General features: G+C 60.8%; 56 protein-coding genes and 1 other annotated feature (2 of these 57 only partly in view). Of the genes, 22 read left to right on the plus strand and 34 right to left on the minus strand.

Annotated elements, in window-relative coordinates:
• Positions 1-1,099 carry the 5' portion of an alpha/beta fold hydrolase gene (locus tag KJS47_RS06850; RefSeq protein WP_213523903.1) on the minus strand. It extends 581 nt beyond the left edge of the window, so 1,099 of the gene's 1,680 nt are visible here — the first part of the coding sequence; its start codon is at positions 1,097-1,099; the stop codon falls past the left edge of the window.
• Between the two features lie 148 nt (positions 1,100-1,247).
• Between KJS47_RS06850 and yqeK the strand changes: the two genes are divergently transcribed.
• A complete protein-coding gene (gene yqeK, locus KJS47_RS06855) occupies positions 1,248-1,952 on the plus strand; it encodes a bis(5'-nucleosyl)-tetraphosphatase (symmetrical) YqeK (protein ID WP_213523905.1) in 705 nt (234 codons plus the stop codon).
• A 30-nt stretch (positions 1,953-1,982) separates the two neighbouring features.
• Positions 1,983-3,809 carry a PAS domain-containing sensor histidine kinase gene (locus tag KJS47_RS06860; RefSeq protein ID WP_213523907.1) on the plus strand — a complete coding sequence of 609 codons (1,827 nt, stop codon included), beginning with the start codon at positions 1,983-1,985 and terminating at the stop codon, positions 3,807-3,809.
• Between the two features lie 100 nt (positions 3,810-3,909).
• Here KJS47_RS06860 and KJS47_RS06865 read toward each other — a convergent pair whose 3' ends face one another.
• The 4 genes from KJS47_RS06865 to KJS47_RS06880 all read right to left on the minus strand — a co-directional run bounded on the left by KJS47_RS06865 (position 3,910) and on the right by KJS47_RS06880 (position 8,216).
• Positions 3,910-4,368 carry a pentapeptide repeat-containing protein gene (locus tag KJS47_RS06865; RefSeq protein WP_213523909.1) on the minus strand — a complete coding sequence of 153 codons (459 nt, stop codon included), beginning with the start codon at positions 4,366-4,368 and terminating at the stop codon, positions 3,910-3,912.
• 171 nt (positions 4,369-4,539) lie between these two features.
• A complete protein-coding gene (locus KJS47_RS06870) occupies positions 4,540-5,553 on the minus strand; it encodes a Gfo/Idh/MocA family protein (RefSeq protein ID WP_213523911.1) in 1,014 nt (337 codons plus the stop codon).
• A gap of 331 nt (positions 5,554-5,884) precedes the next feature.
• Positions 5,885-7,201, minus strand: a complete 1,317-nt coding sequence (locus tag KJS47_RS06875) for an enolase C-terminal domain-like protein (protein WP_213523913.1) — start codon at positions 7,199-7,201, stop codon at positions 5,885-5,887.
• Positions 7,202-7,259: 58 nt separating this feature from the next.
• Positions 7,260-8,216: a D-2-hydroxyacid dehydrogenase gene (locus KJS47_RS06880; protein WP_213523915.1), complete on the minus strand. Its 957-nt coding sequence runs from the start codon at positions 8,214-8,216 to the stop codon at positions 7,260-7,262.
• Between the two features lie 231 nt (positions 8,217-8,447).
• Between KJS47_RS06880 and KJS47_RS06885 the strand changes: the two genes are divergently transcribed.
• The gene (locus tag KJS47_RS06885) at positions 8,448-8,633 is read left to right on the plus strand and encodes a hypothetical protein (RefSeq protein ID WP_213523916.1); all 186 of its coding nucleotides are present in this window, start codon (positions 8,448-8,450) and stop codon (positions 8,631-8,633) included.
• A gap of 210 nt (positions 8,634-8,843) precedes the next feature.
• Here KJS47_RS06885 and KJS47_RS06890 read toward each other — a convergent pair whose 3' ends face one another.
• From KJS47_RS06890 to KJS47_RS06920, 7 genes are all read right to left on the minus strand, one after another.
• Positions 8,844-11,231: a sensor domain-containing protein gene (locus KJS47_RS06890; RefSeq protein WP_306433011.1), complete on the minus strand. Its 2,388-nt coding sequence runs from the start codon at positions 11,229-11,231 to the stop codon at positions 8,844-8,846.
• A gap of 473 nt (positions 11,232-11,704) precedes the next feature.
• Positions 11,705-12,337, minus strand: a complete 633-nt coding sequence (locus tag KJS47_RS06895; RefSeq protein WP_213523920.1) for a hypothetical protein — start codon at positions 12,335-12,337, stop codon at positions 11,705-11,707.
• A gap of 276 nt (positions 12,338-12,613) precedes the next feature.
• Positions 12,614-14,047, minus strand: a complete 1,434-nt coding sequence (locus KJS47_RS06900; protein WP_213523922.1) for a sensor histidine kinase — start codon at positions 14,045-14,047, stop codon at positions 12,614-12,616.
• A complete protein-coding gene (locus KJS47_RS06905; protein ID WP_283772056.1) occupies positions 14,031-14,732 on the minus strand; it encodes a response regulator transcription factor in 702 nt (233 codons plus the stop codon). Before KJS47_RS06905 ends, KJS47_RS06900 begins: the two co-directional genes overlap by 17 nt.
• 149 nt (positions 14,733-14,881) lie before the next feature.
• Positions 14,882-15,364: a C40 family peptidase gene (locus tag KJS47_RS06910; protein WP_213523926.1), complete on the minus strand. Its 483-nt coding sequence runs from the start codon at positions 15,362-15,364 to the stop codon at positions 14,882-14,884.
• A 277-nt stretch (positions 15,365-15,641) separates the two neighbouring features.
• Positions 15,642-16,133, minus strand: a complete 492-nt coding sequence (locus tag KJS47_RS06915) for a C40 family peptidase (protein ID WP_213523928.1) — start codon at positions 16,131-16,133, stop codon at positions 15,642-15,644.
• Between the two features lie 355 nt (positions 16,134-16,488).
• Positions 16,489-17,322, minus strand: a complete 834-nt coding sequence (locus KJS47_RS06920; protein WP_213523930.1) for a protein-glutamine gamma-glutamyltransferase — start codon at positions 17,320-17,322, stop codon at positions 16,489-16,491.
• Positions 17,323-17,625: 303 nt separating this feature from the next.
• Here KJS47_RS06920 and KJS47_RS06925 point away from each other — a divergent pair, with 303 nt between their 5' ends.
• From KJS47_RS06925 to KJS47_RS06935, 3 genes are all read left to right on the plus strand, one after another.
• Positions 17,626-18,165: an RNA polymerase sigma factor gene (locus KJS47_RS06925; protein ID WP_213523932.1), complete on the plus strand. Its 540-nt coding sequence runs from the start codon at positions 17,626-17,628 to the stop codon at positions 18,163-18,165.
• The gene (locus tag KJS47_RS06930; protein ID WP_213523934.1) at positions 18,159-18,878 is read left to right on the plus strand and encodes a hypothetical protein; all 720 of its coding nucleotides are present in this window, start codon (positions 18,159-18,161) and stop codon (positions 18,876-18,878) included. Before KJS47_RS06925 ends, KJS47_RS06930 begins: the two co-directional genes overlap by 7 nt.
• Before the next feature lie 253 nt (positions 18,879-19,131).
• A complete protein-coding gene (locus tag KJS47_RS06935) occupies positions 19,132-19,401 on the plus strand; it encodes a hypothetical protein (protein WP_213523936.1) in 270 nt (89 codons plus the stop codon).
• Here KJS47_RS06935 and KJS47_RS06940 read toward each other — a convergent pair.
• The 11 genes from KJS47_RS06940 to KJS47_RS06990 form a co-directional block, all read right to left on the minus strand.
• The gene (locus tag KJS47_RS06940) at positions 19,386-21,218 is read right to left on the minus strand and encodes an ABC transporter ATP-binding protein (protein ID WP_213523938.1); all 1,833 of its coding nucleotides are present in this window, start codon (positions 21,216-21,218) and stop codon (positions 19,386-19,388) included. The genes KJS47_RS06935 and KJS47_RS06940 overlap by 16 nt on opposite strands.
• A 313-nt stretch (positions 21,219-21,531) precedes the next feature.
• Positions 21,532-22,833 carry a pyrimidine-nucleoside phosphorylase gene (locus tag KJS47_RS06945; protein WP_213523940.1) on the minus strand — a complete coding sequence of 434 codons (1,302 nt, stop codon included), beginning with the start codon at positions 22,831-22,833 and terminating at the stop codon, positions 21,532-21,534.
• A gap of 62 nt (positions 22,834-22,895) precedes the next feature.
• Positions 22,896-23,603, minus strand: a complete 708-nt coding sequence (deoD, locus tag KJS47_RS06950) for a purine-nucleoside phosphorylase (RefSeq protein WP_213523942.1) — start codon at positions 23,601-23,603, stop codon at positions 22,896-22,898.
• A 33-nt stretch (positions 23,604-23,636) separates the two neighbouring features.
• A complete protein-coding gene (deoB, locus tag KJS47_RS06955; RefSeq protein WP_213523944.1) occupies positions 23,637-24,818 on the minus strand; it encodes a phosphopentomutase in 1,182 nt (393 codons plus the stop codon).
• Positions 24,819-24,904: 86 nt separating this feature from the next.
• Positions 24,905-26,083, minus strand: coding sequence for a NupC/NupG family nucleoside CNT transporter (locus tag KJS47_RS06960; RefSeq protein ID WP_213523946.1), 1,179 nt, complete (start codon positions 26,081-26,083; stop codon positions 24,905-24,907).
• A 105-nt stretch (positions 26,084-26,188) separates the two neighbouring features.
• Positions 26,189-26,590 carry a cytidine deaminase gene (locus KJS47_RS06965; RefSeq protein WP_213523948.1) on the minus strand — a complete coding sequence of 134 codons (402 nt, stop codon included), beginning with the start codon at positions 26,588-26,590 and terminating at the stop codon, positions 26,189-26,191.
• Between the two features lie 28 nt (positions 26,591-26,618).
• A complete protein-coding gene (gene deoC, locus KJS47_RS06970; protein ID WP_213523950.1) occupies positions 26,619-27,284 on the minus strand; it encodes a deoxyribose-phosphate aldolase in 666 nt (221 codons plus the stop codon).
• A gap of 506 nt (positions 27,285-27,790) precedes the next feature.
• Positions 27,791-28,723, minus strand: coding sequence for a DNA-binding transcriptional repressor DeoR (locus tag KJS47_RS06975; protein WP_213523952.1), 933 nt, complete (start codon positions 28,721-28,723; stop codon positions 27,791-27,793).
• 152 nt (positions 28,724-28,875) lie between these two features.
• Positions 28,876-30,288, minus strand: a complete 1,413-nt coding sequence (locus tag KJS47_RS06980; RefSeq protein WP_213523954.1) for a DEAD/DEAH box helicase — start codon at positions 30,286-30,288, stop codon at positions 28,876-28,878.
• 357 nt (positions 30,289-30,645) lie between these two features.
• On the minus strand, positions 30,646-32,187 hold the full coding sequence (locus KJS47_RS06985; RefSeq protein WP_213523955.1) for a 2-isopropylmalate synthase: 1,542 nt from the start codon (positions 32,185-32,187) through the stop codon (positions 30,646-30,648).
• Positions 32,188-32,283: 96 nt separating this feature from the next.
• Positions 32,284-32,516 (minus strand) — a binding site (T-box leader).
• A 42-nt stretch (positions 32,517-32,558) separates the two neighbouring features.
• Entirely contained in the window at positions 32,559-33,332 is a 774-nt protein-coding gene (locus tag KJS47_RS06990; RefSeq protein ID WP_213523956.1) for a MerR family transcriptional regulator, read from the minus strand.
• Between the two features lie 267 nt (positions 33,333-33,599).
• Here KJS47_RS06990 and KJS47_RS06995 point away from each other — a divergent pair, with 267 nt between their 5' ends.
• The 3 genes from KJS47_RS06995 to KJS47_RS07005 all read left to right on the plus strand — a co-directional run bounded on the left by KJS47_RS06995 (position 33,600) and on the right by KJS47_RS07005 (position 35,236).
• Positions 33,600-33,896 carry a hypothetical protein gene (locus KJS47_RS06995; RefSeq protein ID WP_213523957.1) on the plus strand — a complete coding sequence of 99 codons (297 nt, stop codon included), beginning with the start codon at positions 33,600-33,602 and terminating at the stop codon, positions 33,894-33,896.
• A gap of 78 nt (positions 33,897-33,974) precedes the next feature.
• Entirely contained in the window at positions 33,975-34,580 is a 606-nt protein-coding gene (locus KJS47_RS07000; protein WP_213523958.1) for a TetR/AcrR family transcriptional regulator, read from the plus strand.
• Positions 34,581-34,681: 101 nt separating this feature from the next.
• Positions 34,682-35,236 carry an HXXEE domain-containing protein gene (locus tag KJS47_RS07005; RefSeq protein ID WP_213523959.1) on the plus strand — a complete coding sequence of 185 codons (555 nt, stop codon included), beginning with the start codon at positions 34,682-34,684 and terminating at the stop codon, positions 35,234-35,236.
• Between the two features lie 228 nt (positions 35,237-35,464).
• Here KJS47_RS07005 and KJS47_RS07010 read toward each other — a convergent pair whose 3' ends face one another.
• Complete coding sequence (locus KJS47_RS07010; protein ID WP_213523960.1) at positions 35,465-35,935, minus strand: VOC family protein; 471 nt, start codon at positions 35,933-35,935, stop codon at positions 35,465-35,467.
• Positions 35,936-36,004: 69 nt separating this feature from the next.
• Entirely contained in the window at positions 36,005-36,451 is a 447-nt protein-coding gene (locus KJS47_RS07015; protein ID WP_213523962.1) for a DUF1801 domain-containing protein, read from the minus strand.
• A 242-nt stretch (positions 36,452-36,693) separates the two neighbouring features.
• Here KJS47_RS07015 and KJS47_RS07020 point away from each other — a divergent pair, with 242 nt between their 5' ends.
• The gene (locus KJS47_RS07020; protein WP_213523964.1) at positions 36,694-37,512 is read left to right on the plus strand and encodes a cupin domain-containing protein; all 819 of its coding nucleotides are present in this window, start codon (positions 36,694-36,696) and stop codon (positions 37,510-37,512) included.
• A 29-nt stretch (positions 37,513-37,541) separates the two neighbouring features.
• Here the strand turns inward: KJS47_RS07020 and KJS47_RS07025 are convergent, their stop codons facing one another.
• Positions 37,542-39,950, minus strand: a complete 2,409-nt coding sequence (locus KJS47_RS07025) for a penicillin acylase family protein (RefSeq protein WP_213523966.1) — start codon at positions 39,948-39,950, stop codon at positions 37,542-37,544.
• Positions 39,951-40,141: 191 nt separating this feature from the next.
• Between KJS47_RS07025 and KJS47_RS07030 the strand changes: the two genes are divergently transcribed.
• From KJS47_RS07030 to KJS47_RS07040, 3 genes are all read left to right on the plus strand, one after another.
• Positions 40,142-40,822 (plus strand): stalk domain-containing protein, encoded by a 681-nt coding sequence (locus KJS47_RS07030; protein WP_213523968.1) that lies wholly within the window; start codon positions 40,142-40,144, stop codon positions 40,820-40,822.
• A gap of 337 nt (positions 40,823-41,159) precedes the next feature.
• Positions 41,160-42,044, plus strand: a complete 885-nt coding sequence (locus KJS47_RS07035) for an ATP-binding cassette domain-containing protein (protein WP_213523970.1) — start codon at positions 41,160-41,162, stop codon at positions 42,042-42,044.
• Positions 42,041-42,850, plus strand: a complete 810-nt coding sequence (locus KJS47_RS07040; RefSeq protein WP_249716151.1) for an ABC transporter permease — start codon at positions 42,041-42,043, stop codon at positions 42,848-42,850. The genes KJS47_RS07035 and KJS47_RS07040 overlap by 4 nt, the downstream gene beginning before the upstream one ends.
• Before the next feature lie 293 nt (positions 42,851-43,143).
• Here the strand turns inward: KJS47_RS07040 and KJS47_RS07045 are convergent, their stop codons facing one another.
• The gene (locus tag KJS47_RS07045; protein WP_213523972.1) at positions 43,144-43,959 is read right to left on the minus strand and encodes a TetR/AcrR family transcriptional regulator; all 816 of its coding nucleotides are present in this window, start codon (positions 43,957-43,959) and stop codon (positions 43,144-43,146) included.
• A 237-nt stretch (positions 43,960-44,196) separates the two neighbouring features.
• On the opposite strand from KJS47_RS07045, the gene KJS47_RS07050 reads away from it, so the two are divergent.
• From KJS47_RS07050 to KJS47_RS07085, 8 genes are all read left to right on the plus strand, one after another.
• On the plus strand, positions 44,197-44,736 hold the full coding sequence (locus KJS47_RS07050) for a hypothetical protein (RefSeq protein ID WP_213523974.1): 540 nt from the start codon (positions 44,197-44,199) through the stop codon (positions 44,734-44,736).
• 73 nt (positions 44,737-44,809) lie between these two features.
• The gene (locus KJS47_RS07055) at positions 44,810-45,061 is read left to right on the plus strand and encodes a hypothetical protein (RefSeq protein WP_213523976.1); all 252 of its coding nucleotides are present in this window, start codon (positions 44,810-44,812) and stop codon (positions 45,059-45,061) included.
• A 32-nt stretch (positions 45,062-45,093) separates the two neighbouring features.
• Entirely contained in the window at positions 45,094-45,393 is a 300-nt protein-coding gene (locus KJS47_RS07060; RefSeq protein ID WP_213523978.1) for a zinc ribbon domain-containing protein, read from the plus strand.
• A 64-nt stretch (positions 45,394-45,457) separates the two neighbouring features.
• Positions 45,458-45,922: an Hsp20/alpha crystallin family protein gene (locus KJS47_RS07065; protein WP_213523980.1), complete on the plus strand. Its 465-nt coding sequence runs from the start codon at positions 45,458-45,460 to the stop codon at positions 45,920-45,922.
• Positions 45,923-46,142: 220 nt separating this feature from the next.
• Complete coding sequence (locus tag KJS47_RS07070) at positions 46,143-46,586, plus strand: Hsp20/alpha crystallin family protein (protein ID WP_213523982.1); 444 nt, start codon at positions 46,143-46,145, stop codon at positions 46,584-46,586.
• Between the two features lie 48 nt (positions 46,587-46,634).
• Complete coding sequence (locus KJS47_RS07075) at positions 46,635-46,859, plus strand: hypothetical protein (RefSeq protein WP_213523984.1); 225 nt, start codon at positions 46,635-46,637, stop codon at positions 46,857-46,859.
• A gap of 64 nt (positions 46,860-46,923) precedes the next feature.
• Positions 46,924-47,310, plus strand: coding sequence for a spore germination protein GerPC (locus tag KJS47_RS07080; RefSeq protein ID WP_213523985.1), 387 nt, complete (start codon positions 46,924-46,926; stop codon positions 47,308-47,310).
• On the plus strand, positions 47,294-47,671 hold the full coding sequence (locus KJS47_RS07085) for a hypothetical protein (RefSeq protein ID WP_306433012.1): 378 nt from the start codon (positions 47,294-47,296) through the stop codon (positions 47,669-47,671). Before KJS47_RS07080 ends, KJS47_RS07085 begins: the two co-directional genes overlap by 17 nt.
• Before the next feature lie 140 nt (positions 47,672-47,811).
• On the opposite strand, the gene KJS47_RS07090 is transcribed toward KJS47_RS07085, so the two are convergent.
• Together KJS47_RS07090 and KJS47_RS07095 are read right to left on the minus strand one after the other, a co-directional pair.
• A complete protein-coding gene (locus tag KJS47_RS07090; RefSeq protein ID WP_213523986.1) occupies positions 47,812-48,738 on the minus strand; it encodes an NAD(P)-dependent alcohol dehydrogenase in 927 nt (308 codons plus the stop codon).
• Between the two features lie 92 nt (positions 48,739-48,830).
• Entirely contained in the window at positions 48,831-51,551 is a 2,721-nt protein-coding gene (locus tag KJS47_RS07095) for a winged helix-turn-helix domain-containing protein (protein WP_213523987.1), read from the minus strand.
• A 300-nt stretch (positions 51,552-51,851) separates the two neighbouring features.
• Between KJS47_RS07095 and KJS47_RS07100 the strand changes: the two genes are divergently transcribed.
• Positions 51,852-52,739 carry a fructose bisphosphate aldolase gene (locus tag KJS47_RS07100; RefSeq protein WP_213523988.1) on the plus strand — a complete coding sequence of 296 codons (888 nt, stop codon included), beginning with the start codon at positions 51,852-51,854 and terminating at the stop codon, positions 52,737-52,739.
• Between the two features lie 184 nt (positions 52,740-52,923).
• Here the strand turns inward: KJS47_RS07100 and KJS47_RS07105 are convergent, their stop codons facing one another.
• The 5 genes from KJS47_RS07105 to KJS47_RS07125 form a co-directional block, all read right to left on the minus strand.
• Positions 52,924-53,601 carry a formylglycine-generating enzyme family protein gene (locus tag KJS47_RS07105; RefSeq protein ID WP_213523989.1) on the minus strand — a complete coding sequence of 226 codons (678 nt, stop codon included), beginning with the start codon at positions 53,599-53,601 and terminating at the stop codon, positions 52,924-52,926.
• 24 nt (positions 53,602-53,625) lie between these two features.
• Entirely contained in the window at positions 53,626-53,994 is a 369-nt protein-coding gene (locus KJS47_RS07110) for a DUF4180 domain-containing protein (RefSeq protein WP_213525003.1), read from the minus strand.
• Complete coding sequence (locus KJS47_RS07115; RefSeq protein ID WP_213523990.1) at positions 53,994-54,665, minus strand: TetR/AcrR family transcriptional regulator; 672 nt, start codon at positions 54,663-54,665, stop codon at positions 53,994-53,996. The genes KJS47_RS07110 and KJS47_RS07115 overlap by 1 nt, the downstream gene beginning before the upstream one ends.
• A gap of 110 nt (positions 54,666-54,775) precedes the next feature.
• On the minus strand, positions 54,776-55,237 hold the full coding sequence (locus KJS47_RS07120) for a VOC family protein (RefSeq protein WP_213523991.1): 462 nt from the start codon (positions 55,235-55,237) through the stop codon (positions 54,776-54,778).
• 96 nt (positions 55,238-55,333) lie between these two features.
• A protein-coding gene (locus KJS47_RS07125) for a helix-turn-helix transcriptional regulator (protein ID WP_213523993.1) crosses the window boundary here: on the minus strand, positions 55,334-55,578 show its final stretch. It continues 556 nt past the right edge of the window; 245 of the gene's 801 nt are visible here — the last part of the coding sequence; the start codon falls outside the window, past its right edge; the stop codon is at positions 55,334-55,336.

A 55,578-nucleotide genomic window follows, 5' to 3' on the forward strand; every position in this document is an offset into this window, starting at 1 on the left:
GCACGAAGATCCGGTCCGCGCGGACGGCTTTTTCTTCCTGCAGGGCCTGTACGGCCAGCAGCGCGTCGTCTATCGTTTCTTCCCGGACCGAAAAATCCGGAAGCAAGGAAGACTTGAACGGATGCTCGCGCGTCCGCTTCTCGTAGCGCAGCACGGCAATTCCCTTGTCCGCGAGGCCTACCGCCAAATCGCGGAACGGTTTGTAGCCGCCGATCGACTCGTCGCGGTCGTTCGGACCGGAGCCGTGTACCAGCACGACCGCCGGGAAGGGACCGTCTCCTCTCGGCAGCGTGAGCGTACCCGGGAGGGCGAAGTCTCCTTTGCCGACCATGATCTCCTTCTCCGTGTAGCCCTCCGGACGGTCATAAGCCGGCGTCTGGTAGCCTCCGGCCGCAGAGGCCGGCAGGTAGAGATCGTCGAGCTTGCCGCCGCGGAAGCGCATCGTCAGCTCCAGCGGAACCGGCTTGTCCGTCTTGTAGACCAGCACAGCGTTGCGGTGAACGCTACTACGCTCCTCCGCCGCCGTCATCAGCTGGCCCGGCGCTCCGAACGCCTGCGTCAGCTGGCCCCAAACCTGCTGCAGCAGCGGAACCGGTAACGCCCTGCGCAGAGGCTCGCTCATGAGCGCTCCCGCTTCCTCGTAACGGCCTGTCTGCAGCAGATGAACGACGTACCCGCCGAGCGATATCGTGTCCTCCTTGCCTATGATCAGACCTCCTCCGGCTGTCCAAGAGACGTCCGCATGGAGGGCGTCCCGGACAAGAGACAGGGGAACCATGGTCGTCTCCTCCACCAGTTCCGCCGCACGGGGCAGCGCCACCGTCTTGTTCCCCGTTTGCGCCTCAGCTGCCCCAATCGCAACGCGGAACGATTCGTTGCCTCGCGTGACCGTCACTCCGTAAGTCTCCTGGTTCCATACAACGGCTGCGCCGATGGCTTCCGCCAGCTGCCTCAGCGGGACGAGCTCCGCGTACACGCGCACCTCTCCTGCAGCTGCTATCCTACTCTCCGCCGCAAGCGCCCGCCCTGTCGTATCGAGACCGAGCGCCAGCACGGAGCAGGCTGCCAAACCGCATATCGCTTTTGTCCAAGTCTTCATCCGCCATCCCCCTCCGCCATTTCTTTCCTCTATTGTAATAATCCCCATCTGCCTAAGCAACTTGCTTCCAGCAAGTGGTATCGCGAAACCAGGATTGCGGGTACAATAGAACCACTATCCGGTTCCGATCCAAGAGGAGGACAATCGTATGCATAAGCTGCTGCTCGACCTGGCCGAAGGCGTGCCATTCAGCGGTAACTTGAGAGAGGATGTAAGCGCATTCCTAACCGTCCATCATTGCCCTCATACGCTTACCCATTCGCTTCGCGTAGCGGCGGAGGCCAAGCGGCTGGCCGAGGCCTCTGGACAGGACCCTGCCGGTGCAGAAGCGGCCGGCCTGCTTCACGATATTAGCGCCTGCATTCCCAATGCGGGCCGGCTTCAGTCCTCTCAGGCGTTAGGAGTGGACATTCTGCCTGCGGAAGTGACGTTTCCGCCCATTCTGCATCAGAAGTTGTCCCGGGTGATCGCCCAAGCCCTGTTCGGCATTACCGACGAGGCGGTGCTGAGTGCCATCGGCTGCCATACGACGCTGAAGCCAGGGGCCTCGCAGTTCGATCACATTCTCTTCGTCGCGGACAAAATCGAATGGGACCAGCCCGGAACGCCTCCCTATCTGGACCGCCTGAAGCAAGCGCTTGCCCGCTCGGTCGAGCACGCATCGCTTGTCTACCTGGAGCATCTGTGGAACAATCGGCTGTCGCTGAAGGTACTCCATCCGTGGGCGGAGGAAGCTTACCGCGAGCTGTATAGCACGCTGGACCGCTCCGCCACGGCCGAGGCCGACAGCGACAGGACTCGTCTGCCCTCCGCCGGAACGCCTCTTGCCCAGCCGCTCGGCGGGGAAGCCTAGACCCTCAATCACATTCAGGAGAGATCCCATATGACCGAACCCTACGTAACGGACGACAGCTTCTATCGAAAGACGTTCGAACAGGCACCGATCGGAGCCGCGCTAATCGACGAGAAGGGCAACTGGCTAAAAGCGAATGCGGCTTTGTGCCGAATGCTGGGCCGGCCGGAGGCGGAGCTGCTGACGAGCAATTTTCTGTCGATTACCCACCCTGAGGACGTGGCCGGCTGCCGGGCGGCCCATTCCCTCCTGATGAGCGGAATACGGGGTGAGGCGCAGCTCGTGAAGCGCTTCTTGAAGCCGTGCGGCGGCCTGCTGTGGGTGCAGGTCAGCGCATCCCTGCTTAAGGACTCGGATAGCCGAACGACTTGCTTGGCTTATTTCCAGGACATTACGGAAAGCAAGCTGTCGGAGCAGGAGCTGATCGAGACGAAGGAGCGGCTCGATTCCTTCATCACCAACACCTCGGATGCGGTCATTCTCTTCGACATGGACTTCCGCATCCAGCGGGTGAACGCCGCATTCACCCGGATATTCGGCTGGTCGGCCGAGGAGGTGGCAGGCAAGCAGCTCCCGACGACCCCTCCCGAGATGCTGGATCAGGCGCTCCGTCACATGCGCGAAGTCGCAGAAGGGAACTCTGTGGTACGGACCCAAACGCAGAAGCGGCATAAGAACGGTTCTCTGGTCGAGCTCGACATTACCAAATCCCCCATCCGGGACTCCAGCGGCGCCGTCGTCAGCATCGCCGCGATCGGACGGGATATCTCCGAACAGAAGCGGCTGTGGAGGGAAGCAAAGGAGAGCGAGGAGGCACTCAGCAGGCTTGTCGAAAATACACCCGATCCGCTGTTTATTCTTCGGGAGCGCTCCATCGTTCAGGCGAATGAGGCGGGGGCCCGGCTGCTGGGTGCCCCCTCCTCCGAGCAGCTGAAGGGACTGGCAGTCGACAGGTTCTTGCCCGAAGAAAACCGGGAGCAGGTACTCGAGTCGCTGCAGAAGCGTGACCGAAGAGATGTCACCCAGGGGTGCGTGCTCAAGCTCCTCACGCTCGAAGGCAAGGAATTCGAAGCCGAGATAGTGGGGATCCCCGCCATGCTGCATGGCGAACAAGTGCTGCATATCTTGGTCCGCGACATCACGGAGCGGCGCGCGACGGAGGAATGGATCCGGATGTCCGACAAGCTGAGCATGGTCGGACAGCTCGCCGCGGGCATCGCCCACGAGATCCGCAATCCGCTGACAGCGATCAAAGGGTTTGTCCAGCTGACCCAGCGCCATGCGGGCCGGGAGGATTACTACGCCATTCTCAAATCCGAGATCGAGCGGATCGAGGCGATTACCGGCGAGCTGCTGCTGCTGGCGAGGCCCAATCCGGCCAAGACTGGACTTCACGACGTGAGGGAGCTTCTCGGCCACGTGGTGCCGCTCTTGGCCTCGGAGTCGATCCTGCACCACGTGGAGCTGTCGACTTCGTTTCCGGAGGAAGCGGCCTGGATCCAGGCCGACGGCAACCAGATCAAACAGGTCTTCCTGAACCTGATCAAGAACGCCATCGAGGCTATGGGACGCCCCGGAGAGGTGCAAGTCCGGGTCTACCGCGCCGACGGCTGCATCCGGACGGAGGTGGCGGACCAGGGAGACGGCATCCCGGCCGATCTGCTGGGGAAGCTGGGGCAGCCCTTCTACACAACCAAGGAAAAGGGGACCGGACTCGGCCTCATGGTCAGCTACCGGATTATCGAGAACCACGGCGGACAGGTGACCGTATCGAGCGCCGTCGGCGAGGGAACGACGTTCACCGTTTCGCTTCCGGAGGCTTCTGCACCGGCAAACCCTCTCGGGTCCGGCTTGTAACGAGGAAGGCTCTGATCTTTCTAGAAGGAGACGGTCCCTACGCATTGCTGCCGTTCGGCTCTTGCCAGCCGAGCGGTTTTGTTGTGCCTGCGGCTGCCCGTTATCCTCGTGTCTCCACCTGCTTCAGCAGCTCTTCGATATTGATTCCATTGATCGTGAGACCGGTGATCTTGCAGTCGGTTATGGCGAGATTAGACAAATCGCACTGGGTCATCTGGGTATTCCTTAAGATGCAATTTTCAAATACAACCGGAGGATACGTTTCTTCCGGATTGTAGTTAGCATCCACACCTTCAATGGGCCAGTCTATATTCCGAAATTGCGCGCCGGTGCATTGCACGTTTTCGATCCGAATATTGGTTAGATTCCCGTTGGTTATTCTAGCTCCGGTCATATTCACGTCGTTTAGCGAGAGCTCCCGCAAGTCGGCGTTGCTGATCGATGTTCCGGCCAAACATACGTCGTCGAAAGAAAGCTGCCTCGCGTTCACTTCCCGAAAGCTCGAGCCGGAAATATCCCTTTTCTCCCAATTCACGGTCCCTGCTGTCCAATCCGCCATTCTAGATTCCCCCTTGGTTAAAATATGGAAAAATCAACCATCTAGAGTTTAGCGTACATACGTTCGTTTGTAAAGAGCCCCTGCCGCCGATGCGGTCATAAAAAAAGACGGCCGCAGCCGTCTTGCAAACCCGGTATGTCAAATTTAAGAAAAGGCGAAACGAGTCCGATGCTAGTCCTGCAGCTCCTTGAGTAGAACCGGGCGGCCCTCGGCCGCCGACAGGTTGGACGCCTCCATCAGCTTCGTCAGATCAACCGCCAGCTGCAGATTCTCGACGGCCGCCGTCTCGTTCTGGATGTGCCCGACCCACTGCTCGAAGGCGGTCGGCGCGTCATCCGGAATAGGGTGCTGGGTCCAGCCGTTCTTGTACTCGTCGCCCATCAGCGTGCTGCGGACGAGCAGCTTGCCGTCGTGGCCGGTGTAGAGAGCGCTTCCTTCGGTTCCGTGCACCTCCAGCGCGAACGGCGAGAAGTGGTTGACGAAGCCGGCTTCCACGATGCCCATCGCTCCATTCGGGCAGCGCAGAATCGCCACCGCGTTGTCCTCCACCTGCCGGCCTGTCATGCAGCCGTACGAGGACTGGACGCACTCCGGCATCCCCAGAAGCAGACGGACGAGATACATCGGATGGCAGCCGAGATCGATCATGGCGCCTCCGCCGGTCTCTTCCTTGTTGTAAAAATGCTCGGGCAGCCAGCCGGTACGGCTGGTTTCGTTCGGAATGCCGCCGCCGTGGGAGAGCCTCGCCCGAACGAGCGTAATGCTGCCGAGCAGCTTCTGCTCGACAAGCTTGCGCAGCTCCAGCGTATAGCCGAAGTTCAGACGGGGAAGAGAGGTGACGAGCCGAATCCCGTTCTTGCGGCACGCCTCGATAATTTCGTTGCATTCCTTGAGCGTGGCCGCAATGACCTTCTCCGTGAAGATGTGCTTGCCGGCCTCGGCGGCCGCCACCATCAGCTCGCGGTGCATAGTGGTCGGCGCATCCAGCACGATGGCGTCGACCTGTGCGAGCATCTCGTCGTAACTGTCGTAGAACGGAACGCCTCGGGCCTCGGCTTCCGCCCGGCCCCGTTCGGGATTCTCGTCCCAAATGGCTGCAATCTGCGTGTCAGGGTGTTTCTCGACTTGAGCGGCATAATCTTTTGCGTGAACATGCCAAAAGCTGGCCATGCCTATCTTCAACATACCGAGTCCCTCCTTCAGATGGTTCGTCCCTATCTCTTCCATACTAGCACAAAACAGGAGAACATCGAAAGTTTCGGCAGAAAAGCCGAGCAAACTCGGACCTATATCGACAGAAGGCCCGGTACCTCGCCAGAATGACGCTTACGAACAACGGCAGCCTTTAGCCGACCGAAGGTTAGGGAGGGCTCCGCATAAAACCGCAGCCGGCTCACCAAAGCAATCCCTAGCGCCTAGGACAGGGACAGCAGAGGGCGAACCCGCCTATTCGAGACCTTCGAACCGCTCAAAAACGCCGGGGTAACCTCCCCGGCGTTCCTGCAGGCGAGGGCTGTCAGACGGAGCCGCCGGCGCCGGAAAGAGACTGCCCCTGCACCATGGCTTCGTAGGCGGCAGCGGTCTCGAAGATCCCCCCGCTCCCGGCAAAATACTCGGCGGGAAGCTCATACCGTCCTTCCCGCGGAACGGTCCACGAGGCTCCCCAGCGCGGGTGGTAGCTCCCAAGACGCGGCCAGTCCGCATAATGCTCCGGCCCGTTCACCTCGATCAGCCCGGCGGTCAGGCCGGGCAGCGCTTCCAGCCGGCTCGCCACCGTCTTGTTCCATTCCAGCAGGAGCGGCCCAGCCGTCAAATCCGCGCAGAAGCTGGGGATCCCGCGAAGGTGCGCCTCCCGGGCGACCGCCAGGCTGACGCTGAGCGTCTTGGCGACTGGCTTGAGTGCAATCGCGCCGTAACCGTCCGAGATGCGCTGAACCGCCTCCTCTTCGCCGTGCACGCTTTCGTCGGCCACGACGCGGACGGGCAGCCTGCCCACCTCCTGCCGGTCAGTGACCGGGAACGGCTCCTCCAGGAGCAGGACCTGGTCCAGAGCGCCGATCCGGTCGGCATGGTCTAGAAGCGACAGCACCCGGTCCATCGTGTCGTAGCGGCCGTTCAGGTCGAGATAATACGCCACACGCCCGCTGTCGGTCAGATCGGTCCGACGGCCCTGCGCCAGCTCATGCACGGCGGTCAGCCGGGCCTGGTCCCAAGCGAGCATCGCGACCTTGTCGCCGTCTCCGTTCGGATCGGCGCCCAGCTTGAGCTTGAGGACGGCATATCCTTCCGCCAGCAGCCGCGCGATCTCCTCAGACGGCATGCCGTAGCCGATAGCCGGCGCGATAGCGAGCCGCTCCTGCCGGTGTCCAAGTGCGCCGCGCATCCCCTTCGGCAGCAGCTCGTCGAACGAGCCGGCGCCGGACGCCCGGCCGTACAGCTGCCAGGCGGCCAGATCGACTGGAACGAGGGCGTTCAGCGCGAACGACGCGCTCAGCTCCGGGTGAATTCGCTCGCGGCCGTAGCGCAGCGCCTCCTGCGCCAGCATCTTCGTCAGCGCGATCGGGTCCGCCGCCTCCCGACCGGTCGAAGCGAACGCGGCATGCCGGGTAATCGACGACATGAGCCGGTTGCCGTCCTCCTCACCATACAGGGCGTAGACCGCCGGATCGGACCAGAGCACGCTCTGTACGCCGATCCCGATGCCCGTGTTCCCGTCCTCGCTCTTAAGCCGTACAAGCGACTGCCACAGCTCGTGCAGCGCGCCTCCCTTGAATCCATAAGCGGCCTTGAGCGGCTCGCGCACGATGCGAAACGCGGCTCCGCGGATTTTCATAGGCTCCCTTCCTTTCCGCCGGGACCGGCAGCCGGTCTCTCCGCCCTCCCCGGGGCGGCTAGCCGACTACATTCTCCGGCTTGCCATCCAAGTAAGCTTTCAAATTCTCTTCCGCGATCTTCATCAGGCGCCATCTCGCTTCCCGGGTCGCCCATGCAATATGGGGCGTGATCAGACAGTTCGGTGCAGCAAGAAGCGGGCTGCCCGCTCTCGGCGGCTCCACCGCCAGTACATCAAGCCCTGCGCCGGCAATCGTCCCCGCGATCAGGGCGTCGGCGAGATCCTGCTCATTGACCAGCCCTCCGCGCGCCGTATTGATTAGAATCGCCTGCCGCTTCATCTTGGCAAGGAAGGCCCGGTCGACCATCCCCTTGGTCTCCTCGGTCAGCGGGCAGTGCAGCGACACGACGTCCGATTCCGCAAGCAGCCGGTCTAGCTCCTGGTACCGCACGCCCGGCTCCTCCGGCTTGGTCGATCCGGGGCGCTTCCAAGCCGCGACGCGCATGCCGAACGCTTCCGCCAGCCGCCCGACCTGCCGGCCAATCTGGCCATACCCGATAATGCCAAGCTGCTTGCCCGCCAGCTCCGTCTGAGGGGTTTTGAAGAAGCAGAAGTCGGTCGCTGTCGACCATTCTCCCTGCCGGACCGCCTCTGCGTGGGCGCTGACGCCGTTAGCGAACTCAAGCAGCAGCGAGAAAACGAGCTGCGCCACGGAGAACGTGCTGTAGTCCGGCACGTTCGTGACCGTAATGCCGGCCTGCCGGCAAGCCTCGATGTCCACCACATTGTAGCCGGTCGCCAGCACGCCGACATATCGCAGTTCGGGCAGCGCGGCGAGCGTATCCGCAGACAGAGGCGTCTTGTTGGTCAGCACTGCCTGCGCGCCTCCCGCCCGCTCAGCCACCAGCTCCGGCGGAGTCCGGTCGTATACCGTCACCTCGCCCAGCGACTGCCAATCGTCCCAGGACAGATCCCCGGGGTTCAACGTAAAGCCATCCAGCACGACAATCTTCATCACGTTCACCTCTATGTATGTTCTGGTTCGATCATACCATGCCTGCGCGCCCTCCCCAAGTCCGAAAAGAGGGGCATCGGCGGATATGACGTCCCCTCCCTATCCTTACCCTTCGCCGGCCTCCTTGGCTAGCGATCTTCCGATCCCGCTCGCCACTCAGCCCGGAGCCTGTTCCCGTATAGTTCCGCTTATTCCCGGCATGCTAGAACGATAGGAAAGGAGGGATCGACGATGCCGCATCAGCCGGAGTACCGCAAACAAAGAGCCGACGGACAGGAAGAACCCCGGTACGCTCCCGGCTTCGGGCCGGAGGACTGGAAGAAAGAAGCGACGTCTGAGGAAATCGCGCAGGGCGAGGCAACTCCCGTCACCAGCTTCGTGATCGAACGGGAACGGGACGAAGAAGCTTCCTCGTAGCCGGCTTCACCCAGCAGCTGCCGTCCCAATGCCGTAAACAAGAAGAAGGCGTTTCCCCTCCAGGGGAAACGCCTTCGCTTCTTCTTTTGGGACTTAAATCGGCAACCTCCCCCTCATTTCTTCGCCGGGAGGAAGCAAGCCATCGGTCTGACGGCTCCCCGCCATAAGGCCAAGCTTCCTGGTAGAGAGCCATCAGCCGGCTGGGATGCGTTAGATGCTGAAGCCGGTCCAAACGGGGGCCGGCGTCCAGCCTTCCGGCAGCTTTTTGCACCAAATGTCGGTCTCGAACCGCTCAGCGGGAAGTGGTCTGCTCACGTAATAGCCCTGCAGCCCGTCGCAGCCCTCATGCTCCAGAAACCGAAGGTGCCGCTCCGTCTCCACGCCTTCGGCGATGACCTTGAGATTCAGGTTATGGGCCAGGCTGATAATCGCCTTGACGATCGACTCCGCCTTGTCCGACTTGTCCAGATCCAGAATGAAGGACTTATCGATCTTCAGATAGTCGATCGGGAAGTTGCTCAGATAGCTGAGCGACGAATAGCCGACGCCGAAATCGTCTACGGAGATGCAGACGCCGAGCTGCTTTATCTCCTCGAGCACCTTCATCGTCTGTTTCGTATTGTGCAGCAGCATGGTTTCGGTGATCTCAATCTCGAGGTAGCGGGCCTCGAGACCCGTTTCCTCCAGCACGCGCTGCAGCGTGGCCAAGAGGCCGTCCTGCTGGAACTGTACGGAGGATAGATTAACCGAGACGGGAAGCGCCGGATACCCCATTTCCTGCCAGGCTTTGTTCTGGGCGCAGGCGGTCCACAGCACCCATTCGCCGATCGGCAGAATGAGCCGGCTTTCCTCCGCAATCGGAATGAACTTCGCGGGCGAGACATTGCCGAGCTCGGCGTTCTCCCAGCGCAGGAGCGCTTCCACGCCCATTATCTGCCCGGTCGACAGATCGAGCTTGGGCTGGTAGTACAGGGAGAATTCGCTGCGCTCAAGAGCCCGGTGCAGATTCGACAGAATCGTCAGCCGCTCCTCGTTCGCCTCTTGCAGCTCAGGCGAATACAGGCGATAAGTGTTCCCGCCGGCCTGCTTGGCGACATACATGGAAGCGTCGGCATTCTTCAGGAGCACCTCCTCCTGATCTCCGTGCTCCGGATAGATGCTGATGCCGAGGCTCGGGGTGAGGAAGATCTCGTGGCGATGTAGAAAGAAAGGGGTCGAAAAAGACTTGAGAATCGATTTCGCCGCTTCCTTCCCCTCGGCTTCGTCCTGAAGATCCGGGTACAGTATCGCAAACTCGTCTCCTGCGAGCCGCGAAACGGTGGCCTTGGGCGCGACGCCGGCGCAGACCCGCTCGGCGATCAGGACGAGAAGTTCATCGCCGACATGGTGCCCGAGCGTATCGTTGATATGCTTGAACCGGTCCATATCCAGATACAACACGGCCAGCTTGCTCTTCTCCTCCGCAGCCCGGCGGACCGATTGGGTGAGGCGTTCGGTAAATAAGCTCCGGTTCGGCAGCCCGGTCACGGTGTCATAATAGGCGAGCCGGTGAATCGTGCGCTCCGTTTCTTTGCTATCGGTGACATCCTTGGCGATACAATAGGCTCCGACGACCTTATTATTGACAATGGTGGGTCCGGCTGTGACGTGTAGTTCTTTATTTCGGCCGTGCCGATCCGTTAATTTAAGCTCGAACTGTTGAGGCGCCCCTCCCATCACTTTCGCAAAATGGTTGCGTAAAGCCTCCTCAGTTTCTATTTGATCCGAGAATGCGTCCACTAAATTTCTGTGCAAGAGCTGCTCCGGCTCGTACCCAATTGTTTTTTTGAGCATCGGATTAACGCTCAGGACCTTGCAATTAGTGTCTAGGGTCAACACTAGATCCGGATTATGCTCAAATAAAGAACTATATCGTTGCGTGCTTTCTTCCACTTGATAAATTTGTTTCACGTATGCGGAAAGAAAACCATTAACCGTTACCAAGAGAAAAACCGTGTAAGCCATCTCGGTAACAAAATGCATCATATCCTTTGGCTGAAGCAGACGGTAAAGGACCAGGACACATAGAACAACCGGAAGATACATTTTATTGACGGTACTTATCAGTTCTTTAGTGAAAAAACGGTTTCCCATCGTAAATTTATAAATACCTGCCCGAACCAGCAGATTGGTATATTCAAAAGTCACGGTAACCAAAACGATCTGGATTAACAACGGAACGGGAGCTGTTAGCTTCAAAACTAGGTAGGACGCAACTGAGCAGACATAATACATGCCAATAGTAGAATATACGCGAAACCATTGGATCTCTTTAATAGGACTCACGATGCCTAGAAAAAATGCAAACGTACTTAAAGTCATCGGGATCGAGGCCGCAAGCAGTCCTTTAGAAAACAAAACATAAATAATCCCGACAGTTCCCAAACTATAAATGCCGCCATTTGGCATGCGAATTGGTTTCAAATCGAATACCATTAAGGCGGCAATAAAATAAATGGGCCACCAATTATAATTAAAAAAAAGGAAGATAACGCTTTGGACAATGGCGGAACATCCTATTAAAAATAAAGTTGTCGTGTAGGGGTGTCTATCGTTCATAGTCTCGCCTCTTCGAACAATATGCTAACGGTGCAGACGCTAAACAAGACCCATAAAGAGAAAAAGGAACTAGGTTCAGCTGACCTAGTTCCCCCTAATTCTTACGGATACCAAGGAAGAACCCAATCACTATACATGGTAACCGTAGTAAACATAGCAAACAAGAAATTCATAATTCCTAATCCCCCAATATATAAAATTAGGCATATCTTCCTATTAGTATAGCCAGAAGTTAGCAATTAGACAAGCAAATTTTCCAAATATATTCCAGTCTGCAACATCTTTCCGCAAAAACTTTCATCAAGCGACGGCACCGGTGCAAAAGTCCCGCTTCCCCCTCACGGGCAATGCCGTTCCAGTTCTCATCCAGCTGATGCGGATCTTTTTGCGGTCCGCCTTCCGTGGGGAATGTCTGTCTGCGCCTTTGCCCGCAAATCTAGGTCCGAGTAGCCCAGGGCTTGCCCCCTCGGGTCTTAGCGAAGCGCCGTCTCGGCCGATGACGACGGGGCCACCGTCGGCTTGGACGAGCCTGACGGTTTGGCGGAGCCGGACGGCTTGGGCGTCGGTGTTGCGGAAGGCTTGGGTGTCGGCGTCGCGGACGGCTTGGCGGACGATTTGGGGGAGGCTGAGCCTGCAGGCTTAGCCGAAGTGGTCGCCTTGGGCGTCGCCGAGGCGACCGGCGCAGACGACTTAGGCTGCACGGATGCTTTGGGCGTCTGGGTAGGGCTGGCGGATGGCTTGGCGGACGCCGCCCCGGACTCCGGCTTGTCCGGACTCGAGCCAGGTGCAGCCGAAGCGGTCGAGAGGCCGGGCGGTACCGGCGATGGCCCGGACGGGCTAGAGGACGGAGCCGGCGATGGCGTGGACGGACTGACGCCGGCGGACGGTACGGCCGAGGCCGGTGCGGCCCCAGCGGCGGCCGTCTCCGGCTCCTGCGCGCCGCCCGGCTGCCCCGGCGTTGCGGCAATAGCCAACACAAAACAGGCCGCCGCCGCCAGAACGCCGAGCCCGCGCTTCGGGGCTCGTCCGCTCTTGGCCTTTAGCAGCCCCGGTCTAATGGCAACCGCAATCGCTCCGAAGAAGAGAAACACGAACAGCATCATCATTTTTTCAGAAAATCCGATCGTAGGGTGGGAAAAAATAGTCGCAAGCAAAAGCGCGGCCGCTAAGAGGACCAAATGCTTGCGAACGAGCTTCCTGCCGTTAGGCAGCGAGACTGCGCCCGGATAGACGGCAGCCAGCACACAAGCCAAAAAGAGAAAAAGTGCTATTCCGAACAGAAGAATCTACCTCCTTATACTTCCAGGTCTCCATTTTAGTCCAAATCTTGGATCTGGAAAAGAGTGCTTCTTCCTAAATTCGGCTGCCCGCGCCCGGCGGGCCTAGCCGTTCCGGGCGTCCGGCGCTTGGGATGGCTTCGGAGCGGATGCGCCTGGCGAGCTCTTCCGGCTCCTCGGCCCTTCCTTCGGAAGAGTGACGGTGATCAGCGTCCCCTTGCCTTCCTCGCTCTCCACGGCGATGCCACCCTCATGCTCGCTGACGATCTCCTGGGCGATCGCGAGGCCCAGCCCAGAGCCTCCCGTCTTACGTTGGCGGGCCTTGTCGACCCGGTAGAACCGGTCGAAGATATACGGCTGCTCCTCCTTCGGAATGCCGATGCCGTAATCGCGGATGCCCAGTTTGACGAAGTCCCCTTCGTCCCGCACGGACAGATCGATCTGCCGCCTGCTGTACTTCTGTGCATTATCAAGCAGAATAAGAAGAAGCTGCTTGATCTTGCCCGGGTCTGCGCAGATGCGCAGCTCGTCGCCTGGCGCGTCGACGACGACGTCACGGACATGCAGCTTGCTCACGGTCCGCGCCACCTTGCGGCTCAGCTGGAGAAGATCGACCTGCTGGAGATTAAGGTCGCCGCGCGTCTTCTGAATCGCCGACAGATCCAGCAGCTGCTGGGTCATCCGCTTCATCCGGATCGCTTCCTCATAGATCGTGTCGATCGCCTCGACCTCGACCTCCCGGTCGGTCAGCCCCCACCGCTTGAGGATGCTCGCATAGCTCTCGATGATCGTCAGCGTCGTCTTCAGCTCGTGCGAGGCGTCTGAGACGAACCGGCTCTGCTGTTCGAAGCTGCGGTCGATCCGCTCGATCATCCGGTTGAAGGCGGCCGTCATCTTGTACAGCTCATCCTTGGAACGGTTCGGATAGGGGATCGGCTCGAATTGCAGATTCGGGCTCGATTCGATCTCCTCCATGGCGGCGATGAGCTTGCCGAGAGGCTTGAGAATGACCCGGGACAGCAGGAAGCCCGTCATCGCGGACAGGACGACGGCGGCGGCCGTGGACGAGAGAAGAACGAACAGGATGAGCTGGATGTTGCCCTCGAGCGATTCGAGCGATTCTGACAGCTCGAGCGTGCCCACGGGCATTTGGTTTGCATAGATGGGCTGCCGGATGGTCAGCACCCGGACGCTGTTGGTTTTAGTAAGCGACGTTTCGTAGGCTTCGGTAAATTTGGGAGGGACGCTAAGATCGTGCGCCGTATCCGCCACCGTATTGCGGATCTGCCCCTGCCGATCCACGGTACGGATAACGGAATGGTCGGTCAAATATAGGCTTAGGTACGATTCCTGGCCCGGCCCGAGCAGCTGTTCGGGGGTCAGCTCGGTCACGATTTTTTCAGCCTTGGTCGTCATCGTTTCCTTCTCGTTCTTGGTGGCGATCCGGAGGAACAGCGTATACACGGCCAGATTAGCAAGAAGCGAGATGCACAGCAGCCAAAACGAAAGCAGGAGCATGATCTTATGCTTCAGCTTCATTGTCTGTCTCCCTCAGGCTGTAGCCGACCCCGCGTACCGTCTGTATGAGCGGGCAGCCAAAGCCGTAGTCCATCTTTTTGCGGAGGTAGCGGATGTAGACGTCGACCAGGTTCGTATCGCCGACAAAATCGAAGCCCCATACCTCCCGGATAATCTCGTCCCGGCTGAGCGCCTTGTTCTTGTTCTTTAAGAGGTAGAGCAGGAGGTCGTATTCCTTGGGAGTCAGCTCGATCCGGGTGCCTCCCCGGATCACTTCCCGCGATTCCGGATGAACGACCAGCCCGTCCGCCGCAAGCTCCTCCGGGGCGCTCCGTTCCGTCTCCTTCATCCGGAGAACCGCCCGGATGCGCGCAAGCAGCTCCTCGATCTCGAACGGCTTCGTAATGTAATCGTTCGCTCCGAGGTCGAGGCCCGCCACCACGTCCGGCGTCGAGTCCCGGGCGGTCAGCAGGATGACCGGGATGCGGGAGCCCGACTGGCGCAGCCTCCTGAGCACCTCCAACCCGTTCATCTCGGGCAGCATGACATCGAGCAGGATGAGGTCCCATTTGGCATGCATCGCCTTATCCAGCCCTTCTCTTCCGGTCTCGGCCGTGTCCGTCTCGTACTGCTCGTGCGTCAGCTCGAGCACGAGCACGCGGGCGATTTTTGTTTCGTCCTCGATCACCAGAATTCTCGGTTTCACCACACTCGCCTCCGGTCCGCTCACTGTCGCTGTTTTGTTAGTATCCGACGATCGCGGACGGTTTAGCGATGGGAACTGCTGCCAGCCGGCACGCATACAAAAAATCCCCGAAGGACTCTTCGGGGAGACGATTGCCGGCTTCCGACTTATTATAGACGGCGTGCGGTGTTGTAATGCTCCGCCCACCAGCCGGACTCGAGATCCGAGATGGTGACGCCGGGCTCGCCGTACGTGTGGATGAACTTGCCGCCTCCGATATAGATGCCGACATGATGCATCGGCGAGTAGAAGAACACGAGGTCCCCCGGCTTCAGGTCGCTCTTGGCGACGGGCGTTCCGAGTGCCGCCTGAGGCTTGACGGTTCGCGGGAGAGACACGCCGTGCTTTCCGTATACATACTGGACGAACGAGGAACAATCGAAATGGCTCGTATCGCCCGCTTTAGCTCCGAATTGATACGGCACGCCCATGAACGAGCGGGCGGTCGCGATCACTTGGTCCGCCTGTGCCGTTCCTGCCGATTGAGCGGCGGCCTGAGCGGGAGCGGCTGTGCCCCACGCTGCGCCGGTGAACAGAAGAGCCGCGCCGAGCCCGATGCTGGAAAGTCGTTTTGTCCATTGGTTAGGTTTCATCTGTCATCCTCCTCGGTTGGAATGGGTTTGGCGTTTGCCATACCCCAAGTATACCAGAGCGAATCCTCCCACCAATTGCCGGCCGAGCTGCGATCCCCCGCCTGAGCAGGCACCGCAGCCGATTCTGAGAGTTCGATGAGAATTCGATGAGGTTCTTCCCCTTGACAGACGCAGGCAGCCCGTAAGAAACGACAAAGCCGCCCGGCCCTTGCGGGCAGAGCGGCTTAGCTGGCTGCTGCGGAAAACTTGCCGGACCCAGCCGGACAACTATCGTCGATTAAAGAATGCGGCGGGCCGTGTTGTAGTACTTGCTCCACCAGCCGGAGTTCAGATCCGAGATAGTCACACCCGGCTTGCCATAGGTGTGGATGAACTTGCCGTTTCCAATATAGATCCCGACATGGTGCATCGGGGAGTAGAAGAAGACGAGGTCGCCGGCCTTCAAATTCTTCTTGGCGACGAATTTGCCGTGCTTCGCCTGAGGCTTCACGGTACGCGGCAGCTGAACGCCGTTCTTTTTATAAACGTACTGTACGAAGGACGAGCAGTCGAAGGCGCTGGTAATGCCCGACTTGGCGCCCCATTTGTACGGAACTCCCATATAACGTTTGGCTGTATTGACAACGCTAGTCCCGGTTGCCTTGGCAGAAACGGTTGCTTGTGCCGCATGCGCGGGCTGCGCGGTAATGGCTGTGCTTCCTCCGAACAGGACCGCCGTGCTCAGCCCGATGCCGAGCAGCAGCTTCGAAAGGTTGGTTTTGGTTTGCATGAAAACTTCCTCCTCGGTTTAGGGTATAGGCGAATGACCTGAACCGAGTATACCAGAGCGAAACCTGGAAGCATTTGGCGCCAAATAGCCCAGCACAGGAAGGCCGGGACTTTGGGCCCGTTTCTGAGAATTCCATGAGAATCCAATGAGCCCTTTTTTATTGACAGCGGACCAGCGTTTCCCTCGGGGTCCAGGATCGGGCTTGTCCACTGCTACAGGAGGGTTCTTACGGACCTGGCTTGTCCGCTGCGCAGGAGGTTCGGCACTATGGCGCCGAGTGGCGGGGATGTATGAGCATGATATGCCCGAAGAAGGCGGTGCGGGACGAGACCGACCGACCGTTCGGCCTCGCATATCACCCCAGCTGAAGAAGACCCCTGCTTCCGATTTGCGCGGCCGCCCACCCCCGCCTTGCCTGCATCCAAGAGCGCGGCGAGGGGCCCGAGCCCGGGCCGGCACCGGTCGACAGCCCGTACAAATAGGTATAATCGGGGAACGAGACCTGATCCTTGAGATACGCCGATTGGCTGCTGTTCGGCCTGCGGTGCTTGTTCAGACTGTCGATGATCCCCTGCGCAGATTTGATTCCTACGCCATGACCGTAGTACAGATCGGCATCCAGCAGGATCCCATTCTCTCCCTGCCACCACGGGGTCGCCGGCGAGACGTCCGGATTGACGAAATAGAGTATGTCGCCCGGGTAAGCTTCCTTCCGTTCCGGCAGCGTCGTCAGCCGGAGATCGCTGTCGTAATGCCAGTCGTAGAGCTCCAGATCGGCAAAATGTCTGTTGAACGCCTCATCCCCCATCTGCGCGAGGGCGCCACGGTACAGGCAGATAACCATGGCCGTGGCGCATTCGAAGGCATACAAGTGTCCGTTCCGGAAAATATCCCGGATACCGTCCGCCGGCGTCACATCGCTTCTCAGCCGGAATGCTCCCTCGGGCGTTCTCTCCCAATAGGCCGGATTGCACCGCGAGGTCCGAAAGGTGGCAAACGCCGCCCCGCTCGCGTTCAGGTCGCGCGCCGCCTGCTGAATGGCCGCACGCATCCCCAGCTCGAAGCGAAGCTCGCCTACCGAGCTGTACTGATACCGGACGGGGCTTTGGTCCTTCAGCCGGTACAAGCTCAGCTCCTCCTCCGGCAGCCCCGCCGGGTCGAACGGCTGCGAGCCGGAAATGACGATCATAAGCGATCCTCCTCTCTCTTGGCAGGACGGCCGGCGGCCGTCCTCGACAGGCGGCGCCTGCCGCTCTTCGCATCCTATGCGGGAGAGGCTTGGCGATATGCGGGGGGCTTCCTACTTCTCTCTTCCCCTTCCCATGCGGCGACCTCGTTCCGGCCGAACCGCCTCTCTTAGCAAACCAAGCGACTGCGCAAAAAGCCGGCCTGACGCCTGCCAGGAGCGTTCAGGCTGACTTTTTGCCTGTTTTTTTTGCATTTCGGGAACCTTTTGCCTGCTGTTTAGTCTATTTACCAAAGAGGTGAACCCATGAATGAAGAGTATCTCCGGTATATCGGACAGCCGGATGCGGCCGTCATTGAGGACTTGACCCTCACCTACTGGAACGATGTCTGGAACTATGCCTATTTGATTACCAAAGACTACAGCCTCTCCAGCGACATTGCTCAGGACGTGTTCGTGAAGGCGTTCCAATCGCTTCACACGTTCCGGGGAGAAGCTTCCGTGAAAACCTGGCTGCTCCGAATTGCCCGGAATACGGCCTACACGGAACAGCGCTCCGCCTTCTTCCGGCGGGTTATCCTGTCGCCTTCGGTGCGGTTCGGCGGCAGCGCACCGTCCGCGGAAGCCGAGTACATGGAGCAGGAATTGGCGAGCGAGGTCTGGAAATACGCGATGGCCCTGCCCCGCCATTACCGAGAAGTGCTAATTCTGGACGCCCGGCACGAGCTGTCGATCGGGGAAATCGCGTCCCTGCTAAACGTATCGGAAGGAACCGTCAAGTCGAGGCTGCACCGCGCCCGCCGCGGCCTGGCGGAAAAGCTTGCAAAGGAGGGGTTGTTATGTTAGACAAACGTCCGGGCTGGTACGACGAGCTGAAGCGGGACCCCGTGGCGGCGCCTCCCCGCCCGACTCCGGCCATGCTCAAAAGCATCGAAGAGCGGGTACACGGACGCAGGGATACCGCCAAGCGGACCAGCCTTCTCTGGGCGTCCTTCAGCTGCTGCCTGCTTATCTTCGTGGTGGGAGGACTGCTGTGGAGAGGAGGAAGCGGCGGTCTTCCCGCCCCGCCTGCGGTCGCGACCGTCTCACCAGGAGAGCCCCCGGGGGGTTGGTTCAAGCCAGCGGATCCCAAGTGGCTTATGCCTCGCGACGTCTTTGAACGCTACAACTCCTTCAGACAGACCGAGGACGATGAGGATCTGCGGGATTTGTCCCCGCTGGAGGTCTTCCTCATTTACGTTCAAGCGTCGATGGATGGGGACCGGGAAACGATTTACGCTCTGCTAAGCAAGGATGACGGCCAAGAAATTCCAGCCCGCGACGAGTTTCTTGCGAGTTCGGCCGCTCAACCGGAGGAGCTGCAGCGGACGCGGGAATTCTGGAACAACCTGAAACGGGAACATCAACTGACTGAGCAGATCGACGACAGCGAGGCAGTCATCGTGATGAAGCCGCCCACGCCCGCCGGAGCGCAGCCGGATCCACAGGAAACGAAGTTCTTCCGCTTACACAAAAGCAAGCAGGGCATCTGGAAGGCCGGCTGGTTGGCGATGCAGTAGACGGTCAGCTAAACTTGCCGAGCAAGGACTGGCATCATAAAGAAGGGGGATGGCTTCCTTCCTCAGGTTTCGATTTGGGAATAAGGTGGTAAGACCCAGACCATACTAGGTCCAAACTTCACGGCTGGGGAAGCGTTCATGTGGACTTCATTATTGGCATGCTTGGGCACGGGTCTTCTTCGCTTGAGCGGGAGAAATTCGATTGCCCAGATGACCTTTTCCCAGTTAGCGGTAGAACTCGCATAATGAGCTTATGAAGCATGCCAAGCCGGTTACGATAGGGGATCTGGAAAAGCTGCTAAAAGCGAATTTTCCGCAGATCGTCATGCCGGACTCAGGCGGCCAGGAAACGATTTTTCAAGAGGAAAAAGCGGATAAGAAATGCCCCGCCTACTCTACTAACAACTTCATAAGGAATGAAAAAAGAATGGACCCAGCCGGTCCATTCTTTTTCTTTGGCTTACGGAGAAGCCTCACGTTTATTCGAGGTTTTGGACAGACCGCTCGTTATTCGCCCAACTGAAACTGCTTGCGGGCCCACTCGGTGTAGGACGAATGCTCGTACAGCAGTTCCTCGTGCGTGCCGCTGCCGGTAATCCGGCCGTTCTCGAGCACGAGAATCTGGTCGGCCTGCACGACGGTGGACAGCCGATGCGCAATGACGACCGTCGTCCTCTCCTGCATCAAATGCTGGAGTGCCTTCTGCACCTCATGCTCGGAATCGCTGTCGAGGCTTGCCGTCGCTTCGTCCAGCAGCAGCAGGTCGGGATTGCGAAGGAGTGCCCGGGCGATCGCAATTCGCTGGCGCTGGCCGCCGGACAGCTGGATGCCGCGCTCTCCGACCTCCATCTCGTACCGGCGGGGGAGCGCTTCGATGAACGTCTGCGCATAAGCGAGCCGTGCCGCTTCGGTAAGCTCGGCGTCCGTCACCTCGTCGTCCCGGCCGTAGACGAGATTGTCCCGGATCGTACCGGACATGAGCGAGCTTTCCTGGGAGACATAGCCGAACTTCTTCCTCCACGACGAAAGCGAATAGCGGCTTACCGGCTCTTCGCCGAAGGAGATAGTCCCGCTGTCCGGCGTGTAGAAGCGCTCGAGCAGGGAAAAGATCGTCGTCTTCCCGCTGCCGCTCGGGCCAACGAGGGCGGTCACCCGGTTCGCCGGAATGGTGAAGCTCACCCCGCGAAGCACCGGCTCGCCCTGCTGGTAAGCGAACGCGACATCCCGAAAGACGATATCCCGCTGTCCGACGGGCACGGCCAGCCCGTCCGCACCGCTCTCGGGCTCGTGCTCCAGCAGAAGACGGAGCCGCTCGGTGGCGCCCATCACCTTTTGCAGCTGGGAGTAAAAGGTCGCAAACTGGCTGAACGGGAGCATGATCTGAAACAGCAGCAGAATGAACGAAACGAGCTCTCCGGCGCTCAGCGCCCCGGATGCGACGCGGACACCTCCGTACCCGATGATGACGACGAGCAGAGCAATCATGACCGTCGACATGAGCGGGAAAAGCACCGCGTTCACCTTGGCCTCCTTCATGCCGAACCGGTAGAGGCTGTCCATTCTTTCGAACCCGCCTTCCTGCTCGCGGCGTTCGGCGTTCGAAGCCTTGACGAGCCGGATTTCGCCGATGACCTGTGAAAGCAAAGTGGCCAGATTAGCCAGCTGGCGCTGCGTACCCAGCGAGATTTTGTACATTTTGCCACCGATCGGCATCATGATGCCGAAGCCCACCGCAATGGCGAGCAGGATGATGAGCGTCATCTGCCAGTCCAGGTAAAAGAGAATCGCAACCGCACCGACGACTGTCAGCAGGTTGGTACAGAAGGCAATCAAGTGATCGGTAATGAGCGATTTGATCTCGTTCGTATCGTTCGTGATCCGGCTCATCGTATCCGTCGACCGATTCTGGTCAAAGAAGGAAACCGGCAGCGTCAGCACCTTGTTCCACAGCCGCTTGCGCAGCTTGTTCACGGTTTTGGTGCCGGTGTAAGCGAGCATGTAGTAGGAGACGCCGCTCGCGACGGCCTGCAGAATGAACACGGCCGCCAAGAGGGCGATGGTCTTTCCCTGCAGCGTCTCCGCCTTGAAGCTGTCGATCAAGCCGCCGGTCATCAGTGGAACGACCAGACCCGTGAGCGACGCGATCACGCTTAAGAGCGCTGCTGCGCCCAGCACCAGCTTGGGGATGCCCGTTGTCCGAAGCAGCTTGAGAAAATACCGCACCGTCGTCCGTTCCAGGCTTCCCTTCGCAGGGTCCCGCTCTTGCCCGTGCTGCTGCTTTTGCTCTTGCCTATGTCCTTGCGCATGCGCTTGACCTTGCTTTTGTTCTTGGTTCTCCATTCCTTGCCTCCTTGTGAGGGAACGTGCAATGCCGGCGGGCGATGCTACCAGGCAATCTAAGAAACGCCCACTTGGTTTGCCGGATGGCGATGCGCCGCCCACACTGTCTAACCACCACATGGTTAAGTTTGGAAGAACGCTAGGCGTTTGTCAACGTTTCGGACCGCACGCTTCTCCGCTATGCGACCCGACAAACGGCAAAAACGCGGCCGTTGACACGGCCGCGTCCAATATTAAAACAGCCGGGCAGGGCGGCAGGAGCCGTACCGCCCGGCTGGGTCTTGCGAGCGCGGCACAGCAAGCGGACCGCGGACTACTCGGTTACGATGTCGTGCACCAGCACGGGAGCTTCCGCCCGGTCGGCGATGCGGATGTTCGCATAGATCTTCTCCATGACGTCGTCCACCTGCTCCCGATTCGTATGGATGGTGACCAGAGACTCGCCGGCTTTGACGGTGTCCCCGATCTTCTTGTTCAGCATGAGGCCGACCGCGAGGTCGATCTGGGAGTCCTTCGTCGCCCGTCCGGCGCCGAGCCACATGGCCGCGGTGCCGATCTCGTCGGCTACAATCTCGGCGACGACGCCGTCTTCCTTGGCCGGCACTTCGATCTGGAACTTGGCCTGCGGCAGCTTCTCGGGCTGATCGACGACCGACGGGTCTCCTCCCTGATCCGCGAGGAATTCCTTGAACTTCTCAAGCGCCTTGCCATTGCGGATCACTTCCTTCAGCTTGGCCTCCGCTTCCTCGAGCGAGGAGGCTTTGTTCGCGAGGAACACCATCTGCCGGCCGAGGGCGAGGCAGAGTTCCTCGAGATCCTTGGGCCCATGGCCGCGCAGCGTGTCGATCGCTTCCTTCACCTCGAGCGCGTTGCCGATCGCGAAGCCGAGCGGCTGGCTCATATCGGAGATGACCGCCATCGTTTTGCGGCCGACGTTGTTGCCGATACGCACCATCGCCTGGGCCAGCTCTCTCGCATCCTCCGGCGTCTTCATGAAAGCGCCGGCGCCCGTCTTGACGTCCAGCACAATCGCGTCGGAGCCCGCCGCGATCTTCTTGCTCATGATGGAGCTGGCGATGAGCGGAATCGAGTTGACGGTTGCGGTGACGTCGCGCAGCCCGTACAGCTTCTTGTCCGCCGGCGTCAGGTTGCCCGTCTGGCCGATGACTGCGATTTTGTGACGATTCACCAGATCGACGAACTGCTCCTTGCTGATCTCGACATGGAAGCCAGGGATCGCCTCAAGCTTGTCGATCGTGCCGCCCGTATGGCCGAGTCCGCGTCCCGACATCTTGGCGACCGGAATATCCAACGCGGCTACGAGCGGCGCCAGCACGAGCGTCGTCGTATCGCCGACACCGCCGGTGGAGTGTTTGTCTACCTTAACGCCCTCGATGGCAGACAGGTCGATCGTCTCTCCCGAGTTCACCATCGCCATCGTCAAATCAGCCCGCTCCCGCTCCGTCATATCTCGGAAGAAAATCGCCATCGCCAAGGCGCTCATCTGGTAATCCGGAATATCGTCCTTCGTGTAGCCTTCTATGATAAAGTTGATCTCTTCGGTTGTCAGTTCTCCGCCGTCGCGCTTCTTCTCAATCAGATCCACCATTCTCATCGTCAAGCATCTCCTTACTCATCTATTCAGGAGCCGAAAGGCCAGGCCCGGCTCTCTCATCGTTACAGGGATATCGCCGTCTCCAGCGCCACTTCCATCATATCGGAGAACGTAGTCTGCCGTTCCTCCGCCGTCGTCTCCTCGCCGGTCAGCAGATGATCGCTGACGGTCAGAATCGTCAGGGCGTTCACGCCGAACTTGGCGGCGAGCGTATACAGCGCCGTCGTCTCCATCTCGACACCGAGCACACCGTAATCCATCAGCTTCTGCACGACCGATTTGTCGTCGCGGTAGAAAATATCCGAGCTGAAGACGTTGCCGACATGCAGGCGCAGACCCTTGTCCGTCCCCCGCTCATAGGCCGCCTTCAGAAGCGGGAAGCTGGCGATCGGCGAGAAATCGTAGCCGCCGAACGTGTGGCGATTCATGCTCGAATCGGTACAGGACGCCTGGGCGAGAATGACATCGCGAACCCGGATATGCTGCTGCATGGCGCCGCAGGTGCCTACGCGAAACAGATTCTTGACTCCGTATTCGGAGATCAGCTCGTTCACGTAGATGCCGATGGACGGAATGCCCATGCCCGAGCCTTGTACCGATACCCGCTTGCCCTTGTAGGTGCCAGTGAAGCCGAGCATGCCCCGGACCTGGTTGTAGCAGACGACGTCCTCGAGATACGTTTCCGCAATATACTTTGCCCGCAGCGGATCCCCCGGCATCAGAATCGTCTCGGCGATGTCGCCCTGTTTGGCTCCAATATGTGTGCTCATCGTATTACCTCCCGGTTCTTGTTCGCTCGCTGGTTACTTCAGTTCCGCCAAAAAGCTGGTGCCGTGCTCCGGCATCTTCACGCCAAAATTGTCCGCCACGGTCGCCCCGATATCCGCGAACGTCCGGCGCAAAGGCAGCTCCCGGCCGCCGCCATGGAACCGCGGCGAATAAACGAGCAGCGGTACGTATTCGCGGGTGTGGTCGGTTCCCCGGTATGTCGGGTCGTTGCCGTGATCCGCAGTGACGATCAGCAGATCGTCCTCTGTCATCCGCTCGAACACCTCCGGCAGACGGGCATCGTAGTCCTCGAGCGCCTGCCCGTACCCTTGCGGATCGCGGCGATGGCCGTACAACGCGTCGAAATCGACGAGGTTCAAGAAGCTGAGCCCGTTGAATGGTTCGTCCAGCACATTGACCAGTTTGTCCATTCCGTCCATATTCGATTGGGTCCGAATGGCCCGGGTCACCCCTTCGCCGTCATAGATATCGGAAATCTTGCCGAGCGCGATGACATCGAAGCCCGCGTCCTTGAGCGCATTCATCGTCGTCGGACCGAACGGCTTGAGCGCATAATCGTGCCGGTTCGCCGTCCGGGTGAAGTTCCCCGGCTCCCCGACGAACGGACGTGCGATGATGCGTCCGAGCATATAGGGGTCCTCCAGCGTAATCTCTCGGCAAAACTCGCAGATCCGGTAAAGCTCGTCCAGCGGCACGACGTCCTCATGCGCGGCGATCTGCAGCACGGAATCCGCCGAGGTGTAGACGATGAGAGCGCCCGTTTTCATATGCTCCTCGCCGAGCTCCTTGATGATCTCGGTGCCGCTCGCCGGTTTGTTGCCGATCACCCGCCGTCCCGTTTTCTCTTCGATGCGGGCAATAAGCTCCTGCGGGAAGCCGTCCGGGAACACCCGGAACGGCGTATCGATATAGAGCCCCATGATCTCCCAGTGGCCGGTCATCGTGTCTTTGCCTCGAGACGCCTCCTGCATCTTGGTGTAATAGGCGAGCGGACGCTCCGCCTTGGCGACGCCCTCGATCTCGCGGATATTGGACAGGCCGAGCTTACTCATATTCGGCATGCGGAGTCCGCCACGCTCACGGGCGATATGCCCTAGCGTATCTACATCGTAATCGTCGAACTGGGCGGCGTCGGGCGCTTCCCCAATGCCGACCGAGTCCAGAACGACCAGGTGAATTCGATTAAACTGTGCCATGCTCCAGCCACTCCTCTACCTTTATCTTCGGAAAGCCGTCAGGTTCTTGCTTTGGAACGGGCTTGCTCCTACCGATTCGCGTCGTCTTACAGGAACAGACCGGCGATCGTTGCCGACAGGACGCTGACGAGCGTAGCCCCGTACAGCAATTTTAACCCAAACCGGGCGACGACATTGCCCTGCTTTTCATGCAGCCCCTTCACCGCGCCGGCGATAATGCCGATCGAGGAGAAGTTCGCGAACGAGACGAGGAAGACCGAGATGATCCCGACCGTACGGGCGGAGAGGTCCGTGAGCTTGCCGAGATCCAGCATTGCCACGAACTCGTTGGCGACCATCTTGGTGGCCATAATGCTGCCTGCCGGTACCGCTTCGCTCCACGGCACACCCATCAGGAACGCGAACGGAGCGAACAGGTAGCCGAGCAGCTCCTGGAACGAGATGCCGATGATGCCGCTGAAGATGCCGTTGATGACTGCGATCAGCGCCACGAAGCCGATCAGCATCGCCGCTACCGTAATGGCGACCTTGAAGCCGTCCATAATGTACTCGCCCAGCATTTCGAAGAACGATTGTTTCTCTTCTTCCTGCACTTCCAGGATGTCCTCTTCCTTGGAGACAGTATACGGATTAATGATCGAAGCGATGATGAAGCCGCCGAACAGGTTGAGCACGAGGGCGGTCACGACGTACCGGGGATTGATCATCGTCATATAGGCACCGACGATCGACATGGAAACCGTCGACATGGCGGACGCGCACAGCGTATACAGACGCTGCTTCGGCAGCAGCCCGATCTGCTTCTTGACGGAGATGAAAACCTCCGACTGCCCCAGGATCGCGGAGGCGACCGCATTATAAGACTCCAGCTTGCCCATTCCGTTGATCTTGCTGAGCACCAGGCCGATATACCGGATGATGAACGGCAGAATCTTGGAATACTGCAGAATGCCGATCAAGGCGGAGATAAAGACGATCGGCAGCAAAACGTTCAGGAAGAACGGGGCTTGTCCTTCGTTGGCGATGCCGCCGAAGACGAAGTTAATGCCCTCCTGCGCGTAAGCGAGCAGCCGTTCGAACACGGAGGCGAACCCGCCGATAAGAAACTCTCCTATCCCTGTATGGAGCAGGGCAAACGCCAGCAGTGCCTGCAGCAGGACCATCACCACAAGCGGGCGGTAGCGGATGCTCTTCCGGTCGTTGCTCGCCGCATAGGTCAGGCCGAAGACGACCAAGATGCCCAGAATGGCTACCAAATAGTTCATGATGTTCTTCCTCCATGGTGTGCATTAGTTTAGTATGCCTTCTATTAAGCGCTTTCAATGCGTACACAGGAAGAAAGGTCTTGCGAGTCTTTCTTCCTGTTCGAATTACTCGATCGTTTTACTCATATCCCCAGCCGCGAAAGCGCCCGGGAGCAGCTCGGCTATCGTCCATTCCTCGGTCTTGCCGTGCAGATTCGTCAGATAGATCTTGGTGTCCCTGTCGCAAAACTCGGCCAGCACCTGCCGGCACGCCCCGCACGGGGAGACCGGGCCGTCCGTATCCGCTACGACCGCGATCGCTTCGATCTTCTTGTTGCCCTCGGACACCGCCTTGAATACCGCCGTCCGTTCGGCGCAGTTCGTAAGCCCGTACGAGGCGTTCTCGATATTGCAGCCCCGGTAGATCTTGCCGCCGCTCGAGAGAGCCGCGCCTACCTGGAACTTCGAATACGGCGTGTAGGCATTCTTGCGTGCTTCGAGGGCTTCTTGAATCAGCTGCTCTTTCATTGACGGATTCCTCCTCAAATAATGAAGATTAATAAGATCCGGCCGCCTGGCCGCCCTGCATGATCTTGACGCCGGAGCTGGCGCCGATGCGGGTTGCTCCCGCCTCAATCATCCGTTTGACATCCTCCAGGCTGCGTACGCCACCGGACGCCTTGACGCCGGCCTTGTCGCCGACCGTCTTGCGCATAAGAGCGACGTCCTCCGCTGTGGCGCCTCCCGTCGAGAAGCCTGTAGAGGTTTTGACGAAGTCGGCACCGGCCTTGACCGCCAGCTCGCATGCGCGCACCTTTTCCTCGTTCGTCAGAAGGCAGGATTCAATAATCACCTTTACGAGTGCCTTACCCGAAGCAGCTTCGACGACAGCCCGGATATCGCGTTCGACGAGCTCGTCCCGGCCGTCCTTCAGCGCCCCGATATTCACCACCATGTCGACCTCGGTGGCGCCGTTTCGGATCGCATTCTCCGTCTCGAACGCTTTGACTTCCGGTGTTGTGGCCCCTAGAGGGAAACCGATGACAGTGCAAACCTTCACTGCGGTCCCTGCCAGCTGCTCGGCGCAGAAGGCGACCCAGGTCGGATTCACGCAGACCGAAGCGAACTTGTACGTCTTCGCCTCGTCCGTAAGCTTGGCAACCTCCGCCTCGACAGCGTCTGCCTTCAGCAGCGTATGATCAATCATGCCGGCAATATTCATCTTAAGTTCCCCTTCCTCCACGAACGGCCCGGAGAAGCAGCTTCTCCCCGTCCGGGCTACGTGCATTTCTTTTTCTTATATACTATGCCTTTTTCTTACCCATTTTAGTGCAGCTTGCGCTTGCGTCTTCCCCGCTATCATAGCATGCGTATGAACAAATGTAAAATCGCATATGAAATTATGTTCAGGTAAATGAAGGAGTCCGCCGGTATTCTTTGGAAGCGCTTGCGCAGACGGCGGCTGCCGCTTACTACCGCTCCCAGCGACCGTACGCACGAACGCAACGCCTAAGCGCTATTCAATACGTACGGTTGGCGAGTTCCGTATGTCGCCGGGGCATGGAGGGGCGAGTGAGCATCGAGCCCGGTGTATCCAACATCCCCGCTATAACGGCAAAAAACCCGCCATCACCGGATGGCAGGTTCCTTATCTAACGAGGGAGGCTGCTTTGCACCGGCGTGATGCCGGGGAAGGCGGGCGGCCGCTGCGCTGCGGGAAGCGGGGCGTCAGCTGAGCAGCGCCTGAGCCGTGTACTGGTCGGTGACGAGAATGTTGGCATACCGCCCGATTAGTGCCGCGCGAATCGCTTCTATTTTGCGCTGGCCTCCGGCAACGAGGATCGCTTTTTCCTTGAGCCGCAAATCGGACAGGCCGATGCCCACCGTCCGGTTGTTGATCTCCTCGTTGCAGATGTTGCCCTCTGCGTCGAAGAAACGGGAGCAAATATCGCCGGCCCCCGTCCGCTGGAGCTGCTCCTGCTCCTCCTTGGAGAAGTAGCCGAGCCGGAATAGAAGCGCATCCTCCTTCACCGTCCCGACGGTGAACACAGCGATGTTCGCCTGGCGGCCGAGCTCGATGATGCGGCGGATATGACGGTCCTTCTCGACCATTTCCTTGACGGCAATATTGTCGAAAATAACGGGCAGCGGCAAATGCCGGGCAGCCGTATGGAACGCTTCGGCGAACAGATTGACGGTCTCTGCCGCATACGTATTCACGTGCGAATGGCTGACGCCGCCCTTCAGCTGGACGACCTCGACGCCCCTGACCTGCTTCGGCTGCAGATGGCGGGCGACGGAATACATCGTCGTCCCCCAGGTGACGCCGATAATATCCTTGTCCTGCACGATGTCTTGGAGATATTCGGCGGCTCTCTTGCTAATATGCTTTTGGATCTCGCTGTAGTCGTTGAGCGGCGAAGAACAGACGAGCACCGTATCGAGCATGTACTTGATCTTGAGCTCGTGGCTGAGCGTGTCCAGATCCTCGGCCGGGTCGACGATTTCGATGCGGACATAGCCGCTTTCCTTGGCCGTCTGGAGCAGCCGCGAGACGGTCGGGCGGGAGACGCCGAGCCGGGATGCGATCTCCTGCTGGCTGTAATCGGACAGATAATACAGCCGGGCCGCTTCTATGCTTAGCTTTTGTCTGTCGTCCATAGGTCCCAACTCGATTCCGGATAGTTTCTCCTTATTATAGACGACCTTGCGGGAAGGACAAGGGCCGGCCGATGCCGGATGGGCGGCGCGGCATGAAAAAAACCCATCCTCGCAAAAGAGGATGGGGTTGACGCCGTAAGGCCGGGCTCCGCTTAGCGAGCTTGACCGGCCGGACGGCCGTGACGCTGCTGCTTGGCCGAAGCGGGAGACTGGGGCTTGCGCGCCGCTTGTCCGCTGCGGCCCGCTCTGCCGGCGCGTTCCGCTCCAGCTGCCTGCTTCGCCCTCTGCGCTCCGCCTGCCTGGCCGCCCTGCGCCTGCTTCGCTCTTGGCGCTCCGCCTGCCTGGCCGCTCTGCGCCCGCTTCGCCTTGCCGGGCTTCGCCGGCGCTGCCTGCGGGGCTTTGTCGGCCGGCTCGACGGCCGGAGCCGTTCCCATCGGGAACGGATGGTCCTTCACCTCGGGAATCTTCTTGCCAATCACCTTCTCGATGTCCTTGCGGTACGGCAATTCCTCCTCCTCGCAGAACGAGATGGCCACGCCGCTGTGTCCCGCCCGGCCGGTGCGGCCGATCCGGTGGACGTACGTCTCCGGAATATTGGGCAGGTTGAAGTTGATGACGTGCGACAGCTCCTCGATGTCGATGCCCCGGGCGGCGATATCCGTTGCCACCAGTACCCGCGTGGCGCCGCTCTTGAAGTTGTTCAGCGCGTTCTGGCGAGCGTTCTGCGACTTGTCGCCGTGAATCGCCTGCGCCGGGACCTTGATTTTGTTCAGCCCCCGTGCGACGCGGTCCGCGCCGTGCTTCGTGCGAGTGAAGATGAGCGCCGACTCGATGGACGGATCGGCGAGCAGATGGTTCAGCAGCTTTTGCTTGTTCGCCTTGTCCACCAGATAGACCGACTGCTCGATGCGGTCGACCGTCGACGAGACCGGGGTAATCTCCACCTTGACCGGATCGACCAGCAGCGACTTGACGAGCTTGGCAATCTCCGGCGGCATGGTCGCCGAAAAGAACAGCGTCTGGCGCTTGGCCGGCAGCTGCGCGATAATCCGCTTCACGTCATGGATGAAGCCCATGTCCAGCATGCGGTCCGCTTCATCGAGCACCAGAATCTCGACCGCCTGCAGGTCGACCTTCTTCTGGCTCATCAGATCGAGGAGCCGGCCTGGGGTAGCGATGAGAATATCGACGCCCTGGGCGAGCGACCGCTCTTGTCCACTCTGGGACACGCCGCCGACAATGGCCGTGCTGCGCAAATCGAGAAACTGGCTGTACGCCTCGATATTCTCGGCAATCTGCAAAGCCAGCTCCCGGGTCGGGGAGAGAATGAGGGAGCGGATCCGGCGAGACGAACGGGGCTTGGCCGTCTTCTCGGTCAGCAGCTGGAGAATCGGCAGCGAGAACGCGGCCGTCTTGCCCGTTCCCGTCTGTGCGCAGCCGAGCAGATCCCGGCCTGCCAGCACGCTCGGGATCGCCTGCTCTTGGATCGGCGTCGGCTTCTTGTAGTTTTCTTTTTTCAATGCTTTCAAAATAGCGGGGTGAAGCTTCAATTCTTCGAATGTCATAGGATCTCCTTATGGATACATGGTATCTCTTATTTGATAGACGTTAGGCGCGGCATGGCGGCCGCGTGCCTTACGCCACTCATTGTGGACGACAGAACAAATAATGATACCATACTTCCGGAGACAAACAAAGGGCCGGGCTCGCTTTCCTTCCATACCCTTCCACCCGGGAATAGGCGACAGAGCGGAAAGGACCTTGAAGGAGCGAACCTATATTCCATAAATCGAGGGTAAAAGAAAAGCGAAACCGGCTCCAGTTGCCATAGAGCCGGCTCGTTGTGCTGCGATTTGTTCAAGGCGCCTGCTTGCACAACGGGCAGCCTTCGCAGGATTTCTGTGGACTCCAGGCAGTCGCCCTTAAACCGCAGCCGCCTTGGCCGTATCCAGCAGTACGGCGTTGATGCCGTTCAGGAACGCGTTGGCGCTCGCCTTGATGATGTCCGTATCCATCGCGCGGCCCGAATAGACCTTGCCTTCATACTCGATCCGGATATTGACCCGGCCGATCGCTTCCTTGCCGCGGGACAGGCTGTTAATCTTGTAAGCCTTGAGCTCGACGTCGAGGCCGACCAACGTACGGATGACACTGTACAGCGCGTCGATCGGGCCGTCGCCCACGGCGCTGCCGGTGATCGTCTCCGCTCCCTTCCGCAGGCTGACGGTCGCCGTCGGATGCAGGTCGTTGCTCACGACCTGGAAGGAGGCCAGCTCATACAGATGCTTCTCCTCCGCCTTTATCGTCCGGTGCTGCGTGACGAGGTAGAACACATCGTGGTCGTAGACTTCCTTCTTGGCGTCCGCGAGCGTGAGGAACTTCTCGAACAGCTGCTCGAAGTCCGCCGGATCCCCCGCTTCGAAGCCCATCTTCTCCACTGCGTTCCGAAAGGCGTGGCGGCCGGACCGGGCCGTCAGAATGAGCTCCATACTGTCTGCCCCGACCTCTTCGGGCGCCATGATCTCGTACACCTGCTTATCCTTGAGCAGGCCGTCCTGGTGAATGCCCGAGGAATGGGCGAACGCATTCTCGCCGGTAATCGCCTTGTTGACCTGCACATCCAGTCCGGTCAGATGGCTAACCAGCCGCGAAGTGCGCAGCAGCTCCTTGGTGTTGATGCCGGTGTGGCTGTTGTAATAGTTCTCGCGGACCTGCAGCCCCATGACCACTTCCTCGAGTGAGGCGTTGCCCGCCCGCTCGCCGAGACCGTTGATCGTGCACTCGACCTTCTCGGCCCCGTTCTTGACGGCGCTCAGCGTGTTCGCGACGGCCAGGCCGAGGTCGTTGTGGCAGTGCACGCTCAGGATGACGCGGTCGTCCAGGTTTTTGAGCCGCTCGTTGATCCGGCGGATCAGGTCGCCGAACTCTTCGGGAACCGCATATCCGACCGTATCGGGGATGTTGATCATGGTGGCCCCGGCTTTGACGACCGCTTCGATCGTCGACCACAGATATTCGAATTCGGAGCGCGAAGCATCCTCCGTCGAATACTGGACGTGAGGCAGCAGCGTCTTCGCATAGCGGACCGCGTCGACTCCCATCTGCAGCACCGCGTCCTTGGAGCGGTTGAATTTCTTCTCGACGTGAATGTTCGACGTGCCCAGCACGATATGAATAAGCGGGTTCTGCGCCGGCCGGACGCTTTCGTAGACGGCGTCGATGTCGCTCTTAACCGCCCGCGCCAGCGCCGTAACGGAGACCGTATCTCCCACGGTGCGCGCTATCTCTTGAACAGCCTGAAAATCTCCCGCGGACGAGGCGGGGAACCCGGCTTCTATAATATCGACCTGGAGCCGCTTGAGCTGCTGGGCGATCTCCACTTTTTGCTGGATGTTCAATTTGGCGCCCGGCACCTGCTCGCCGTCGCGCAGCGTCGTGTCAAAAACAAGGATGTTCCGTTTCATCTCCATTGCCTCCTCGCGAAGTAGTTAGCCTATCTATATGTGAAGCGGGGTTGATTAAACCCGGTCTTTAATCAACAGAAAAACCCCGTCTCTACGTATAGAGACGGGGTTGCGCCCGCGGTACCACTCTACTTCATTCCATGACGGAATGAGCTCTGTTCGATGGCCATCACCATCTATCCCTGTAACGGTGGAAGTCCGGCTTACCCTACAACATTCAGGCAGCTGTTCATAGACGAGTTCGAAAGGAATGACGTTACCGTTTCGCACCACCCAACGGTTCTCTGAAACGTCCCGGCCTTTCTACTAATTCTAATCCTCACATTTGAGTGTTTGGTTACCGGCTATTGTAAAGCTCCGAAACCGGGATGTCAATCCCTGTTTTCGCTGGATTCCTCAGACTCCGCGAACGCTGCCGCCGCCGCGGCCAAGTAGTAGGCAAGCCCCGTCTGCTGGTCCTCAAGCATCTGTCGATGGAACGAATCCTGCAAAAAAAACCGCGTCTGACCGGCCAGCTCCGCTGGCGAGAATGCTTGCCCGTAACCGGCCAGCGCCTGCAAATGCCGGCGCAGCCGCTCCCTCACCTCCACATCGTCGTGGGAGATGCCCTCCCGCAGAGACCGGGCCATGTCCGCGAGGAAGGCCGCAGCTTCCGCCGCCTGCTCGTTCATAGCGGGGACGTCTATGGCCGGCTCCGACTCCAGAAGGTCGAACCCGTACATCTCCTGCAAATGCTCGCTTTGCTCCCGCAGCGCCTCCCGCCATTCCTCCTCCGTCGCGAATCCGCGGAACAGCTCCTGCGGCTCCTGCGATATGCCGGCGTTCACGCTGGCGAGCGAGGCCCGCAGCGTGCTCAGTATCGCCTCCAGCCGCTGCTGGCGGGCAAGGAGAAGCCCCTCCTGCTCCGCCAAAATGGCGGCGCGGTCTCCCTTGCCGTCCAGCAGCTCCTTGATCCGGCCGAGTGGAAGCTCCAGCTCGCGGTAAATGAGAATCTCCTGCAGCCGTTCCAGCTCCTCCTTCCCGTACAGCCGATAGCCGGCCTCGCTCGTCTCCCGGGGCACGAGAAGCCCAAGCTTATGGTAGTGGTGCAGCGTCTTGATTGTGACGCCGGCCAGGCCCGCCGTTTCCTTAACCGTATACAGCATGGCGAATCCCCCTTTCTTCGTCCAGTCTAAAGTCTCCCCTAAGAGGAGTGTCAAGCCGCCGATTCAGCCCCAGCCAGCGGCTGACTCTCCTCTTGCAGGAGGCCTTATGCTGACACGGACATCCATAAAGGAGGCTCGTTTCCATGAAATCGCCTTATTCTCTTTTGCTGCACAATCGGTATGCGAGGGCCGCACTGCTCTCTTTTTTGCTGTCGCAGGCCGGCATCTGGATCCGCAACCGGGCTCGCTCCGACACTGTCGCTCGCCATGGCCGCCCAGTTCATCACGGCGCTGCTTCAGCCCGCCATCTTCGTCGGCAACAAGACGCTTACGATGAAGCACACGGAGGAGGCCTACATCGGCCGGGTAACCGGCATCCGGACCCTGCTCATGACTGGCGCCATGCTGCTTGCGGCCAGCGGAGCGGGCTCACTCAAGCTGCTTTTGACGCTTCCCGGCGTGTATGCGGCCGCTGCCGCCTGCTTCGCTGCCGGCCTCGGGGCGATGGTGCCTCTGCTGCGGGAATCCCGCCTGCGCCGGAATCCGGTCCGTCCTTCGTCTTGACGGCTTCTCCTCCGCGCCGCTATAATTTGAGCAAATACTCAAATTAAACCAGCCAACGAGAGAAAGGACGTCCTCCAGTTGAGCCAAACGAACGGCAAACTCTCCAAAAAAGACCACATTCTCAAAGCGGCGCTGCGGCTGTTCTCCCGGCAGGGCTTCCATGCGACGACGACAAAGGAAATCGCCAAGGAAAGCGGCGTGGCGGAAGGACTGCTCTTTTACCATTTCGGCGACAAGCGGCAGCTCCTCCTCCAGCTCGTGCGCAGCTTCTCGTTCGCTCCCCGGATCGCCGGCGAGGAGGAGCGGCTGAAGAAGCTGCAGCTTGAGGATGCGCTCGTGGAGTACGGTCTCAGCTACCTGCGGTTCCTCAAGGAGCACAGCGACTATCTAATGCTGATCTGGTCGCCCGAGATGATTCAGGACCCCGAAGTATCCGGGGAGGTGCTGCAGCTGATCGGCTCCATCCACCGGGCCGGGGAAAGCATGCTGGCAAGCGGTCCGGCCGGTGAGCGGCTGTCCCCTGTAACGCGCGAGGCCGCCATGACCATGTTGACCTCGTCCATTCTCCTTCAGTTCCTGCTTCATTCCCGGTTCAGGGGCGAAGCGGCCTGGGACGAGGAAGCGAGTGTCCGCGAGCTCGTGCGTTTGCTGCTGCACGGCCTGCAGGGCGCCCCGAAGGCATAGCCGGACGATGCCAATCTGCCCGTCGCAGGGCAGGCCGCAAGCGCGGCCTTTTTTATCACTAGTATTGAGTGAGTGCTCAATATAAAAGGAGAAAAATGACCATGTGGATGAACCTGTTTGCCCAGCCGAGCCTGGAGGCGCTGATTTGGCTGCTTCCGGCCGCCTTCTTTCTCCATGACGGAGAGGAAATCATGACCGTGGAGAAGTGGGTGCGTTCCCGGCCCGCCCGGGACCGCCTGGAGGACCCGCGCCTGTTCAACCCCGGGAAGCATCTCACGGTGCAGTTCGCGATCGCCGTCCTGCTGATCGGCGCCTGTCTCCTGCTCGCCTCCTCGTACGCCGCGGGCCGCCTCGCCGACACCGGACGGCCGAATCCGCTGTTTGTCGGCATCGTCTCCGTCTTCCTGCTCGACGGGCTCAAGCACGTCGGCGCCAGCGTGCTGGCGCGAAGCTACACGCCCGGAGTATGGACCGCCGCGCTGGTCGAGATTCCCTACGGAGCCTACGTTCTATGGCGCCTGTTCGCGGAAGGCGCGGCCGACGGTACGACCCTTGCCGTCGGTACAGCTATGGCGCTTCCCCTTACGCTTGCGCTTGTCGGAGCGGGCCTCGTGCTGGGAGGCGCGCTGGCTCCGATGCGGAGCCAGACCGGCTGACGGACGGCGCGGCGCTCGCGCTGGAGGTGTGCGGCCCGGATGCGGGGCCACGCCGGCTGGCCGTCGACGCCCCGCATCGCCGAATGCAAAAAAAGGAACCGCCGTCCGGCGTGTTCCTTTGCCATTTCTGTGTGTCCCGCTCTATCGAGCTGCAGCGTAAGCCGCCTCCGCTCGGACCGATTGCCGGACTATCGCCGCCCGCCGCGTCCTCTTGCGGTTCTCACCGCTCTACCCGACTGGGCTCTCTCCCGCATGAGCTCGCTGGAGGCCTTCAATGTCGATCTTCTCCATGCCGAGCATCGCAAGCCGGACCCGTTCCGCCCGGGCGGGATCCGGGTCCTGCAGCAGCTGGCCGAGCGCCCGCGGGATGATCTGCCAGGACAGCCCGAAGCGGTCCGTCAGCCAGCCGCATTTTTGCTTGGCCCCGCCCTCGGACAGCTTCTCCCACAGATCGTCCACCTCCTGCTGCGTCTCGCAGTCCACGAAGAGGGAGATCGCCGGCGTGAAAGAGAAGTACGGCCCCCCGTTCAGCGCCATGAACTGCTGGCCCTCAAGCTCGAACGTTCCAGAGATGACCGCCCCTTGCTCGCCTTGGCGGGACATGCCCAGAATGCGGCCCTGTTTGAATACGGAGACATAGAACTGCATTGCCTCTTCCGCCTGGTTATCGAACCACAAAAACGTCGTAATTTTTTGCATCTTCGTTCCTCCTGTGTCCTTTTCCTTCGTATCCGTTGCACCCTGCCCGCACCGGGAAGACCCGTGCTCTCACGATGACTGCACCGCCTCGATCCATCGGCGGACCACTTCTGTGAGCGTTTCTCGCTTGGCCTCCACATCCGCCATGTCCGTAAGCTTGATCGTTGCCCGGTCCGGGGCTGCCCATTCGAGGAGCCCGGTGGTATCCTCGAACAGACGCTCCCCGCTCACCGCCTCCTTGCGCTTTGCCCCGCGATGAAGAACGAGCAGGAACGAATCCTTTGCCCGCAGCTGAAAAGTAAGAACATCCTCCTCGCCAAGATGAAAGCTGGGGGCGTTCCACTTGATTCTCTCAGCCAGCCGGTCGTCGGACTCGAAAATGAGCCGCCGCACCGCCTCGATCTCCGCCTTCCTGGGATGATCGAGCCTGTCCAGATACGCCGCGACCTGCTCGGGGCCGGACGGCTTAAGGACTCTGCCGGCAGCCGTCTTCTTCTCGCGTTTCTCTGTAGGCATCGCTCACACCTCCTTCCCGCATGACGTCTATGCAGCGCCCCTCTCTCCCCGCTGCTTTTGCATAACATGTCGAACCGGTTGCTGCTCCCATCGTAGCACGGATTCGCCGCCGGCTTTTCTTACAGATTGCGCTGTTCGGCGCCTCCCTTGGACGAAAATAGGCGCACGCCCTTTCTCCGGGATTCATAAGGTGTCTCATGCGGCGCTCGCCCAGCGCTACCGAAGAAAGGCAGGAAAGCAAAATGGCAGTCTCCTACCTGGACTATACTTCTCCGTCCGTACAGTTCACGTTCGACTTGAGCAAAAACCAGTTTTTCCGGAAGGACAGCCGCAACTACATCAACATGCTGTCCATCGGGCAGCTGAACACGCTTGGAAACGTCTCTCTTCTGGACATCTTCCTCAGCAAAACGAACGTCGTCGAGCCTCATATCCATCAGAATGCGACGGAGCTCGTCTACTGCATCGCAGGCTCGGCCGTTGTCTCCCTGGTCAACCCGTTCACCAAGAAGCTGCTCAACTTCCCCATCGAGCCCGGGCAAGTGGCGAACGTTCCGCAGGGCTGGTGGCATTATGAGGTGGCGACGGCCGACGATACGCATCTGCTCGCCATCTTCGACGCCCCCGTCCCGGAATTCATCGGCGGCTCCGACCTGCTGCGCCTGACGCCTGCGAACATCTTGGCGCATACTTACTGCCTCGACGAGGAAAAAGTGAAGGAAGCATTTGCCCCCCTGCAGGAGACCGTGTTCATCGGGCCTCCCGCCGACTGCAAGTCGGACCGGGCTCCGGCGGTGTCCGCCCATCCGGCCCGGGGTCCGGCGTCGCTGGTCGGTGCAGCGTCTCCCGCCTATCCGGCTGGACCGACCGGTTCAGCGTTTCCCGCTTATCCGGCCTGGTCCGCGGCAGCTCCCGGCTACCCGATCTATCCGTCTATGCCCGCCTCGTTTCCGCCGTCGGCGTCCACCTATCCGGCTGGACCGGCCCGTACCGCGGCTGCTCCCGCCTATCCTGCCTATTCGGCTGCGGCCGTCTATCCGCACGGCGTCCCGCATCCGTGACGCCAAGCGGCGGGCAGCGGAGTCTCCCCTCACTCGGGCAGCAGCACGAGCCGGTTGCCCGCGGCCCGATAGTCGGACGGCTCAAGGCTGGTCACATGGTACAGACCGGTCGCCCAGTTCTTGACCTGGTCCCGGTACCAGGGACTGAGCCGGTGCCCGGATTGGCCGGGGCCGACCACATTGTCCGCCCGCGCCGGATCGGCCAGGTCGATTACCGTCCGCCAGGGCGCTCCGTGGTTGACCTCTCCGGTCGCGGCATTCCAGCCCGCCGCTCCCACGGTGACCCGGCCGCCGCCCATCGGAACCGGCTTGCCGTCGAACAGCAGGTCAAGCGGCTTCACGGCACTCAAAGGGTGCGGGAACACGACCGAGTGGTACTTGCCCCACCGCCAGCGGGACGGCTCTCGTCCCTGGAGAGCGACCGCATCATCGACAGCGAGCCGAAGCGCCTGCAGCGCGACCGTTTCCAGGCCGCCTTTGCCATCAAGCCACGGCTCCTTCTCGCCCTTCAATCCTTTGCGGATGATCTCGTCCTTGACGATCGCCTTGTTCACGAACAGCTTGAGCATGCCGTCCGACAGCTCCGGCTTGAACAAGACGTCGTTCATCCGCTGCATCCACAGCTCGTAGGCCAGCGGGGCCGCCTGCTCCGGGTCGTTTTCCCGGTTCCACTGCAGCAGCAGGTCGACCGTCTTGGCATCGACGGGACGCAGCTCCGGGCTTCCCTTGACCTTGGCGAGCAGACCGTCCAGCAGCTCCACCGCCTGGAGATTGCGGCGGTCCAGCTGCAGCCGGCGCAGATCGGCGGCCGTCAGTACCGGCTGGGCTTCCAGCACCTGCTGGATTCTCGCCTCGCGGTAGGGCTGGGCCCAGCTGTCGGTGATGTGGTACGGATACGACGGGCCGACCACCTTGTTGTTCGCCGTCGCGATGAAGCCCTGCGGCGGATTAACCGCCGTTGGCAGCTGGTCCCAGGGAATATATCCCGTCCATTCATAGTCGTCTGTCCACCCCGGGACCGGCAGGAGGCCGTCCCCTTGCCGGCGGATCGGGATAAGCCCGTTCGCGCGGTACGCGATCGTACCGTCGCGCGAAGCGAAGACGAAGTTCTGCGCGGGCGCGTGAAAGAACTCCAGGCTTTTTTTGAATTCCTCCCAATTGCGCGCCTTGGCGAATCTCAGCACCGCCTCCAGCTCCGTCGTCGGCTCGAGCGCCGTCCAGCGCATAGCCAGCACGGTATCCTGCCGTTGGTCCTCGGCAAATTCCGAGATGACCGGCCCATGCCGGGTGACGGTTACCGGATAGGAAATCGGAGCCTCCCCCTTGATCCGGATTTCCTCGGTAACCAGCTTGGCATCCTCCCACTTGCCCATGTAGGCGAACTGGTTCGGATTCGCCGGATTCCTCTTCTCGATATATAGATCCTGCACATCGGGCCCCAGGTTGGTGACGCCCCAAGCGATCTCCCGGTTGTGTCCGAGTATGATGCCGGGGACGCCGGCAAAGATGACGCCGCTCACCTCGACCTCGGGCGCGGACAGATGCGTCTCGTACCAGATTGAAGGCGTGGCGAGGCCGAGATGCGGGTCGTTCGCGAGCATCGGCTTGCCGGACGCCGTCTTGGAGCCGGCCACGACCCAGTTGTTGCTGCCGTTGAACGGGTCGGGAGGCAGTGCCGCGGACGCGAACGCCGTCAGATCCAGCGGATTCTCCCGGATCGCCTGGAGGATGGTAGCGCCGTCCTTTGGATACGAGGGAAACAGCGACTGCGCCTTCTCGGCAGAAACCTGCTGGACGAGCTGGTAGCGGAACGCCTGCCCGGCCCAATGGTCGGACAGGTCGTGCGCCATGTACTTGCCGATGGTCAGCGAATCCACCGCCTGCCACTCCTCAGGCTCGTAGCCAAGTATCCGGAATTCGACCGGCAGGGAGCCCGTCTCCTTCGCCTGGCGGATGTACGCATTGACGCCCTGTGCATACCGGTCAAGCATCGTTCGCGCCGCGACCGAATAGGCGCCCAGCGAGGCTTCCGCGGCCCGGCGCAGCCCGAACGTACGGAAAAACTTGTCGCGCTCGAGCGCCCCCTTTCCCACCACCTCACTCAACCGGCCGGAGGCCTGCCGCCTGCTCAAATCCATCTGGAACAGCCGGTCCTGGGCGGTGACGTAGCCCTGCGCCAGGTAGAGGTCCTGCTCGTTCTGTGCCTCGATATGCGGCACACCGGCTTCGTCCCGCCATACGCTGACCGGCTGCCCAAGACCGGCGAGCGCGAGCTCCCCCCGGATGACCGGCAGGCTTTTGTGGACGAGCCAATAGAGATAGCCCGCCGCGCCGGACAGCAGCAGGAGAACGACGAGCAGGACAAAGCCGACGGCTCGGGGCCATCGTTTTTTGCGGGAACCGAAGGTCGGACCGATTCCCCGGACAGCTCGGGTCATGAAAGGGCCTCCTTGTGGAAGAATATGGTTTTCTTATTATAGGTTTGAAACCGCTTTCCAACAAGAGAAGACCATAAATTTCGGATTCGGCTGGCGGCCCGATTGTTTCCAATATTCTACCGGAAGAGCAACCTATTCCTCTTCGGAGGCGTCTTAGTAGGAGAATCCCTTGGAACAGGAGTGAAGGACCGATGAAAAAGTTCGTCCTCGGCCTGGCGTGCGGCGTCGGGCTGACTGCGGCCACGGCGGCTTATGCCTCGGGAACGATCCAGGCGTATCTCTTTCCGGCCGGCTTCGTCATTCACGGCAAGGAGGCGAAGCTGGAGCCCGATTATACGGTGCTGAATGTGGATGGGCATGCCTATGTGCCGATCCGGTTCGTGGCGGAGCAGCTCGGGCAGCTCGTCAAATACGAGAATGCGACCAAGACGATTACGATCAGCGAAACGCCCCTCAGCAAAAAACTGCGGCTGGACGAGTCGTTCTTCGCCGCGATGGCACAGGGCAGGCTGCCGGACATCCCGCTGGGCATAGGCGCCTCGCGGGAAGCGGTGCACGCCGGCTACGGCGAGCCGCAGCGGACCGGCACGCGGCAGACCGAATACGAAGAATGGTTCGACTACCAGTACTACTTTGGCGCAGACGGAACAGTGGGCTCCATCGGCGTCCATGGCGAGACCGTCGCCTATTCCGTCACGGAGGTCAAAAAGGCACTTGGCAAGCCGGCCAGTGAAGAGGAAAGCATGATCGACGACGGCTGGGTTCTGTTCTACACGTCCGGCGGCTATTCGATTTACTTCAGCGCCGACAAACCGGACGGCACGGTCCGGCATGTGACGTTCAAGCGAGCGGATCCGATTCACGGCGGCTAGCAAAGCGCCGACTCCAAGTGAAGGCCGCAGGAATCAACAGATATAAAACGAACCGGCCCCTTGTCCGAGAGACAAAGGGGCCGGTTCGTTTTGCGTTCGGGCTAATAGAAACCCCGCCAGCAGAACAAGAAGCAAGGGAAATACCTTCGCTCTATTTTTCTTGTCAGACCAAGGCTTCCTTTGCTCCTCCGTGCTCAAATTCCACTAATATCCATAATACTTAAACAAATGGCTTCTTGCCCTTGGGACAGGATTCCAATTTTTTGCTTGCGGAATAACTGCGTGCAATATATACTGTTTATAACATATACAATTAAAAAGCGAAAGGAAGAAGACAATGAGCAATCTGGCTATTGAAGCGAAAAACGTGCGTAAGCGGTTCGGCGCGCATGACGTTCTCCAAGGTGTCGACCTAGCTGTGCCGGAAGGGTCCATCTATGCTCTGCTCGGCCCCAACGGAGCCGGGAAAACGACGCTGATTCACATTCTGTCCACTCTGGTTGAGCCGGACGAAGGCATGGTCCGCATATGCGGGCACGAGCTCGCTGCCGCCAGCATGGTGAAGCGGTCGATCAGCCTGACTGGCCAATTCGCAGCGGTGGATGAAGTGCTGACAGCCAGAGAGAACTTGACGATGGCCGGACGGCTGTGCGGCCTGACCCGGGCGGAAGCCCGCGCACGGGCCGAAGAGCTGCTGGCGCGCTTCGACCTGGAATCGGCGGCAGACAAACGCGTCCGGACGTATTCCGGCGGCATGCGCCGGAGGCTGGATCTGGCCATCAGCTTGGTCACGCCGCGTCCGGTCCTCTTCCTGGACGAACCGACGACCGGGCTCGATACGATGAGCCGGCGGACACTGTGGGACCTGATCCGCAGCCTCAAGCGGCAGGGCGTCACCGTCTTCCTGACCACCCAATATCTGGAGGAGGCCGACCAGCTGGCCGACACCATCGCGGTGCTCGACGGAGGACGCATCGTGGCCACCGGTACGGCTTCGGAATTGAAGACCCGTCTCGGCGACGAGGTGCTCGAGCTGCGAGACGGCCGCGGCAGCCTGATCCGGACGCTCTCCACAGACGGAAGCCTTCAGGACATCCGGCAGCAGCTGAATGAGCTGGCCGCAAGCGTTCCGCCGGATACGCGGATCGCCATCCGCAAGCCGAGCCTGGACGACGTGTTCGTCGCCCTTACCGCCCAAGAAAAGGAGAGAAGATCCTCATGATGACCATCCGCCAGCACCAATCCGGCCCGCAGCAAACAGCCAAATCCGCTTCCTTGGCCGTCACGAATGCCGTCTTCATCGGGCGCAGCCTCCGGCTCAGCCTCCGCAACCCCGAAGCCCTGATTATGGCCATCCTGCTTCCCATCCTGCTCATGCTGATGTTCACCTACGTATTCGGAGGCGCCATCGATCCGAGCGGCCAATACGTCCACTACGTCGTACCGGGCATCATCCTGCTGTGCGCCGGCTTTGGCTCCTCCAGCACCGCGGTCGATGTGACGCAAGATATGACGAACGGCATTATCGATCGGTTTCGTACGATGCCGATCTCCAGCGTGTGCGTCATCACCGGCCATGTTGTCGCAAGCCTGGCCCGCAACCTGCTCGCAACGTTCCTCGTCATCGGGGTCGCCCTCCTGGTCGGCTTTCGGCCCACCGCCTCGCTGTGGGAATGGCTCGCGGCTCTTGGCGTCATTGTGCTGTTCATTCTGACGTTCACCTGGCTGTTCGCGGCGATCGGACTCGTGACGGGCAGCCCGGCGGCCGCGGGCAGCTACGGGTTCGCCCTCCTGTTCCTTCCCTATCTGTCGAGCGCGTTCGTCCCGGTCAGCACGATGCCCGGCTGGCTGCAGGGAGTGGCGAGCCGGCAGCCGATTACCCCAGTCATCGAGACCATTCGCGGCCTGCTGACCGGCACGCCGATCCATAATCAGGCATGGTGGGCGGTCGGCTGGTGCGCAGCCATTCTGCTCGTCGCCCTTGTCTGGTCGTGGGCGGCCTTCCGCAGAAGAGCGGGACGGCGCTGAACGAGAGTGGCCGGCAACCCTTTGCCCGAGAGAACGGCGGTCACCTCCTGCTCGCTCAGCGAGCGAGTTCCCGCTCCCTTAACCAGCAAACAGCGGAACGGCTGAGCCGTTCCGCTGTTTTTTTGCTTCCCGCGAAGAGAGAGGGACGGCTTCGCTCCGGCAGTGCCGCGGAGCTTGTCCCCTGCGTCTCGGCGGCCTTCCGCAAGCCTTACCTCTTCTCCGCGAAGCTTTTGCCAAGCCTTGCTCCTGCATCTCCGGAATTTTCGCTAAGCTTGCTCCTCCGGATCCGCAGGCTAATTGCCGCCCTCTTCCTCCGCAGCCGGTTCCTTCCCTTGCTTGGTGTCCAGATAATGCTGGATCCCGTCCAAAATCCGCTCCAGGCCGAATTCCATATCGTCGCCAACCGGATTCTCGTCCTCCTTCTCTCCGGTATAGACACCCGACATGACGAGCGGATGCAGATAAGGATACCGGTCCGCGTCCACCAGCCGCCTCAGCGCCGCCGTATAGCTCAGTCCGCTGAACGAATCCGGATCCCCTCCTTCCCGCACCAGCCGGCCCAGGTCCTGTTCGATGATGCCGCAGGACCGAGCGTAGCTGCTGAGCAGGAGAATAATCGACATTTTTTCGTAATCGCTCAGCGGAAACTCCCTCATCGTGCGCAGCCCCCACTCGACGAATCGCAGCACGTTAGGCGTGACCGGAACACCTGTGATCGGCAGATCGCCGTACCAAGGATGCTCCCGGAACACCCGGATCGTCTCGCGGACATATTCGCGCATTTCGTCCCGCCAGTCCGCCTCTTCCCGCTGTGGCGGAATCGGGACGGCACTTGCAGCATCCTGCATAAGCACAAGGAGATCCTCCTTGCTGGACAAGTAGCGGTACAGGGACATCGTCGTGAATCCCAATGCCCCGGCCACCCGGCTCATCGACACGGCGGCGAGCCCTTCCCGGTCCGCAATCGCTACCGCCGCCTCCACGATCTGCTCCACGCTCAATTCTCCCTTTGGCCCTCTCTTGGGCTGTTTGCCTAGTCCCCAGCTCAGCTTGACGCCGTTAGGCAGGCTGTCCAACTCTTCCAGCCCGTCGTTTTCCCGGTTGTTCATCGTTTCCGTCCCCCATCCTCTCGCCCCGCACCGTCCGCTGGACTCCTATCTCTTGTTTATCCTATACACAGTATACCACAGCCCACCGATCCCAGCCGCTCTCCGGCAGAACTGCCGGCGGGCCGGGCAAAAGTTTTGGCAAGGATGACAAGCAACAGATCGAGCGGACGGAATAGACTATGGGCATACACCCGCATGCAGGGCGGATTCGGTAATTCTTCCGGCAGGAGGTGCAGCATGAACGGGAACCAGCAAAAGGCGTACGTCGTCTTCAACAAGCTGTTCGTCAACAACATGGAGGACTCGTCGGGCATCTTCATCGGCAACACCCAGGCGATCGGCTGGTCGTCCTACAGCAAGACGAATCAGGGCTTCGGCAGCCTCAGCAGCTCCACCCTAACCAACGCCGTCAGCTTCGTGCAGGATGCGGACATGGTCGATATGCCCGTGCAGGATACCCGGGCGATCACACTTGCCGAAGCGGGATCGCCCGCGCAAAGTGCCATCGATTTTGGGTCCATTCATGCGAACGTGCTGATGAACGGATCGGCGATCGACCTCGGGGACAACAAGCAGCTCGGTTGGCGAAGCTCCCGCAAGGTCAATTACGGGTTCGGGAAAGCCCTGGGCCGTAACCAGGTGTCGCGGGTAGCCAGTCTGCTGCAGGACGACGACGGCGTGGATGCGCCTTTCCGCCACGCCGCCACCATCACCGACTGCGGCCGGCAGGCCGAGCGGAACATCCGCATCACCCAGAAGCCGGAAGAAGACGGCTGACGAAGCAGCCGACGGCCGAGGGAGAGGCGAAGGAAGACCAAGGCAGACGCCGACAGCTCGGGGGTGAACCTAAATGGCCGTTATCATATCGCTCGCCGCCGGAGCGATTAATGTGAATGCTTTGAACAGAGGAAGTGTCATCGCCGTCGGGGAGATTGCCCAGCCGGGATGGAACCAGAACGGCAAATCCAACTTCGGGAACGGGCAGCTGTTCGGCTCCAACATCCAGACTGGGTTCGTTACCACTCTGGGGGATAACGACGTGGTCGATAATCCAATTGCCGAGCTGGATCCCGCCGCCTCCATCCAGTCCCAAACGTTGTAGCGGGCGGGGTCAAGCGAGAAAGGAGATAGCTCGTGGCCAAAGAACCTGTGTCCTGCATCCGCTGCTCGAAGCAGGCGAGCGAGACCGACAAGTACTGCATCGACTGCGGCGCCCCTCTGCAAAACCGCTGCTCCGACGAGCCCGGCTTGCTGAAGAAGGGCTGTACGTACTTGAATGCTCCTAACGCCGCATACTGCGCCAAATGCGGCGAGCCCACTTTGTTTCAGCTCCACGGGCTGCTGACGCCCCTCTATCCGTCTGCGAACAAGCCGCTCATCAGCAGGGGAATCGGCGGACAATCCGGCTGGTCCCGCTCCCGGACGGACAAGTAACCGCCCGAATGGACGACGCACAGGCCGCGTGATTCACGATCCGACAACGAAAGGGTGAAAGGAAATGGATATCGACATGGGGAACTATCCGCTTCGGGGCTGGCAGGAGCTGCAGCGGTCGCTGCTCAAGCAGCTGCCGCTGCCCGCCGGTCACGGGGAGATCGACCGCTTCGTGCAGCAGACCATCCACGGCTATCTCCGCCATGCGCTGCCCTATGCTCACGACCGGCATGCCGATGAGGAAGACGACCTCGCCTGCGAGCTGTTTGAGAGCCAGCAGCATATCTACGTGCGCTGTCCGGTCCCAGAGCCGCTGGCCGTCCGGGATTTCCGCTTGTCCGTGAGCGCCGGCTCGCTGCGCATCGAATTCCCCGGCGCGGTGCAGGAGGTTCGCCTGCCAAGCCCCGTCGTCCCCGATCAAGCGGTTGCTCACGCGGACGCCCGCGGGATCGAGGTCCGGCTGCCCAAAAGCCGCGAGCCCACTGTCTACCGCGAGATCGCGATCCGGGAGCGGGACGGAGGAGCGTGAGCCGCACGGCACGGCAGCGGCATGGGACGCTCGGCAGCGGGCGGAGGGAACTTGACAGCGGTCGTGAGACGCTCGGCACCGGGCATGGGACCGCTCGGCAGCGGCCGGGCGGCCCCGCCGGCGGACGGGACAGGCCCCAGCCGGCCGGCACATGATTTGCCCCGGCGGCACATATACATAGAGCAGGCCGACAGCCGGCCAATCAAGCGTGGTGATGACAATGGAAGATAAGGAACACCGGCCATCGCAGAAGGAGAGCTCGTCGTTTCACCGGCAGGCGAGCGAAGTGCTCGGAGAGGAGTTCTGGCAGGATATGGCCGTTCTCCTGCCCAAGCCGGGACCGCGCGTGGATCTGTACCATACGCACACGGCCGTAACGGTCCTGGCGGAGCTTCCAGGACTTGCGTCCGCGGAGCAGATCGGCCTCTCTCTCGACGGGCAGACGCTGGTGCTGGAGGGCGAAATCCCGTGCGATTATCCCGTGACGCAGAACCGGATTGCGCTGCAGGAGAGGTTTTTTGGGAGCTTCCGGCGCAGCATCCCGCTTCCGAAGCCGGTCACGCTCAAGAACAGCAAGGCCAGATACAGCCGGGGCCTCTTGATCGTCGAGCTGCAGATCGAGCCGGCGGCGCCGCAGACGCAGATCCCGGTCGACTTCGGCTGAAGCCTGCGAAGAGCAGGCTGCCATCGCATGTGAGAGGGGGGGAAGCAGTTGGTGCGCATCCAATTCCAGGAGCTTCGGGTCGGGACTGTCGCGGGCTCGTCCGGGGTGTTCCATGGCCGCAATAGCCAGCGGGGCATGAAGCACGTCGCCAAACAGAACCAGGCGTTCGGCACGGTGAATGGGGAGCGGGTCGTCCTGGCGGACATCCAGGCCATGATGGAGGATGACGATCGGATCGACCTCCACTCCCTCTTCACCCCTCCGAAGACGTGACCGTATGTTTTGGAAAAGACGAAGGTCCCCGCCCCCGCCTCCACCCGATCCCGCTGCAAGTGACGTGAACCGGCGCCTGGAGGAGCTGGCCGACCGGTTCGGCCGGATGGAGAAGGCGCTTGAGGAGCTGAAGACAAACGGGACGCGGGTAACGATCGAGACGGTTCATATCCATCAGCCGCAGCTGGAGAAGCTGGAATACCGGCTGGACCGGCTCGATATCCAGCAGCTGAGCGGCTCCCTGAATATGGGCAACAATTTCGGAGCCAAGTTCCAGCCCGCCTCTTCTCCTCCTCCCTTCCAGCGGACGAGGCCGGATGCGGCCGCCTCGTCCGGGGATAGCCGGCAAACCGGCGGCCCCCGTTCGGACGCTCCATCGCCACCATCCGCAGACGCCGCGAAGCCCGGCCTGGAGCGGACGGAGACGGGGTACCGTGTCCGCCACACGTGAAGAGGCTCATTCATCAAGAGGGGAAGTGACGACGATGCCTTCGATGCTCTGCCCGCAGTTTGTCATCGGCTCGATCCGCATCGGATCGGTGGAGAACGCGGCCTGCCTCAACATGGGCAATAACTGGCCGACCAACTTCGAGAGCCACCAGAAGCTGACGCAAGGCTTCGGCTCGGTCAGCGGAGACCGGAATGTCGTGTCGGGCATCCGCTCGCTCCTGAACGACTCCGATTTCCTCGATATGCTGAATCTGTCCGGGGGAGACGTGCCGGAATGGCTGCAGAACCTGCTTGCCTCCGCACACGACCCCGGCACGCAGCCGCCAGAGCCCGTCATCGGGCCGAACGCCAGCGCCACTTGACGGCCCTCGCAGCAGCAAATGCGCCCGAGCGAAACAACCCCCTTGTCCTGCCCGGACAAGGGGGTTGTTTCGCGTGAAGGCGGCTCATTGGCCCGTCTGCCGCCTCTTTGGTATCCGGGCCGAATCCTTAAATATTGGCCTCAAAGAACGGAAGGGGCCGCCACCTGGATGACGACGCTTCCTCTCTTGCGTCCCTGCTCCACATAGCGGTGAGCATCCGGAATTTGCTCGAGTGGATAACGCCTGTCGATGACCGGCCGGATGGCGCCCACCTCCATCAGCTCCTTGAGGAACATGAGATGGTCCCGGGTCACCTTGGCGATCCCTTGTCCGTCTACGGTCACATAAGCTCCGCCCGGCGCCAGCGCCTTCCGGCACGCCGCCTTGCTCAGCTTCCCGACCGCATCAAAAACAAGATCGTACCGCTCGCGTCCGTCCGCGAACGCCTCTTTGGTGTAGTCGACCGCCCTGTCGGCTCCCAATGCCTTCACCAGCTCCAGATTGGCGGTGCTGCAAACTCCGGTCACGTCCGCCCCGAAGTGCTTGGCTAGCTGGACCGCGAGCGTGCCGACCGCGCCGGATGCTCCGTAGACGAGAACCCTTTGCCCGCTGCGGATGCTGCCCTTGCGCAAAAAATACAAGGCGGTCGTCCCTCCCATCGGAAGGGCTGCCGCTTCCTCATAGCTGGCCCCGGCCGGCATAAGAGCGGCCACGCCGTCTTCGTGCAGGCAGGCATACTCCGCGTGAGCGCCGAACTGCATCCCGGTCAGGGCAAAGACCCGGTCGCCCTTGCGGAACCGTTGCACCTGCCCGCCCACCTCGACGACCTCCCCCGCCAGCTCAACACCGAGGATCGGCTTTCTCGGCCGGCGAAGCCCCAGGACGATTCGCATGGGCAGCCAGAGCAGGAGCGGGCTATTGAATCCCCGCACCCTCAAATCTCCCGACGCAACCGTCGTCGCCCCCACCTTCACCAGCACCTCGTGCGCCTTGGGCGCCGGGGCGGGCACCTCCGCCAGCCGGAGCACCTCCGGCGGGCCGTACTTGGTGCAAACGATCGCTTTCATGCAGACTCCCCCACTCTTCCTGATTTGCGTTCAGTATAGCGGCGGGAAGGGATGGCGGCACAGCTACTTAAGTATTGGTTTTGCCCCGCCTCTCACAGCAGCCCCAGCAGTTGGGCGCGAGCCACTGCCTCCGTGCGCCGCTTGACCTGCAGCTTGTCGAACAGGATCCGGTTATACCCCTTCACCGTACTGAGCGCTAGATAAAGCCGCGCGCCGATCTCCTGGTTCGACAGTCCCAGAGCGATCAGCCGCAGAACCTCCGCCTCCCGCTTGGTCAGCGGCTCGAGAAGCGGAGGGACCGGCTCGGCAGAGGCAGGCGGGGATGGAGACGGGGACTGCCCTGCGGGCTGCCGCTTCCCGGCTTCTCCTTCGCTCGTCTCCACGCTCTCCCATGCCGCCAGCAGCCGACCGGCATAGGAGGACATCCGCCCATGAGCGGCCGCCTCCGTGAGCAGCCGGCGCATAGGCGGCCCCTCATCGAGGAAGAGCCGGACGAAGCCGCCGGGCTCACCCATGGCAAGCGCATCGGCGAGCAGTTGCTGCGCCGGGCCCGTCTCGCCCAGCCGGTGCCGGGCCATCGCCAGCAGGATCACGGCCTCAAGCCGCTCCTGCCGCCAGTCCCGGGCCTCCGCCTCCTCGCGCAGCGGCTCCAGCACCGCCAAGGCGGCGGCCGCGTTGCCTTCCGCCAGCAGCACCCGGGCCCGGCTGACGGGCGTGCCCTGCTGCTGCGCCAGCTCGGACGCGGCCTCGATCCGGCCCTGCCGCAGCAGGAGCTCTACTCGCACGGCGGCCAAGGGAGCCAATTGGCGGTCGTACCCATGCCGCCGGGCGGTATGCTCGGCGCTCGCGAGCAGCGCGGCCGCGGCGCTAACCTCTCCCCCCGTCAGCTCCAGCCGCGCGAGGAACCCCTCCGCCGCCACGGCTCTGTCCGAGTCCTCGAACATCCTCGCGAGCCGCAGCGCCTCCCGTCCGTGCCGCAGCGCGGCGTTCCGGTCGTTCTGCTGGCGCGCGATGCGGGCGAGCCCGAGATGCGCCTCGCAGGCGGCCGGCAGCGGCGGTTCTCCCGCCAGTACGAGGACGCGCCGGTACGACTCGGCCGCCTCGGCGAGCAGCGTGTCGGCCTCCTGGATGTTGCCGAGGCCGAGCGCAGCCAGCAGCGTAATCATCGTGTGTCCGATTCTCTCGCTGGCTGCAAGCGCCTCGGCGTAAGCGCGGCCGGCGGCGGCGCGGTCGCCCTGGAGCTGGCAGGCGTAGCCGAGCGTCCAGACGACGGCGGTTCGGACGGGCAGATTGCCCGGATGCAGATGGGCGAGCGCCCGGCGCGACTCGGCGAGGATCGTGTCTGCCCGGTGCCGGCTCACGGCGAGAGTCGCCCGGATCGAGGCGATATGCCCGATCAGATCGCGGGCCTGGTCCTCTTCCATTCCCGGCACAGGGTGCTGCAGAGCTCGTTCCGCAAGCTCCAGCTTGGGCTCAACGGCGCCCGACCGCCCCTCCATCAGCAAGGCGGAGGCATGCAGGACGAGGAGTGACGGCCTCGCCTCCAGCTCCGCAGCCGGCAGCGAATCCAGCCACTGGCGCACAGGCACCACCGCTCCGCGAAAAATCAGGGGCATCGTCCCTCCTTCCGCCAGCCGGGCGGCGCGGCCATAATCCCGGGCGGCCGCAGCATGCCGAAAGGCTTCCAGCTCCATGCCGTTCGCCTCGTACCATCCGCTCGCCCTCCCGTGCAGCTCGGCGGCGTCCGGACCCGGTTTCCCCCCGGGCGAGACAGGATTTTGCGCCAGACGCTTTCGCAGCAAATCTGCGAACAGATGATGGTACCGGTACCAGCGCCGCTCGTTGTCGAGCGGGACGACGAAGAGATTGGCCTGCTCGAGGGCGGCCAGCGTCTCCTCGCCAGAGACGCCGCCTGCGAACGGTCCATCGCTTCCCCCGTTCAGGACGGCCTCGCAGAGGGAGCCGCACATCCGTTCGAGGATCGACGTTCTCAAGAGAAAAGTCTGCGTCTCGGCAGACTGCCGCTGCAGCACCTCTTCCATCAGATAGTCCAGGACGAACGGATGGGTGCCGGTGAACGAGCGGATAGAGGCGGACGGATCCTGGCCGTCCCGCAGCGTGAGCGCGGCCAGCTGCAGGCCGGCGGCCCAGCCCTCGGTACGGGCTTCCAGCAGGGCGACGGTATCCTCCGGAAGCGCAAGGCCCATCACCTGCTCCAAAAAAGCGGCCGCTTCCGCGACGCCAAAGCGGAGGTCCGCGGCCCGGACCTCCGTCAATTGGTCCCGGACGCGCAGCCGGGCCAGGGGGAGGTGCGGATCCTCGCGCGTCGCAAGCACCAAATGCATCTGCGGCGGCATGCGTTCCAGAACGAGGGCGATCGCGCGATCGACTGCTTCGGATTGGAGGACATGGTAGTCGTCCAAAACGAGAAGGAACGGGTCCGGCATGGCCGCGAGCTCGTTCAGCCATATCGTCAGGGCCGCTTCTAGCGGAGGCGGCTGAGGAGCCCGGAGCATGCCGAGCACGCCCTCGCCGGTATGCGGCGCGATCGTCCTCATGGCGGCGACGAGACAGGTCAGCAAGCGGGCCGGCTCGCGGTCCTCCTCGTCCAGCGACAGCCAGGCGGCCGGACGTCCGCATGCCGCCGCCCAGCCGCTTGCTAGTGTTGTTTTGCCGTAACCCGCGGGAGCCGAGAGAAGAGTGAGCTTGCGGTGCAGCCCTTCCTCCAGCCGCTCGAGCAGGCGGGGACGGGGCACTACCCGGGAGCGGGAATGCGGGAGATGGAGCTTTGTCGATAACAGAGAGAGGGACATCGGATCACCGTTTCTGCGCCGCTCGGGACGCGTTTGGAGTGGAGTGCAGCTTTTTTCTCCATTCTATCGCGACCTGCGGAGTTCTTCCACATTCTGTTAGCAGACCCGTCCCGCGTCAATCTCCGGTCCCAGACCGATGCATGGACTACGGCCTGTCAACAGACGGGACGTCTTCTCTTTTGCGGCCCGCTCGGTCTCCTGGCCCCATGCCCCCTGGCATGTCCCCCGCCGGCAAACGTGCTATAATGAATAGACATGCACAGGCTAGTCCATCCAAGGAACAGGAAGGGAGAATCATCGATGAATCAAGAGCAGTTGAACCGAATCCAGACCGGCCAGGGCTTTATTGCGGCCCTCGACCAAAGCGGCGGCAGCACTCCCAAGGCTCTCAAGCAGTACGGCGTAGAGGAATCCGCTTATTCCAACGAAGACGAGATGTACGCACTGGTCCACGAGATGAGAACTCGGATTATCAAGAGCTCCGCGTTCGATTCCCGCTACATTCTGGGCGCCATCTTGTTCGAGAACACGATGGACCGTTCCATCGACGGACAGCTGACGGCCGACTATCTGTGGGAGAAGAAGGGCGTCGTTCCGTTCCTCAAGGTGGACAAAGGGCTCGCCGAGCAGGAAAACGGCGTTCAGCTCATGAAGCCCATCACCGGACTGGACGAGCTGCTGAAGCGTGCCGTGGACCGGAATATCTTCGGCACCAAGATGCGCTCGGTCATCAAGGAGGCCAACCCCGAAGGCATCCGCCAAGTGGTGGAGCAGCAGTTCGCCGTCGGCCGTCAGATCGTGGATATGGGGCTCGTGCCGATCATCGAGCCGGAAGTGGACATCTACAGCACGGATAAGGAGCAATCGGAAGCCTTGCTGAAGGAGGTGCTTCTCGAGCAGCTGGGCAAGCTCGGCCCGGACGTCAAGATCATGCTGAAGCTTGCGATCCCGACGCAGGACAACTTCTACAAGGAGCTGATGGAAGATCCGCACGTCGTGCGCGTCGTCGCACTCTCAGGCGGCTACTCCCAAGCGGAGGCCAATGAGAAGCTCGCCGGCAACCAGGGGCTGATCGCCAGCTTCTCGCGTGCCCTTTCGGAGGGACTAAGCGCAGGGCAGACGGACGAGGAATTCGACGCCACGCTCGCCAAGTCCATTCAGGCGATCTACGAAGCTTCCATCAAGTAACCACAACCTGCGTTTCTGTCATATGCACAAGACAGCGACCCCGAGCTTATACAGCCCGGGGTCGTTTTCGTTTGATTGCCGTTTTGCCGGTGCCTGCTCCGCTCTACAGCTGGAGAAGGAGAAGAGCTCGCGTGAGCTTGAGAAGCAACGTTCGTTTTCGCAGACCATTCCCGACCGGCCTCCGCTACAGCGATCTGGCCAGACGAAAGCCGAGATCCTCGATTCGGAACGTAGGGTGGCTGCGTCGGCGGCAAGTCGCCCCGCATCCCCGCGCCTCCTCCGCCCAGCTGCCGCCGCGAAAGATCCGGTAAGAACCGTATTCCTGCTCATCGTATTGATCCCAGCACCACTCCCATACGTTGCCCAGCATATCATAGAGTCCCCATGCGTTCGGCCGCTTGGCGCCTGCCTCATGCGCATATCCCCCTGAGTTCTCCCGGTACCAGGCGATCTCCTCCAGCCCGCCGTACCGGTAGCCGCCGGCTCCCGCCTGGCAAGCGTACTGCCATTCCGCTTCGGTAGGGAGCCGGTAGCCATCCGCATCCATGTTCCAGTGAACGGTCTCGCCGTCCTCGCTCACCGCATAGCATTCCTCCAAGCCCTCGTACCGCGAGAGCTGATTGCAGAAGGCGACCGCCTCCTGCCACGACACCTCCGTAACGGGAACGCGAGAGGCGGTACCAAGTCCCCCGGAATGCGGCGGGACCGAGACATAGAGCTCCCGGGTCACGGGGACGGCGGCGAGCAAAAAGGGCTCCACCTCCGCCGTCCAGGACGTCTTCTTGCGGTCGTCCCTTAGCGCCACCTTCCCTGGAGGGATACGGATCATGGGATAGGCGTCCGATCCCTGTTCTCTGCTCATCCATTCGGCCTCCCTCTCCCCTTGTTATTTCCGCCCGCTCAGTCTGTCGATCGCTTCCTGCTCCGTCGGCAGGAACAAGATGTCGGTCCCGCTGTTGCATTCATACACGAAATCCCGAAAGCTCTTGCTCGCATACACCGAGAAATCCCCTACAAAGGCAACCTTCATTCCGTAATTGGTGTATTTCTGCAGAATGTCACCGGCAAGACGGGTTTTCAGATCGAAAAATAATTCGGTAACCAGCAGTTTGGGGATGATCATCCGGTCGCAGTCGGTTTCGTACCGAACGTTTGCCATCAGATCCAGGGCGCTCTGAACATCCTGAATGATGGTCTCTTGGCCGCTCACTACCGCGACCGGTTCCCCACCTGTCTCCAGCTTCGTTATGTGCATCATTTTTCTCCTTCCTCCCTATCCGTTCTGAACCTGTCCACATACTCTTCAAAGATGCTGCGATTGTCTCCCCCACCAGGAGGCTCCACGCCCGAAACCCGAAAAAAGCTTAGCCCGACGGCCATCGCCAGCAGCCCATAGGCGGCATTGGCGGGCTCCTGAACCGCGAAGTGCCCGGTCCGGCTCCCGTATTCGAAGATCTTGGCGATCCCCTTCTGGTCCTCCCTATAGCTCTGGGCGGCAACTTCCTGCAGCCGGCTGTCCAGCACCGCCCGCGAGAAGAATTGCACGAAGAGCCTGCCCATCGCAACATACGGAATGGCCATCTTCTCTGCTCCATCCAGCGGGGAGACGTTGATGTCCGCCTCCGCATCCTCTTGGTACGGGGGGAGGATATGGTGCAGCACAACGTCCAGCATGGCCTCGGCGGTTATCCCGGGCTCGAGCTCCGCTTCGATCTTCTGCCCAAAATAAGCGAGAAACGACCGAAACGCCTCGACGATCAGATTGTCCTTGTTCTTGAAGTAGTAAGCGACGACTCCCTTGGAGCATCCGGCCGATTCGGCAACCTTGTCGAGCGTCGTGCCGTCCATCCCGTAGAGGTTTATACATGTGAGCGCCGCATTGATAATGGCCGCCCGCCGTGTCGGCTCCATTCCCAGTTTAGGCATCTGCTCCCCCTCTTTTATTTATACTGACCAGTCAAAATAAAAAGAAGTATACCAGTATTTCCCACCCTGTCAAGGGCTGCTCCGATTTCACCATGAAAAAATGCAGCCACTTACGGCCGCATTCCTTCCTGCTTCCTCGTATTCTGTTCGTCCTCCACAAACTCCCAAGCCGGATTCCAGACGACCTCCCACAAGTGACCGTCCGGGTCGAGGAAATGGCCCGAGTAGCCTCCCCAAAACGTCTCATGCGGCGGGTCGGGGATAGCCGCCCCCGCTTGCCTTGCCTGCTCCATAATGCGATCGACTTCCTCCGAGCTCCTGACATTCCAACCGATGGTCATCTCGGACATGCTTGGCGCGCCCAGAGGCACCTTGGCCTCATGAGCCAGATCCCTCCGATTCCAGACCGCAAGCTTGACGCCGGACTGCATGTCGAAGAACGCGACCGCTCCGTGTTCAAATTCCTGGCCTACAATGCCCGGGGTTGCAAATCCCAATCCGTCGCGGTAGAAGGCTACGGAGCGCTCGAGATCATCCACACCTAAGGTAAGTACAGAAATGCTAGGTTTCATCAATTCAAATGTCCCTCCCATGATCGGGTTTCAGGCTGCCCTTTTCTTATAGGATAGAGGATTGCCGGCGGGGAAGCTTGTAAAAAACGGACAGGCTTACGAAAAAACTTGATGGGGGAGCAAGCCGTACAACCGTTTAAACGTTCGGATCGCGTGCGGCTGGTCATAGTAGCCCATGTCTAAGGCAACGTCTGTGAAAGGGGACGAAGGATTCGCACGCAGCGTTTGCAGGAAAAACTGAAAACGAAGGATCCCGAGAAGCTCCTTGGGGCTTATCCCCAATGAACATTGAAAGGCTCTCCTTAAATTCCGTTCACTGGTGCCGAGCTGGTCCGCCACTG

The sequence above is a fragment of the Paenibacillus sp. J31TS4 genome (assembly GCF_018403265.1).
Lineage (GTDB): Bacteria > Bacillota > Bacilli > Paenibacillales > NBRC-103111 > J31TS4.

Bases quoted from the DNA above. Each gene is read 5' to 3' on its own strand.
- yqeK (WP_213523905.1), top strand. From the start codon at position 1,248: ATGCATAAGCTGCTGCTCGACCTGGCCGAAGGCGTGCCATTCAGCGGT.
- KJS47_RS06860 (WP_213523907.1), top strand. From the start codon at position 1,983: ATGACCGAACCCTACGTAACGGACGACAGCTTCTATCGAAAGACGTTC.
- KJS47_RS06865 (WP_213523909.1), bottom strand. From the start codon at position 4,368: ATGGCGGATTGGACAGCAGGGACCGTGAATTGGGAGAAAAGGGATATT.
- KJS47_RS06870 (WP_213523911.1), bottom strand. From the start codon at position 5,553: ATGTTGAAGATAGGCATGGCCAGCTTTTGGCATGTTCACGCAAAAGAT.
- KJS47_RS06875 (WP_213523913.1), bottom strand. From the start codon at position 7,201: ATGAAAATCCGCGGAGCCGCGTTTCGCATCGTGCGCGAGCCGCTCAAG.
- KJS47_RS06880 (WP_213523915.1), bottom strand. From the start codon at position 8,216: ATGAAGATTGTCGTGCTGGATGGCTTTACGTTGAACCCCGGGGATCTG.
- KJS47_RS06885 (WP_213523916.1), top strand. From the start codon at position 8,448: ATGCCGCATCAGCCGGAGTACCGCAAACAAAGAGCCGACGGACAGGAA.
- KJS47_RS06890 (WP_306433011.1), bottom strand. From the start codon at position 11,231: ATGAACGATAGACACCCCTACACGACAACTTTATTTTTAATAGGATGT.
- KJS47_RS06895 (WP_213523920.1), bottom strand. From the start codon at position 12,337: ATGATGATGCTGTTCGTGTTTCTCTTCTTCGGAGCGATTGCGGTTGCC.
- KJS47_RS06900 (WP_213523922.1), bottom strand. From the start codon at position 14,047: ATGAAGCTGAAGCATAAGATCATGCTCCTGCTTTCGTTTTGGCTGCTG.
- KJS47_RS06910 (WP_213523926.1), bottom strand. From the start codon at position 15,364: ATGAAACCTAACCAATGGACAAAACGACTTTCCAGCATCGGGCTCGGC.
- KJS47_RS06915 (WP_213523928.1), bottom strand. From the start codon at position 16,133: ATGCAAACCAAAACCAACCTTTCGAAGCTGCTGCTCGGCATCGGGCTG.
- KJS47_RS06920 (WP_213523930.1), bottom strand. From the start codon at position 17,322: ATGATCGTCATTTCCGGCTCGCAGCCGTTCGACCCGGCGGGGCTGCCG.
- KJS47_RS06925 (WP_213523932.1), top strand. From the start codon at position 17,626: ATGAATGAAGAGTATCTCCGGTATATCGGACAGCCGGATGCGGCCGTC.
- KJS47_RS06930 (WP_213523934.1), top strand. From the start codon at position 18,159: ATGTTAGACAAACGTCCGGGCTGGTACGACGAGCTGAAGCGGGACCCC.
- KJS47_RS06935 (WP_213523936.1), top strand. From the start codon at position 19,132: ATGAAGCATGCCAAGCCGGTTACGATAGGGGATCTGGAAAAGCTGCTA.
- KJS47_RS06940 (WP_213523938.1), bottom strand. From the start codon at position 21,218: ATGGAGAACCAAGAACAAAAGCAAGGTCAAGCGCATGCGCAAGGACAT.
- KJS47_RS06945 (WP_213523940.1), bottom strand. From the start codon at position 22,833: ATGAGAATGGTGGATCTGATTGAGAAGAAGCGCGACGGCGGAGAACTG.
- deoD (WP_213523942.1), bottom strand. From the start codon at position 23,603: ATGAGCACACATATTGGAGCCAAACAGGGCGACATCGCCGAGACGATT.
- deoB (WP_213523944.1), bottom strand. From the start codon at position 24,818: ATGGCACAGTTTAATCGAATTCACCTGGTCGTTCTGGACTCGGTCGGC.
- KJS47_RS06960 (WP_213523946.1), bottom strand. From the start codon at position 26,083: ATGAACTATTTGGTAGCCATTCTGGGCATCTTGGTCGTCTTCGGCCTG.
- KJS47_RS06965 (WP_213523948.1), bottom strand. From the start codon at position 26,590: ATGAAAGAGCAGCTGATTCAAGAAGCCCTCGAAGCACGCAAGAATGCC.
- deoC (WP_213523950.1), bottom strand. From the start codon at position 27,284: ATGAATATTGCCGGCATGATTGATCATACGCTGCTGAAGGCAGACGCT.
- KJS47_RS06975 (WP_213523952.1), bottom strand. From the start codon at position 28,723: ATGGACGACAGACAAAAGCTAAGCATAGAAGCGGCCCGGCTGTATTAT.
- KJS47_RS06980 (WP_213523954.1), bottom strand. From the start codon at position 30,288: ATGACATTCGAAGAATTGAAGCTTCACCCCGCTATTTTGAAAGCATTG.
- KJS47_RS06985 (WP_213523955.1), bottom strand. From the start codon at position 32,187: ATGAAACGGAACATCCTTGTTTTTGACACGACGCTGCGCGACGGCGAG.
- KJS47_RS06990 (WP_213523956.1), bottom strand. From the start codon at position 33,332: ATGCTGTATACGGTTAAGGAAACGGCGGGCCTGGCCGGCGTCACAATC.
- KJS47_RS06995 (WP_213523957.1), top strand. From the start codon at position 33,600: ATGGCCGCCCAGTTCATCACGGCGCTGCTTCAGCCCGCCATCTTCGTC.
- KJS47_RS07005 (WP_213523959.1), top strand. From the start codon at position 34,682: ATGTGGATGAACCTGTTTGCCCAGCCGAGCCTGGAGGCGCTGATTTGG.
- KJS47_RS07010 (WP_213523960.1), bottom strand. From the start codon at position 35,935: ATGCAAAAAATTACGACGTTTTTGTGGTTCGATAACCAGGCGGAAGAG.
- KJS47_RS07015 (WP_213523962.1), bottom strand. From the start codon at position 36,451: ATGCCTACAGAGAAACGCGAGAAGAAGACGGCTGCCGGCAGAGTCCTT.
- KJS47_RS07020 (WP_213523964.1), top strand. From the start codon at position 36,694: ATGGCAGTCTCCTACCTGGACTATACTTCTCCGTCCGTACAGTTCACG.
- KJS47_RS07025 (WP_213523966.1), bottom strand. From the start codon at position 39,950: ATGACCCGAGCTGTCCGGGGAATCGGTCCGACCTTCGGTTCCCGCAAA.
- KJS47_RS07030 (WP_213523968.1), top strand. From the start codon at position 40,142: ATGAAAAAGTTCGTCCTCGGCCTGGCGTGCGGCGTCGGGCTGACTGCG.
- KJS47_RS07035 (WP_213523970.1), top strand. From the start codon at position 41,160: ATGAGCAATCTGGCTATTGAAGCGAAAAACGTGCGTAAGCGGTTCGGC.
- KJS47_RS07040 (WP_249716151.1), top strand. From the start codon at position 42,041: ATGATGACCATCCGCCAGCACCAATCCGGCCCGCAGCAAACAGCCAAA.
- KJS47_RS07045 (WP_213523972.1), bottom strand. From the start codon at position 43,959: ATGAACAACCGGGAAAACGACGGGCTGGAAGAGTTGGACAGCCTGCCT.
- KJS47_RS07050 (WP_213523974.1), top strand. From the start codon at position 44,197: ATGAACGGGAACCAGCAAAAGGCGTACGTCGTCTTCAACAAGCTGTTC.
- KJS47_RS07055 (WP_213523976.1), top strand. From the start codon at position 44,810: ATGGCCGTTATCATATCGCTCGCCGCCGGAGCGATTAATGTGAATGCT.
- KJS47_RS07065 (WP_213523980.1), top strand. From the start codon at position 45,458: ATGGATATCGACATGGGGAACTATCCGCTTCGGGGCTGGCAGGAGCTG.
- KJS47_RS07070 (WP_213523982.1), top strand. From the start codon at position 46,143: ATGGAAGATAAGGAACACCGGCCATCGCAGAAGGAGAGCTCGTCGTTT.
- KJS47_RS07090 (WP_213523986.1), bottom strand. From the start codon at position 48,738: ATGAAAGCGATCGTTTGCACCAAGTACGGCCCGCCGGAGGTGCTCCGG.
- KJS47_RS07095 (WP_213523987.1), bottom strand. From the start codon at position 51,551: ATGTCCCTCTCTCTGTTATCGACAAAGCTCCATCTCCCGCATTCCCGC.
- KJS47_RS07100 (WP_213523988.1), top strand. From the start codon at position 51,852: ATGAATCAAGAGCAGTTGAACCGAATCCAGACCGGCCAGGGCTTTATT.
- KJS47_RS07105 (WP_213523989.1), bottom strand. From the start codon at position 53,601: ATGAGCAGAGAACAGGGATCGGACGCCTATCCCATGATCCGTATCCCT.
- KJS47_RS07110 (WP_213525003.1), bottom strand. From the start codon at position 53,994: ATGCACATAACGAAGCTGGAGACAGGTGGGGAACCGGTCGCGGTAGTG.
- KJS47_RS07115 (WP_213523990.1), bottom strand. From the start codon at position 54,665: ATGCCTAAACTGGGAATGGAGCCGACACGGCGGGCGGCCATTATCAAT.
- KJS47_RS07120 (WP_213523991.1), bottom strand. From the start codon at position 55,237: ATGAAACCTAGCATTTCTGTACTTACCTTAGGTGTGGATGATCTCGAG.